General features: G+C 68.1%; 52 protein-coding genes (2 of these 52 cut by a window edge). 33 read left to right on the top strand and 19 right to left on the bottom strand.

The window, feature by feature from the left end; translation table 11 throughout:
* The 8 genes from VD964_RS01895 to VD964_RS01860 form a co-directional block, all read left to right on the top strand.
* Positions 1-684, top strand: the 3' portion of a protein-coding gene (locus tag VD964_RS01895) for a VWA domain-containing protein (RefSeq protein WP_324864960.1). It extends 534 nt beyond the left edge of the window; 684 of the gene's 1,218 nt are visible here — the last part of the coding sequence; the start codon falls outside the window, past its left edge; its stop codon occupies positions 682-684.
* Positions 681-1,010 carry an XdhC family protein gene (locus VD964_RS01890; RefSeq protein WP_324864958.1) on the top strand — a complete coding sequence of 110 codons (330 nt, stop codon included), beginning with the start codon at positions 681-683 and terminating at the stop codon, positions 1,008-1,010. The genes VD964_RS01895 and VD964_RS01890 overlap by 4 nt, the downstream gene beginning before the upstream one ends.
* Complete coding sequence (locus VD964_RS01885; RefSeq protein ID WP_324864955.1) at positions 1,007-1,723, top strand: XdhC family protein; 717 nt, start codon at positions 1,007-1,009, stop codon at positions 1,721-1,723. Before VD964_RS01890 ends, VD964_RS01885 begins: the two co-directional genes overlap by 4 nt.
* A 208-nt stretch (positions 1,724-1,931) precedes the next feature.
* Positions 1,932-4,607, top strand: coding sequence for a HAMP domain-containing sensor histidine kinase (locus VD964_RS01880; protein ID WP_324864953.1), 2,676 nt, complete (start codon positions 1,932-1,934; stop codon positions 4,605-4,607).
* On the top strand, positions 4,608-6,230 hold the full coding sequence (locus VD964_RS01875; protein WP_324864951.1) for an ABC transporter substrate-binding protein: 1,623 nt from the start codon (positions 4,608-4,610) through the stop codon (positions 6,228-6,230). It begins immediately after the preceding gene.
* A 62-nt stretch (positions 6,231-6,292) separates the two neighbouring features.
* Positions 6,293-7,705: a diguanylate cyclase gene (locus VD964_RS01870; protein WP_324864949.1), complete on the top strand. Its 1,413-nt coding sequence runs from the start codon at positions 6,293-6,295 to the stop codon at positions 7,703-7,705.
* Positions 7,706-8,086: 381 nt separating this feature from the next.
* Positions 8,087-9,064, top strand: a complete 978-nt coding sequence (locus VD964_RS01865; RefSeq protein ID WP_324864947.1) for a pyridoxal-phosphate dependent enzyme — start codon at positions 8,087-8,089, stop codon at positions 9,062-9,064.
* A 324-nt stretch (positions 9,065-9,388) separates the two neighbouring features.
* A complete protein-coding gene (locus tag VD964_RS01860; protein WP_324864945.1) occupies positions 9,389-10,045 on the top strand; it encodes a YitT family protein in 657 nt (218 codons plus the stop codon).
* Between the two features lie 15 nt (positions 10,046-10,060).
* Here VD964_RS01860 and VD964_RS01855 read toward each other — a convergent pair whose 3' ends face one another.
* From VD964_RS01855 to VD964_RS01840, 4 genes are all read right to left on the bottom strand, one after another.
* The gene (locus VD964_RS01855) at positions 10,061-10,783 is read right to left on the bottom strand and encodes a fused DSP-PTPase phosphatase/NAD kinase-like protein (RefSeq protein ID WP_324864942.1); all 723 of its coding nucleotides are present in this window, start codon (positions 10,781-10,783) and stop codon (positions 10,061-10,063) included.
* A gap of 165 nt (positions 10,784-10,948) precedes the next feature.
* Positions 10,949-11,980 (bottom strand): hypothetical protein, encoded by a 1,032-nt coding sequence (locus VD964_RS01850; RefSeq protein ID WP_324864940.1) that lies wholly within the window; start codon positions 11,978-11,980, stop codon positions 10,949-10,951.
* A gap of 5 nt (positions 11,981-11,985) precedes the next feature.
* Positions 11,986-13,029: a hypothetical protein gene (locus tag VD964_RS01845; protein ID WP_324864938.1), complete on the bottom strand. Its 1,044-nt coding sequence runs from the start codon at positions 13,027-13,029 to the stop codon at positions 11,986-11,988.
* Positions 13,030-13,138: 109 nt separating this feature from the next.
* Complete coding sequence (locus VD964_RS01840; protein WP_324864936.1) at positions 13,139-14,665, bottom strand: bifunctional UDP-sugar hydrolase/5'-nucleotidase; 1,527 nt, start codon at positions 14,663-14,665, stop codon at positions 13,139-13,141.
* Positions 14,666-14,851: 186 nt separating this feature from the next.
* Between VD964_RS01840 and VD964_RS01835 the strand changes: the two genes are divergently transcribed.
* Positions 14,852-15,550: a type 1 glutamine amidotransferase gene (locus VD964_RS01835; protein ID WP_324864934.1), complete on the top strand. Its 699-nt coding sequence runs from the start codon at positions 14,852-14,854 to the stop codon at positions 15,548-15,550.
* On the opposite strand, the gene VD964_RS01830 is transcribed toward VD964_RS01835, so the two are convergent.
* Both VD964_RS01830 and VD964_RS01825 read right to left on the bottom strand, forming a co-directional pair.
* On the bottom strand, positions 15,516-17,174 hold the full coding sequence (locus tag VD964_RS01830) for a molybdopterin-binding/glycosyltransferase family 2 protein (RefSeq protein ID WP_324864932.1): 1,659 nt from the start codon (positions 17,172-17,174) through the stop codon (positions 15,516-15,518). The two genes, VD964_RS01835 and VD964_RS01830, sit on opposite strands and share 35 nt — an antisense overlap.
* A 119-nt stretch (positions 17,175-17,293) precedes the next feature.
* Complete coding sequence (locus tag VD964_RS01825) at positions 17,294-18,268, bottom strand: choline ABC transporter substrate-binding protein (RefSeq protein ID WP_324864930.1); 975 nt, start codon at positions 18,266-18,268, stop codon at positions 17,294-17,296.
* 152 nt (positions 18,269-18,420) lie between these two features.
* Here VD964_RS01825 and betI point away from each other — a divergent pair, with 152 nt between their 5' ends.
* A complete protein-coding gene (gene betI / locus VD964_RS01820) occupies positions 18,421-18,996 on the top strand; it encodes a transcriptional regulator BetI (RefSeq protein ID WP_324864928.1) in 576 nt (191 codons plus the stop codon).
* A 2-nt stretch (positions 18,997-18,998) separates the two neighbouring features.
* Here the strand turns inward: betI and VD964_RS01815 are convergent, their stop codons facing one another.
* From VD964_RS01815 to VD964_RS01805, 3 genes are all read right to left on the bottom strand, one after another.
* Entirely contained in the window at positions 18,999-19,898 is a 900-nt protein-coding gene (locus VD964_RS01815; RefSeq protein WP_324864926.1) for a proline/glycine betaine ABC transporter permease, read from the bottom strand.
* Complete coding sequence (locus VD964_RS01810; RefSeq protein WP_324864924.1) at positions 19,891-21,081, bottom strand: glycine betaine/L-proline ABC transporter ATP-binding protein; 1,191 nt, start codon at positions 21,079-21,081, stop codon at positions 19,891-19,893. The genes VD964_RS01815 and VD964_RS01810 overlap by 8 nt, the downstream gene beginning before the upstream one ends.
* Positions 21,082-21,338: 257 nt before the next feature.
* Complete coding sequence (locus tag VD964_RS01805; protein WP_149225871.1) at positions 21,339-21,542, bottom strand: hypothetical protein; 204 nt, start codon at positions 21,540-21,542, stop codon at positions 21,339-21,341.
* A 462-nt stretch (positions 21,543-22,004) separates the two neighbouring features.
* Here VD964_RS01805 and VD964_RS01800 point away from each other — a divergent pair, with 462 nt between their 5' ends.
* From VD964_RS01800 to VD964_RS01765, 8 genes are all read left to right on the top strand, one after another.
* Positions 22,005-23,369, top strand: coding sequence for a globin-coupled sensor protein (locus tag VD964_RS01800; protein ID WP_324864921.1), 1,365 nt, complete (start codon positions 22,005-22,007; stop codon positions 23,367-23,369).
* Between the two features lie 120 nt (positions 23,370-23,489).
* Positions 23,490-24,572, top strand: a complete 1,083-nt coding sequence (locus tag VD964_RS01795) for an AbrB family transcriptional regulator (protein ID WP_324864919.1) — start codon at positions 23,490-23,492, stop codon at positions 24,570-24,572.
* 102 nt (positions 24,573-24,674) lie between these two features.
* Positions 24,675-25,832 carry a PLP-dependent aspartate aminotransferase family protein gene (locus tag VD964_RS01790; protein WP_324864917.1) on the top strand — a complete coding sequence of 386 codons (1,158 nt, stop codon included), beginning with the start codon at positions 24,675-24,677 and terminating at the stop codon, positions 25,830-25,832.
* Positions 25,833-26,011: 179 nt separating this feature from the next.
* Positions 26,012-27,286 carry an imelysin family protein gene (locus VD964_RS01785; RefSeq protein WP_324864915.1) on the top strand — a complete coding sequence of 425 codons (1,275 nt, stop codon included), beginning with the start codon at positions 26,012-26,014 and terminating at the stop codon, positions 27,284-27,286.
* A 134-nt stretch (positions 27,287-27,420) separates the two neighbouring features.
* Entirely contained in the window at positions 27,421-28,905 is a 1,485-nt protein-coding gene (locus VD964_RS01780) for a multicopper oxidase family protein (RefSeq protein ID WP_324864913.1), read from the top strand.
* Between the two features lie 199 nt (positions 28,906-29,104).
* Positions 29,105-30,370, top strand: coding sequence for a di-heme oxidoredictase family protein (locus VD964_RS01775; protein ID WP_324864911.1), 1,266 nt, complete (start codon positions 29,105-29,107; stop codon positions 30,368-30,370).
* Between the two features lie 50 nt (positions 30,371-30,420).
* Positions 30,421-31,533: an imelysin family protein gene (locus VD964_RS01770; protein WP_324864909.1), complete on the top strand. Its 1,113-nt coding sequence runs from the start codon at positions 30,421-30,423 to the stop codon at positions 31,531-31,533.
* Between the two features lie 3 nt (positions 31,534-31,536).
* Positions 31,537-32,682, top strand: a complete 1,146-nt coding sequence (locus VD964_RS01765; RefSeq protein WP_324864907.1) for a DUF1513 domain-containing protein — start codon at positions 31,537-31,539, stop codon at positions 32,680-32,682.
* Positions 32,683-32,838: 156 nt separating this feature from the next.
* On the opposite strand, the gene fghA is transcribed toward VD964_RS01765, so the two are convergent.
* Positions 32,839-33,690, bottom strand: coding sequence for an S-formylglutathione hydrolase (gene fghA, locus VD964_RS01760; protein ID WP_324864905.1), 852 nt, complete (start codon positions 33,688-33,690; stop codon positions 32,839-32,841).
* A gap of 88 nt (positions 33,691-33,778) precedes the next feature.
* Positions 33,779-34,897 carry an S-(hydroxymethyl)glutathione dehydrogenase/class III alcohol dehydrogenase gene (locus VD964_RS01755; RefSeq protein WP_324864903.1) on the bottom strand — a complete coding sequence of 373 codons (1,119 nt, stop codon included), beginning with the start codon at positions 34,895-34,897 and terminating at the stop codon, positions 33,779-33,781.
* A 165-nt stretch (positions 34,898-35,062) separates the two neighbouring features.
* Here VD964_RS01755 and VD964_RS01750 point away from each other — a divergent pair, with 165 nt between their 5' ends.
* Positions 35,063-35,962, top strand: coding sequence for a LysR family transcriptional regulator (locus VD964_RS01750; RefSeq protein WP_324864901.1), 900 nt, complete (start codon positions 35,063-35,065; stop codon positions 35,960-35,962).
* An 89-nt stretch (positions 35,963-36,051) separates the two neighbouring features.
* Positions 36,052-36,591: a hypothetical protein gene (locus tag VD964_RS01745; RefSeq protein WP_324864899.1), complete on the top strand. Its 540-nt coding sequence runs from the start codon at positions 36,052-36,054 to the stop codon at positions 36,589-36,591.
* Between the two features lie 31 nt (positions 36,592-36,622).
* On the opposite strand, the gene VD964_RS01740 is transcribed toward VD964_RS01745, so the two are convergent.
* From VD964_RS01740 to VD964_RS01730, 3 genes are read right to left on the bottom strand one after another with little or no spacing between them, the layout of a single operon-like run.
* Entirely contained in the window at positions 36,623-37,222 is a 600-nt protein-coding gene (locus tag VD964_RS01740) for a PqiC family protein (RefSeq protein ID WP_324864897.1), read from the bottom strand.
* 15 nt (positions 37,223-37,237) lie between these two features.
* Positions 37,238-38,938, bottom strand: coding sequence for an intermembrane transport protein PqiB (locus VD964_RS01735; protein ID WP_324864895.1), 1,701 nt, complete (start codon positions 38,936-38,938; stop codon positions 37,238-37,240).
* Positions 38,931-40,169, bottom strand: a complete 1,239-nt coding sequence (locus VD964_RS01730; RefSeq protein ID WP_324864893.1) for a paraquat-inducible protein A — start codon at positions 40,167-40,169, stop codon at positions 38,931-38,933. The genes VD964_RS01735 and VD964_RS01730 overlap by 8 nt, the downstream gene beginning before the upstream one ends.
* Positions 40,170-40,428: 259 nt before the next feature.
* On the opposite strand from VD964_RS01730, the gene VD964_RS01725 reads away from it, so the two are divergent.
* The 12 genes from VD964_RS01725 (at position 40,429) to VD964_RS01670 (ending at position 52,147) form a co-directional block, all read left to right on the top strand.
* Positions 40,429-41,271 (top strand): GntR family transcriptional regulator, encoded by an 843-nt coding sequence (locus tag VD964_RS01725; RefSeq protein WP_324864892.1) that lies wholly within the window; start codon positions 40,429-40,431, stop codon positions 41,269-41,271.
* 66 nt (positions 41,272-41,337) lie between these two features.
* The gene (locus tag VD964_RS01720) at positions 41,338-42,168 is read left to right on the top strand and encodes a transporter substrate-binding domain-containing protein (RefSeq protein WP_324864890.1); all 831 of its coding nucleotides are present in this window, start codon (positions 41,338-41,340) and stop codon (positions 42,166-42,168) included.
* A 107-nt stretch (positions 42,169-42,275) separates the two neighbouring features.
* Positions 42,276-42,923, top strand: a complete 648-nt coding sequence (locus VD964_RS01715; protein ID WP_324864888.1) for an amino acid ABC transporter permease — start codon at positions 42,276-42,278, stop codon at positions 42,921-42,923.
* Between the two features lie 4 nt (positions 42,924-42,927).
* Positions 42,928-43,632, top strand: a complete 705-nt coding sequence (locus VD964_RS01710; protein ID WP_324864886.1) for an amino acid ABC transporter permease — start codon at positions 42,928-42,930, stop codon at positions 43,630-43,632.
* Positions 43,632-44,459, top strand: a complete 828-nt coding sequence (locus VD964_RS01705; RefSeq protein WP_324864884.1) for an amino acid ABC transporter ATP-binding protein — start codon at positions 43,632-43,634, stop codon at positions 44,457-44,459. Before VD964_RS01710 ends, VD964_RS01705 begins: the two co-directional genes overlap by 1 nt.
* 256 nt (positions 44,460-44,715) lie before the next feature.
* Positions 44,716-45,390 carry an energy-coupling factor ABC transporter ATP-binding protein gene (locus VD964_RS01700; RefSeq protein WP_324864882.1) on the top strand — a complete coding sequence of 225 codons (675 nt, stop codon included), beginning with the start codon at positions 44,716-44,718 and terminating at the stop codon, positions 45,388-45,390.
* Positions 45,390-46,037, top strand: coding sequence for an energy-coupling factor transporter transmembrane protein EcfT (locus VD964_RS01695; protein ID WP_324864880.1), 648 nt, complete (start codon positions 45,390-45,392; stop codon positions 46,035-46,037). The genes VD964_RS01700 and VD964_RS01695 overlap by 1 nt, the downstream gene beginning before the upstream one ends.
* 27 nt (positions 46,038-46,064) lie before the next feature.
* Complete coding sequence (locus tag VD964_RS01690) at positions 46,065-46,613, top strand: biotin transporter BioY (protein ID WP_324864878.1); 549 nt, start codon at positions 46,065-46,067, stop codon at positions 46,611-46,613.
* 19 nt (positions 46,614-46,632) lie between these two features.
* On the top strand, positions 46,633-48,120 hold the full coding sequence (locus VD964_RS01685) for a class I adenylate-forming enzyme family protein (RefSeq protein WP_324864876.1): 1,488 nt from the start codon (positions 46,633-46,635) through the stop codon (positions 48,118-48,120).
* Between the two features lie 163 nt (positions 48,121-48,283).
* Positions 48,284-49,450, top strand: a complete 1,167-nt coding sequence (locus VD964_RS01680; RefSeq protein WP_324864874.1) for a thiolase family protein — start codon at positions 48,284-48,286, stop codon at positions 49,448-49,450.
* Positions 49,451-50,686 carry an MFS transporter gene (locus tag VD964_RS01675; RefSeq protein WP_324864872.1) on the top strand — a complete coding sequence of 412 codons (1,236 nt, stop codon included), beginning with the start codon at positions 49,451-49,453 and terminating at the stop codon, positions 50,684-50,686.
* A gap of 282 nt (positions 50,687-50,968) precedes the next feature.
* Positions 50,969-52,147: a hypothetical protein gene (locus VD964_RS01670; RefSeq protein WP_324864870.1), complete on the top strand. Its 1,179-nt coding sequence runs from the start codon at positions 50,969-50,971 to the stop codon at positions 52,145-52,147.
* A 53-nt stretch (positions 52,148-52,200) separates the two neighbouring features.
* On the opposite strand, the gene purT is transcribed toward VD964_RS01670, so the two are convergent.
* Positions 52,201-53,370 (bottom strand): formate-dependent phosphoribosylglycinamide formyltransferase, encoded by a 1,170-nt coding sequence (gene purT, locus VD964_RS01665; protein ID WP_324864868.1) that lies wholly within the window; start codon positions 53,368-53,370, stop codon positions 52,201-52,203.
* 178 nt (positions 53,371-53,548) lie between these two features.
* Between purT and VD964_RS01660 the strand changes: the two genes are divergently transcribed.
* On the top strand, positions 53,549-53,998 hold the full coding sequence (locus tag VD964_RS01660; RefSeq protein WP_324864866.1) for a hypothetical protein: 450 nt from the start codon (positions 53,549-53,551) through the stop codon (positions 53,996-53,998).
* Positions 53,999-54,014: 16 nt separating this feature from the next.
* On the opposite strand, the gene VD964_RS01655 is transcribed toward VD964_RS01660, so the two are convergent.
* The 4 genes from VD964_RS01655 to VD964_RS01640 form a co-directional block, all read right to left on the bottom strand.
* Positions 54,015-54,293, bottom strand: coding sequence for a DUF5985 family protein (locus VD964_RS01655; RefSeq protein ID WP_324864864.1), 279 nt, complete (start codon positions 54,291-54,293; stop codon positions 54,015-54,017).
* Positions 54,293-54,562 carry a DUF5985 family protein gene (locus VD964_RS01650; protein ID WP_310118740.1) on the bottom strand — a complete coding sequence of 90 codons (270 nt, stop codon included), beginning with the start codon at positions 54,560-54,562 and terminating at the stop codon, positions 54,293-54,295. Before VD964_RS01650 ends, VD964_RS01655 begins: the two co-directional genes overlap by 1 nt.
* A gap of 93 nt (positions 54,563-54,655) precedes the next feature.
* A complete protein-coding gene (locus tag VD964_RS01645) occupies positions 54,656-55,030 on the bottom strand; it encodes a hypothetical protein (RefSeq protein ID WP_324864859.1) in 375 nt (124 codons plus the stop codon).
* 78 nt (positions 55,031-55,108) lie between these two features.
* Positions 55,109-56,279 carry the final stretch of a response regulator gene (locus tag VD964_RS01640; RefSeq protein WP_324864857.1) on the bottom strand. The gene runs 1,217 nt beyond the window's last position, so only the last 1,171 of its 2,388 coding nucleotides appear in the window; its start codon lies off the right edge, out of view; its stop codon occupies positions 55,109-55,111.

The raw sequence follows: 56,279 nt of genomic DNA, 5'->3' as shown, positions 1-56,279 counted from the left end.
CCCGACCCGATGGGGCCGCGCGTCGATCCGCGTGCCACCCTGCGGCGGATGCTGCGCACCGGCGGCGACCTGTTGGACCTTGCCCGCAAGCGCCGCCGCACCCGGCCGCCGCCGCTGGTGGTGCTGTGCGACATTTCCGGATCGATGACGCGCTATTCGCGGATGCTGCTGCATTTCATGCACGCGGTCACCAACGACCGCGACCGCGTGTACAGCTTCGTCTTCGGCACCCGCCTGACCAACATCACCCGCCATCTGCGGCACAAGGACGTCGACGTGGCGCTGGACGCGGTGTCGGGGGCGGTCGCCGACTGGTCGGGCGGCACGCGCATCGGCACCGCTCTGCACGCCTTTAACCGGACCTGGGCGCGGCGGGTGCTGGGCCAGGGCGCGGTGGTGCTTCTCATTACCGACGGGCTGGACAGGGATGCAGGGGAAGGGCTTGCGGCAGAGGCCGAACGGTTGCACAAAAGCTGTCGGCGGCTCGTCTGGCTGAATCCTTTGTTGCGCTGGGAAGGCTTCGCGCCGAAATCCTCGGGCATCCGGGCGCTGCTGCCGCATGTGGACGATTTTCTTGCGGCCCACAGCCTGAACAGCCTCGCGGATCTGGCCGGCGCCCTGTCGGCCGACGGTCCGCGACGTAGCCCGGGCTTGCGCCGCTGGTTGAAGGAGGCGGCGGGATGAACGACACCCTGATGGCGGACAACATCGTGGAGCAGGCAGCCGCATGGCGCGCCGCCGGCCGCAGGGTTGCCCTGGCGACCGTCGTGTCGACCTGGGGCTCTTCGCCGCGGCCGGTCGGCAGCCAGTTGGCGGTCGACGACCGCGGCTCCATGGCCGGTTCCGTGTCCGGCGGCTGCATCGAAGGCGCCGTGGCGCACGAGGCGGCCAAGACGATGGAGGACGGCGAACCGCGCCTGCTGTCCTTCGGCATCAGCAACGAAATGGCCTGGGAAGTCGGGCTGGCCTGCGGCGGGCAGGTACAGGTCTATATCGAGGCCGTGGAATGAAACGCGAAATTCTGGACCGGCTGCTGGCGGCGAAGGCCGCCGCGACCCCGGCCGCCCTGGTGACCGACCTCAACAGCGGTCTGCAAACCCTTGTCTTCGAAGACACCCTCCATGGCGGCTTCGGGCTGGAGCCCGACCTGCTGGACGAGGTGCGCCGACGCATCCGCCAGGACCGCTCCGGCCTGCTGGTCGATCCGCAGGACGAGGACGGCTTCCGCCTGTTCGTGCATGTCCACAACCCGGCCATGCGGCTGCTGATCGTCGGTGCGGTGCACATCGCCCAGGCGCTGGCCCCGGTGGCGGCGCTGACCGGCTACGACGTGACGGTGATCGATCCGCGTGGGGCCTTCGCGACCGAAGCGCGCTTCCCCGGCGTCAAGCTGAACCATTTGTGGCCGGACGAGGCCTTGGCGGAACTGAAGCCCGATGTCCGCACCGCGGTCGTGACCCTGACCCACGACCCGAAGCTGGACGATCCGGCGCTGATCGCCGCCCTGCGCTCCCCCGCCTTCTATGTCGGCGCGCTGGGCAGCAAGCGCACCCACGCGCTGCGTCTTGACCGCCTGCGCGACGAGGGGCTGAGCGAGGCCGAGGTCAAGCGGATCCGCGGTCCGGTCGGTCTGTCCATCGGCGCGGTCACCCCGGCCGAGATCGCCATCTCGATCATGGGACAGATCACCTGCGTGCGCCGCGGAGAGAACCACCCCTGCTGATCGGGGCTCGCGGGCGGGCGTGACGACGCCCCGCCCGCGTTACCGCTTTCGTCCGTTCATCATTACCCCTTTGCCCCCGCCAGTTGCTCTGATAAGGCACCAGTGATCCTGTGTGCGGAGCGTTCGTGGCGGACCGCCGGTCATCCTATTCGTTTCTCCGGTTCACTGCCGGGACCGCCTGCGCGCGGATGACCGCGGCGGGGCGCGCATGAGGATTCGCTCGCGCATCGCAATGGTGGGGGGCGTGCCGGTGGCGGTGGCCGCGGTGATCGCCGTCACCGGCGGGCTTCTGCTGGACCGCAGCGAACGGGTTTACGAGGCGGCGGTGCTTGCCGGTTCCGTTTATCGCGACGTCCTGGCAGCGACAGCGGCGCGGATCGATTATCTCCAGGTCGCTCCCACCGATCGCGCCGGCCGTGTCGCCCGGTTCGAAGCATTGTCGGCCTCGGCGGATGCCGAACTGCGGCAGTTGGACACATCGGGATCGGCCGCCGCCCACCGGCATGAGGTGGAGCGCGCCACTGCGGTGCTGGAGCGCTACGTCGGCCAGATGCGCGCCTTCATCGAGGTGACGGGCGCCAATGATGCGGCCGTCGCCGATATGGGCCGGCATGCCGCCAGCCTGATGACGCTGACCGATCGTGCCCGAAAGCGCCAGCACGCCGCCAATGTGGATTCGCTCGGCTCGCTGACGGAAGCGGACCAGCGCCTGCGCGACAGCCGCGACGTGGTCGATGGGGCCCATGAACTGCGCGAGGCGATGCTGGCCCTGCAGCGGGCGGAGGCGCAGCATGTCGCGGCACTGGCCTTCGGAGCCGGAGTCTTCGGCACCGGGCGGCCGCTGACCGCTGCGGATTTCCGCATTGCCACCGACAAGCTGTCGGCCACCGCCGGCCGGCTCCAGGCGGCGCTGCGCCGCACCGATCCGTTGGCCGACCGCTATCCGGCGGCGGAAACCGCCGGCCGCTATGCCGCGGCGGTCGCCGACCTGCAATCCGCCGTGCAGACACTGCACGAGACGCGGGCGGAGCGCGAGGCGGCGCTGAACCGGTTCGAAACGGCGCTCCAGGCGGCGGCCGGCTTCAGCGAAGACGGCAGGTCGGGCACCGGCCTTGGGGAACGGATGCTGGCGGAGCAGGTTATCCGGACCCTGCCGGTGGTGCGGGCGCTGGTCCTGACCGGCACCTTGAACCAGCAGCCCGACGTGACCTTCCTATCCACCCTCCTGCCATCGGTCCGCCCGGCACTGGACGGGTTGCATGAGGTGCAGGCGCGATCCACCGCTGCGCAGCGGAGGCTTGCCGACGCACAGCATGCCAGCGCCGGAGCGGCATCCGCCATCGAGGCGCTGACCGCCCGGATCCTGATGGTGAAGGCGACCGGATACACCGCGCTCCAGGAAGAGGTGGTGCAACTGATCGCCTATGCCATCCAGGCCAACGATACGGAGCAGGAAACCCAGAATGTCGCCATCGTCGCCTTGCGCCTGGGGCGGCGGGCGGCCGACGCGGTGGCGGTGCGCGACGCGGAGGAGGCCGACCGCATCGTCGACGATGCCGGTACGCTGCTGGAAACGGTCCACGGGCTTCCCATGTCGCCGCTGCTGCAGGACGAGGTGCTGTCGGCCATCCGCAGTTGGCGCGACAGCCTGGGCCGGACCGCGGAGGGGCTGCGCCGCCTCAACCAGCTTCTGATCGCCATGGACCGCGATGCCGGTGCCCTGGTGGAGACCGCCCGCCAACTGGACGAGACCTTCCGCGACGAAGCGGCGCGCATCGGCGACCTGCTGACCCGCATCCTGATCATCGGGGCGACCATCGGCCTGCTGCTGGGCGGCGGCGCGGCGGTCGTGGTCGCGCGGTCCATCAGCAGGCCTGTCTTGCGGCTGCAGCGGCAGATGACCCGGCTGGCCGAGGATCCGCTGGCCGGCCCGATCGACGGCACGCGCCGTCAGGACGAGTTCGGCGCGATGGCGCGCGCCGCGGCCTTCTTCATCCGCGAAATCGGTCTGCGGGAACTGGCGGCCCGCGAGGCGAAGGAGCGTGCCGACCAGGCTTTGGAGGACCTGCGCCGCACCCAGGCCGATCTGATCCAGGCGGAGAAGATGGCCTCTCTCGGCGCCCTGGTCGCCGGTGTGGCGCACGAGATCAACACGCCGCTCGGCAACGCCCTGATGGGGGCCACCCATCTGCAGGACCGGCTGGAATCGATCGGGCGCCTCGCCCAAGAGGGAAACCTGCGCCGCAGCGACTTCGCCGATTTCCAGGAGACGGCGGAGGAATTGGCACGGCTGATGGTGCTGAACCTGCGTCAGGCCGGCGAACTGGTGCAGAGCTTCAAGCAGGTCGCCGCCGACCAGACCAGCGGCGAAGGGCGGCGCTTCGAATTGAAACCCTATCTGGAGGATCTGGCGACCAGTCTCAGCCCGTCCTGGCGCCGCGCGGGGCACAGCCTGCGGGTCGAGTGCCCCGATGGCATCGAGATCAACGGCTATCCCGGCGCCCTGGCTCAGGTCCTGACCAATCTCGTGATGAACTCCCTCATCCATGGCTATCACGACGGACAGCAGGGGCACCTTCTGATCGCTGCCTGCGCGCCGATGCCGGAGTTGGTGGAACTGGTCTATACCGACGATGGCAAGGGTATTCCGCCGGCCGATCTGGGGCGGGTGTTCGATCCGTTCTTCACCACCCGCCGCGGAACCGGCAGCACCGGGCTTGGGCTGCACATTGTTTACAATCTTGTAGCGAACAGGCTTGGTGGGAAGGTTGTGGTGGAGAGCCGTACCGGCCAGGGCGTACGCTTCACCATTCGCTTTCCACGACGACTTGCTACTGATAACGTCGCCCTTGCGATGGAAGCACAATCCGTGCAGGAGCAGTAAATGCCTTTGCCGCCGAAGACATTCACGAAGAGGCTTGCGAAGGGGCTGTGTGTTCTCGTCGTGCTTGCGGGAACGTCCGGCGCTGCGCAGGCCGACAAGTCACTTGTCTACTGCACGGAAGGAAATCCGCAGAGCTTCAACGCGCAGGTGTCCACCTCCGGCACCAGTGTGAATGCGGCCAGCCCCCTGTTCAACAATCTGGTGGAATTCGGCCGCGGTACGCAGATCATCACTCCGGCTCTTGCCGAATCCTATACGGTTTCCGATGATGGTCTGGTTTACGATTTCCGTTTGCGCAGGAACGTCCGGTTCCATTCCAACGAACACTTCACGCCCAGCCGGACGCTCAATGCCGACGACGTGCTGTTTTCCATCGAGCGGCAATGGAAAAGCGATCATCCCTACCACAATGTCGGCCCGGCAACTTACGACTACTTCCGGGGCATGGGGTTGCCGACCCTGTTGAAGTCGGTGGAGAAGCTGGACGACCATGGGGTCCGCATCACGCTGAACCGGCCGGAAGCTCCGTTTCTGGCCGATCTCGCCATGCCGTTCCTGTCGATCCAGTCGGCGGAATATGCCGACAGCCTGATGAAGGCAAAGCGGCCGGAACTGTTCGACGAGGAGCCCATCGGCACGGGACCGTTCCGTCTGGTGTCCTACCAGCGTGATCTCGCCATCCGCTACAAGGCGTTCGACGGATATTGGCAGGGGCGCCAACCGCTGGACAACCTGATCTACTCGATCACCCCGAACATCGCCGTGCGCCTGAACAAGCTGCGGTCCGGCGAGTGCCACGTGATGATCTTCCCGAACCCGGCGGAATTGGGAAAAATCGAAAAGGACCCCAATCTGGTCATCGAGCAGCAGGACGGGAAGAATGTCGCCTATATGGCGCTCAACACCCGGAAGCCGCCGCTCGACGATGTGCGGGTGCGGCGTGCCGTCACTCTGGCGATCGACAAGCGCACGTTGGTCGATGCCGTCTATCAGAATGGAGGGCGGCCGGCAAAGAACCCGATCCCGCCCGGCATGTGGTCTTACGACGACAGCATCGAAGACCACCCGTTCGACCCGGTGGCCGCGCGCCGCCTGTTGATCGAAGCAGGATATCCGGAGGGCTTCACCCTCGATCTCTGGTATCCGCCGGTCACGCGCCCCTACATGCCCAACGGCAAGCGCGCCGCCGAAATGATCCGGGAGAACCTGGAGCGCATCGGGATCAAGGTCTCGCTGAAAACGGAGAACTGGGGCAACTATCGCAGCCGCGTGACGCAGGGCGAGCAGGACATGGTGATCTATGGCTGGACCGGCGACAACGGCGATCCCGACAACTTCCTGTATTTCCTGCTGAGTTGCACCGGTGTGCAGCCGGGCGGCACCAATGTCGCAAGGTGGTGCAATCCGGATTTCGAAGAACAGATCACCAAAGCAAAATCCGATAACGATATCGAGAAGCGCGCGGCGTATTACCGTAAGGCGCAACAGATATTCAATCGCGAAATGCCGTGGTTTCCGATAGCCAACACTTTCATCGCAGTGGTTCACCGCAAAGAGGTGAAGAATTACACGAACAACCTGTTCAAACAGGATTTCTCAGGCGTCGATATAGAAGCCCAGTGAGCGACAGGGATATGCAAACCTCTCCTGGACAAACCTCTCCTGGACAAGCCTCGCCCGAGAACATGTCTCCCGACGACCTGCTGTTCGGCGACGAACAGGCGGAGACGTCGTCGGAGCAGCGGTCGGTCGGCGCGGCCCCCTGGCCTGTCCTGGTGGTCGACGATGACGAGCAGGTGCACGCGATGACCCGCGTCCTGCTGAACGACTTTGAGTTCGAAGGCCGCCGCTTCGCCATCGTCAGCGCCTTTTCGGCAGCGGAGGCACGGGCGATCCTGGCCGAGCGGACGGATTTGCCGGTGGTTCTGCTGGACGTGGTGATGGAGACCCATGACGCCGGGCTGCGGCTGGTCCATCACATCCGCCGTGACCTGGGCAACCGCCACATCCGCATCATCCTGCGCACCGGCCAACCCGGTCAGGCGCCGGAGCGCGAGGTAATCGTCGCCTACGATATCAACGACTACAAGAGCAAGGCCGAGCTGACCGCGCAGAAGCTGTTCACCAGCCTCATCGGCGCGGTGCGCGGCTGGCGCGACCTCGTCACCATCGAGACCCTGAACCACTCCCTGGAACGCCGGGTCGCCGAGCGCACGGCGGAACTGGAACGGCAGACCGCGCTGGCCGACGAGCAGCGCCGCTTCATCGAAAATCTGGTGGAGATGATGCCGAGCCCGGTCTGGTACCGGGACGCCGCCGGCCGCAGCACCCTGTGCAACCGCGCTTTCCGCGATCTTTTCCCGGATGCGGACGACGGGATCGAATGGACCATCGACAGGCAGGGGCGGACGGGTACCGGCACGGAGGCCTATTCCTTCGAGACCAGCGTGGTCGGGCCGGATGGAGCCCCACGCGAATTGCTGGTGGTGAAGCGCCCGCTGACCGGGGCGGACGGTACGGCCGCTGGCTTGATCGGCATCGCAACCGACATCACCGAACGCCGGCGGATGGAGCATGAACTGCACCGTCTGGCCACCACCGACCCGCTGTCCGGCGCCCACAACCGCCGTCATATCCTGGACCTGCTGGACCGGCTGCTGGCCGGGCAAGGCGGTGCCGAATCCAGGACCGTTGCCGGGCCTGCCTGCCTCGTCATGCTCGACATCGACCATTTCAAGCGAATCAACGACGGGCTGGGCCATGCCGCCGGCGATGCCGCCATCCGCAGCGTGGTGGAGGAGATTCGCCGCCATCTTCGCGCAACCGACCAGATCGGCCGCATCGGCGGCGAGGAATTCGCGATCCTGCTGGCGGATACCGGCCGGACCGATGGTGCGGCGATCGCGGAACGGCTGCGCAGTGGTCTGGCGGCGCTGGCGATCCCGTTGCCGGATGGCCGACGGTTTCAGTTGACCGGCAGTTTCGGCCTGACGGAAGTCCATCCGCTGGCGGATACGGTGGAAAGCGTGCTGGGCCGTGCCGACCATGCGCTTTACCGTGCCAAGGCGCTGGGGCGCAACCGGGTCGAGTTGAACTGATGCCGTCAGAGCGTCCTGCGACATTTTGCTCGATGACGGCTTGACCGGCGCCGCGACAGCGGGTATTCAGATCTTATGAACACCACCGCCACCATGCGAATGCGAATTACCGGCCCGGCGCTCTGAGAGCGTCGGAGAGTTGCCGTGTTCGTGTTCACTGGTCGTGTGGAGTGTGTGGCGTGTCGCTGCACCCTGTGGTCTCCGGAACCCTCAATCCGGTTCATGACAAGTCCAACCGTCTAACCGCTGTCGCGGCGTCGCAGGTCGACGTCCGTCTCGGCGAGCGAATGTGTGGCTCGGCGCGAATTACTCACCCGGTCCGCTGAGGCGGTCCGGGTCAAGCCCGTCCTACCCAAAATTCGTTCGTCGAGGAATATCGCGATGCTCACCGCGCATGCCGATGCCGCGCGCACTCTGTCTGTCTGCACGCCCGTCCACGCAGCTGCTTTTGCCGCCGAGCTGCCGGCCTGGCTGCCGCTGTCGGCGGTGACCGACGCGGCCCGGCGGCTGTCCGGCCAGATCGTCCGGACGCCCCTGCTCCATGCATCGGCCCTGGGCCGGGATCTGTGGCTGAAGGCGGAGGTCTTCCAGGCCACCGGTGCCTTCAAGGAGCGTGGCGCGCTGAACCGCCTGCTGCGGCTGACGGCGCCGGAGCGGGCCGGCGGCGTGGTGGCGATGTCGGCCGGCAACCACGCGCAGGGCGTGGCTTTGCATGCCGCGCGGCTGGGGGTGAAGGCCACCATCGTGATGCCGGAGACGGCGCCCCGCTGCAAGGTGGAGCGGACCGCCGCCCTCGGGGCCGAGGTGGTGCTGCACGGCGCCACGGTGGGCGAGGCCAAGGGCAAGGCGCTGGAACTGGCGGCCGACCGGCGGCTGACCTTCCTCCACCCCTATGACGATCCCGACGTGATCGCCGGCCAGGGAACCGTCGGGCTGGAGATCCTCGCCGACCGCCCGGATGTGGACACGGTGGTGGTTCCCGTCGGCGGTGGCGGGCTGCTGGCCGGTGTCGCCGCAGCGGTGAAGGCGCAGCGCCCGCGCGTGCGGGTCATCGGCGTAAGGCTGGCCCGGCGCGGCGGTCCGACGCTGGCCGACGGCATCAACGTCCACGCGCTGGGCAAACTGCCCCAGGCCATCGTCGACACGCTGGTCGACCGGGTGGTCGAAGTGGAGGAGGCGGAGATCGCCGCGGCGATGCGCGCCCTGCACGGCTCCTTCGGCGTGGTGGCCGAGGGAGCGGGCGCCGCCGGAGTCGCCGCGGTGCTGAGCGGCCGGCTGGGACGAACCGGACGGACGGTGGCAGTGCTGAGTGGCCGAAACATCGACGGCGATACGCTGGCTCGGACATTGGCGGCGTGATTTCCGTCCGTTCATCTTCAATTTCTACGGTCATTTGCCCCCTCCCCCTCCCTCCCCCGCCCTCGGTCGGCCGAAGGCCGATCCGATCGCGGGAGAGGGGGCAGGAGCCTTGCGGGAATGAAGCGGCAGTTCCCTCTCCCGCGTTAGCGGGGGAGGGTTAGGGAGGGGGCAAACAAGCCGGAACCAAAGGACCACCTGCTCGCCCATCCCCCCGCAAATCGCATAGCTCCCCCGTCACCGAAGTGAAGTATGGATAGGTCAGCAGAAATGACCTATATTGGCTGTCGCGTGTAAACACACAGGCGACGCCGAAGGGTGATTGGCATGACGAACAATTCCACCCCGACTATTTCGTCATCCCCTGCATCGGTCATTTACGAGCGGCCAAAGGCGGCGCACAGCGTCTTTGACAATTTGCAGGGACAACTGTTCGGCGTCGTGATGACGTCGTTCGGCATTGCCATTCTGCACGCCGCCGGGCTGGTCACCGGACAGGCGGCAGGGTTGAGCTTCGTGATTTCCTATGCGACGGGCGTCGACTTTGGAATTCTGTTCTTCCTCGTCAACCTGCCCTTCTACTTCCTGGCGCTGGCCCGCATTGGCGTCGGCTTCACGGTCAAGTCGCTGATCGCCGTCACCGGCATCTCGGTCCTCTCCAGCCTGCTGCCGTCGATGATGAGCTTCAGCGCCATCAACCCCTATGTCGCGGCGGTGCTGGCGGGCTTCTGCGTCGGAATCGGGGTGATCGGGCTGTTCCGCCACGGCGCCAGCGGCGGCGGTGTCGGCATCCTCGCCTATTACCTGCAGGAGAAGACCGGCTTCCGCGCCGGCTGGCTGCAGTCGCTGTTCGATCTGGCGGTCTTCTCCGCCGCGGCCTTCGTTCTGGAGTGGCCGGCGCTGCTCGCCTCGATCCTAGGGGCTGCGGTGCTGAACGCCTTCGTCGCCTTCAACCACCGCGCCGACTGGTATGTCGCCCGATAGACGGAGCGGGCCGCCCTATTCGCGGCCCAGCACCCGGTCGACCACGGCATCGGCCCATTCGCGCGAGCGGAAGCTCGCCTTGGCTTCGACCGGATCATAGACGCGCTCGACCCAATCCCAGAACTCGATCGGGCGCTTCTGGTTGTAGGCGGCATACAGGTCGAAGAAGTAGTCGAGGATGCCCGTCTTCGCTTGCTTGAAGTGGCCGTACCGCCAGGACAGCTGCTTCATCGCTTCGTCGAGCGGCTTGCCTTCATGGGCGAACAGGTACAGCGTCGACATGAAACCGGCGCGGTCGGCGCCCGACTTGCAGTGCATCAGCGCCGGATAGGTCATGGTCTTGAACAGCTCGCGCGCCTTCAGAAGGGTTTCCTTCTTGGGCATGTCGCGGGAGTTCACCGGGAAATCGACCAGTTCCAGGCCATAGGCGCGGCAGGCCTCCGCCTCCAGGATGTAGGAGGCGCAGTCGCGCGAGCCGCGCAGGTTCAGGATCGACTTGATCCCGTTGTGCGCCGCCGCGGCGATGTGCGAGGGCGACGGCTGGCTCGCCCGGTACATGTTGGGCGAGATGCGGTAGGTGTTCGAATAGATCAGTCGGAAGCAGGCGTGGTCGATGAACACGCTTTCCAGATGGCCGAGCGCACGCTGCCACGGCGTCGCCATGCGGCTGCGGCTGCGCTTGATCGCGTCGGCCAGCGCGGTGGTGGTGACCGCCCGCAGATAGCTTTTCTTCGCCAACTTAGACCTTTCGACTCTGACGGAACGCCAACATAGGCATGGTCGCCGTTCCGTCAAGCACTGACGATGCTGCTGAATCCCCCTCTCCCCCCCGGGGAGAGGGCCGGGGTGAGGGGGATGCATCGCGTGCCTCCCCCGAAAATCCTGCCGCGCGTCCCCCTCACCCTAACCCTCTCCCCGGGGGGGAGAGGGGATAAGAGAGGCATTCTTCCCCTGAAGCCGCACATACATGCCGTATTGCGCCGCCAAGGTCAGCACGATTTCCATGTACAGGTTGATCAGGCCGTTGGCGTAGAAGGCCGGGCAGCCGGTGTAGTGGCGTTCCCCCGCCATCGCGGTCGGCTCGATCAGGTCGGTGTTCAGGACGATCAGGTCCTTGTCCGGATCATAGAGGAAGGCCGACTGGTCGGGGCGCAGCGGGTGGATGGCCTGATGGTCGTCTGCCTCGATCTTTCCCGCCGCCATGAACTGGCACAGCATGCCAAGGCTGCCCATGGCGAGCGGCAGCACCTGCTTCAGGCTGCGGCGGGCGAGGTCGTCATAGGCGGCGGCTTCCAGCCCCGGACGCAGCAGCGGGGCGGCTTCCACCAGATTCCAGCAGACATGCAGGGCAGTGTGGCTGCCGGTCTTTGTGATCGACAGAATGTCGTAGCCGGACGGCCCGTGCAGGACCGATTTCTGCAGTTCGCGCCCCAGGACGTAGCTGGCGGCGGCCATCTCGGTGATGGTTCCTTCCGTCCGGCAGCGGTCCTCCTCGACCATCACCTTGATTGTCCAATCGTTGATGATGGCGTCCAGCAGGTGGCAGACCGAATCGCGCAGGAAACCGACCATACGATCCGGATCGGCGGCATCGATGCCGGCGGGATCGGCGAAATCCAATCCATGCGGCGATTCCGGCGGGGTCGACAGCACCAGATGGCCGGACTCGTCCAGCGGCATGCGGGCGATGATGTGCTCCCGCAGATCGACATAGAGCAAGCCCAGCAGGGTGTTGATGGCGACCTTCTCGAAATCCTCCTTGCGGGTGTCGGCATGGGCCGGGCAGTGGCCGGCCAGCGTCAACAGTTCCTCGCTGAGGAGATAGTTCGGGTCTTCCGCGATGCGGTGCAGGATCGGCGCGAGATTGATCCGGGTCATCCCGGCCTCCTCATGCGCGGATGCGTAGGTGAGCGCGAAGTCGTTGGTCCGGGCCATCGGGCTCAGCCCTCCTGCAGGCGGTCGTAGACGGAATATTCCAGGGCCAGCCCGGCCACGATGTCCAGATACAGCTTGATCAGGTTCGTGGTGTAGAAGGCCGGGCAGCCGGTGTAGTAACGCTCGCCCGGCTTGGCGAAGGTGACGATGGGATCGGCGTTCAGCCGGATCAGCCCGTTGCCGTCCAGCACGAAGGCGGTCTGGTCCTTGGGCAGCCGGTGAACCGCCAGCCCGTCAGCCGGCTCGATCCCGCTTTCCTCCATGTAATGGACCAGCATGCCGAGGCTGGCCATCGACAGCGGCACGATCTGCTTCAGGCTGCGGCGGACGAGGTCGTCGTAGAAGGCGGCGTCACGGCCGGGCATCAGCAGCGGGGCCGCCTCCACCAGCGCCCAGCAGATGTGGATCGCGGTGTGGCTGCCGGTCTTGGTGATCGACAGCATGTCGTAGCCGGCGCGCTGGTAGAGCGGCGAATGCTCCAGCAGATTGCGCAGGACGAAGGTCGCCGCCGCCTCCAGCGAGATGGCGCCGGACCCCTGGGAGCGGAAATACTCCTCCTCATGCACCAGATCGACGGCCCAGCCGGTGATCAGCCCGTCCAGCAGGTGGCAGGTGGCATCGCGCAGGACGGAGCAGAGGACATCCGGCGCCGCCGCGGCCATGGCGACGCGGTCGGCCGGGTCCAGCCCATGCGGGGAGCGCGGCGGGATCGGCAGCATCGGCCGCCCATCCGCGTCGAAGGGCAGCTTTTCGGCGATGTGGTCGCGCAGCCTGTTGAACAGCAGCGCCAGCAGGCTGTTGACGGCCACCTTGTCCGCATCGTCCTGCGGGATCGGCGGCGCTCCCCCTGCCTCCCCCTCGGCCTTGCCGGCATGGAACGGGCACTGGCCGCCGCCCTGCCGGAATTCCTCGCTGAACAGGAAGTTCGGATCCGCCTGGATGCGCTGCAGGATATGGGCGATCGACACCCGGCCCAGACCGGCCTCGCTATGGGCGGTGTTGAAGGTCTGGGCGAAGTCGTTGGAACGGCTGGGCAGGGTATCGGACATGCGGCGGCTTCCGGCGCGGATATAGGGCGGACGGGCTACCCTAAAGGGAAATGCCGCACCCGCGCAACGGAGTGTCGCATCGCAGCCCGATAATGTCCCGGCTGCTGCGTTATTTTGCCACGATCCGCCCTTCCACCGCGGACGTGACCATTTTCTTGGATTCCACGTGGTTCATCACGATGGTCGCCAGCAACACCGCCCCCGATGCGTCGACGATCACTTTGGACCGTGGGAAGGCGGCATAGCCGTCACCACCCTTCAGCATGTAATCGTTGGTCGCGACGCGATAGGTCGCCTGCGGGTCGATCGGCTTGCCTGCCACCGTCACTTCGGTCACCCGGCGGCCGGCCGGGGCCTTGGGGTCATACGTCATGCTCAGGCCCGACACCTGCGGGAAACGGCCGGCCTTCTCCTCCACCTTGCCGACGCCGTGCTCCAGGGTGGAGATCAGGTCCTGCCCGGACATCTCCACCAGAACCCCGACATTGCCGAAAGGAAGTTCGGCGAAGATGTCCTTGCGGGTCAGCTTGGCCCCCGCGGGATGCAGCACATCGGCACGGATACCGCCACCGTTGGTGATCGCGACATCGGCCTTCAGCGTCTCGCGCAGGGCGTCGGCGATCAGGTTGCCCATGCTGGCCTCACGGCTGCGCACGACATCCTTGCGGCTATCCAGTTCGGTCGTGGTGGTGCCGATCACCGCGGCGAGGTCGCCGTCGAGCCGCTTGGTATAGCCCTCCACGACCTGCTCCACCTCCGGATCCGGGGCGACGCCGGCGGTGGTGACGAAGCGCCATTCGGTCGGCACGGTGGTGGTCGCCGGCCCCTTCCCGGCGTCCCTGGTCTCCACGGCCAGCTTGACGACGCCGAGATACTGGGCGTCGTGCCCGGCCTTCAGGATCAGGGTCGAGCCCTCATAGAAGCTGATCGGGTCATGGTCGTGGCCGCCCAGGATCAGGTCGATGCCCTTCACCCGGGAGGCCAGCTGGCGGTCCTCCTCGAACGTGAGATGGGTCAGCGCCACCACGACTGCGGCGCCTTTGGCGCGCAACTCCTTCACCGCCGCCGCGGCGGTGTCCAGCACAGGCGGGAAGTCGAGGCTGGGACCGGCGCTCGACAGGCGGGCGGTGTCGGGGGTGATCAGGCCGATGAAGCCGACGGTGATGCCGTCGACGGTCCTCGTCCAACTCGGCACCGTGTTCGCGAAGGCGGAGCCGTCGGCGGACCGCACATTGGTGCCGATCCAGGGGAACTTCGATTCGGCCATCCGCCGCTTCAACGCGTCGGGACCGAAGTCGAATTCGTGGTTGCCGAAGGTCACCGCATCGACGCCGATGGCGTTGAACAGGGTGATCATCTGCTCGCCCTGTGTCGTGCCAGACAGCAGCGACGGCGACAGGAAATCCCCGCCCACGGTGGTGAAGGCGTCGGGGGCCGAGGCGCGTTCGCGCTTCAGCAGCGTCGCCAGCGGCCCGAACCCGCCCTGCCCCTTCACCGGCGCGATCTCGTACACGTCGTTGATGTGCAGGAAGGTCAGCGAGCCGTTCTGCGCCCACGCGGGGAAAGAGGCGGGGAGGGCCAAGCCGAGGATGGCGGCGACCAGCGGAGCGGCGAGCAGGCGGGGGCGGAAAGGCATGGGACGGACCTCCGGCGCGGAGCGGAATGGACGGGTGACAGGCACTCTAGACCAGCAGCCAAGCGCCGCGCATAGCGGCTTTGCGGGGCGGAGCATGGGATCTGGAGCGCCTGCGGCTTGAACTCCGCCCGCGACGGTCTCACAACTTGATGACACCCGTGCCAACGACGCGAGCCGAGCAGACCCATGCGCATCCTGGTCGTTCAGAACAGCCGCACCGCTCCCATCGGTCTGGTGGGCGAGGCGCTGACCGACAACGGCGCCACCCTCCACACCATTGCCGCCAACGAGGGGGAGGCGATTCCCGAAAAGGACGGCTATGCCGGCCTCGTGGTGCTGGGCGGTCCGCAGGACGCCTGGGACGACGAGAAAGGCCCGCATTTCGGCCGGGTGATGGAGGCGATCCGCGATTTCACCGACGCCGACCGGCCGGTGATGGGCATCTGCCTGGGGGCGCAGTTGGCCGCCCGGGCCTATGGCGCCAAGGTCTATCGCCACACCATGCCGGAACTGGGCATCCACCGGGTCAGCCTGACCGACGGGGCGCAGGATGATCCGCTGCTGGGCGGCTTCGGTCCGGAGCTGAACCTCGCCCAGTGGCATTACGACACCTTCGAGTTTCCCGAGGGCGCGGAGCCGCTGGCCACCAGCGAGGCGTGCGACCGGCAGGCTTTCCGGCTCGGTCGCGCCACCTATGCCTTCCAGTTCCATCCGGAAGCGACCGGCGACATTCTACGTGGCTGGGCCTCCCGCATCCGGGAGGAAGCGCGGGAGAGCAATGCCGGAATGCTGCACGGGCTGGAGGACGCAATCGCCACCCACATGCCGGTGGCGGAGCAGTTCACCCGCGCTATGACCCGGCGCTGGCTGGATCTGGCGCGCTGATTACACCGCTGCCGGCGGTCTCGGTGAAGCGGGCCAGCAGGTCGGGGGTGTCGACGTCGTAGAGGATGCCGGCGTCGTCCACCGGCACCTCGCACAGCCGGTCGGCATGCTGGCCGATCAGCCGCTTCGCCCCGGCATCGCCGGTCAGCGCCGCCATCTCGGTGAAGAAGGCGCGGTCCCACAGCACGGGGTTGCCCTGCTTGCCATGGGTGGTCGGCACGCAGATGGCGCGGCCTTCCAGCGGGCTGTAGGCGGCGATCAGCCGGTCGATCACGGCGGACGCCACCCGAGGCATGTCGCCCAGGCACACCACCACCGCGTCCGACTCACTCGGCACCGCCGCCAGCCCGGCGCGGAGCGAACTGCTCAGCCCTTCGGCGAAGGCCGGGTTGTGGACGAAGGTCACCGGGCGGTCGGACAGCACCCGCGCCACGCTTTCGCCCTGATGGCCGGTGACGACGATGACGTTGGCAGCTTGCGAGGCCAGCGCGGCATCCACCGCGCGGGCGACCAGCGGGGCGCCGTTCACCTCCGCCAGCAGCTTGTTGGTCGGTCCCATGCGGCTGGAGCGGCCGGCCGCGAGCACCAGGGCGGTGACCCGCGGCGCCCGCGGCGCCTCCGCCGCCACGCCGGCCCGCGGCAGGGGGCGCGTCGGAATCTCCGCCAGCAGCCCGCCGACACCCATCCGCATCACCTCCGCCCTGCCCGGCGGTACGCCCGCAGCGATGCGCTGCAGCACCCAGTCGAAGCCGTTCAGCTTGGGCGAGCGCGCGCAGCCCGGCAGACCCAGCACCGGCTTGCCCCCGCGCCGGCCAAGCAGCAGCAGGTTGCCGGGGTCCACCGGCATGCCGAAATGCTCGACCACGCCGCCCGCCCGCTCGATGGCCGCGGGCAGCACGTCGCGCCGGTCGGTGATGGCGGAGGCACCGGCGATCAGCAGCAGGTCCGCAGGCGGCATCGCAGCGATCAGGTCCGCCAGCGCACCCTCGTCATGGGCGCAGCGCGCCTCCTGGATCAGCGTGCCGCCGAGGGCCTCGACCCGCTCCCGCGTCACCGCCACGGTCTTGTCGAGAACGCTGTCCTTCACCCCCGGCAGCCGGGTCTGGATCAGCCCCACCGACAGTGGACGGTAGGGGAGGACGGCCAGTGGCGGCGCATCATTGGCCGCCAGACGCTCCGCCTGCTCCACTGCGGCGACGGGGGCGGCGAAGGGGATGATCTTGACGGTCGCCAGCATCTGGCCCGGCTCGACCGCGGCATGATCCGGCAGGGTGGCGATGGTGACGCTCTCGTCGATCGCGTTGATCGCGTCGATGCGTGCCGGGTCGAGGCGGAGCAGCCCGCGTGCCTCGGCGAACAGGTTGACGCGGCCGGTGAAGGCGGCGGCGACCTGCACGCCACTACCCGCCACTGCGGCGGCGATGCGGGTGGCGGCGGCGTCCTCCCCGATGTCGGCATCCGACAGCTTGGCGGCGATCACCTCGCCGACACTCGCCTCCCGCAGGGCCGCGACATCCGCAGCCGATAGCCGCCGGCCCTTCTTGAAGACCAGCGCCCCCAGGCGGAGCGAATGGGCGAGGATTGCGCCCTCTGCGTCGGACAGGGGAAGCGGGCCGAAAAACATGGGGGCTCCGGGGCGGGCACGAAGGAACGCCATTCGATATGGCGACCGCACCACGGCCTAGCAATGGCCGGGTTGCCGCCTTGGGCCGGCGCGACTGCCGTCCGGAGCCCTCCGTCAGGTCACGACTTCGCGGCCACGCCCAGCTTGGCCTGCACGGCCGCCAGACCGTCCTTGCCGTCGATGGTGGTGACGCCGTTCAGCCAGCCCTTCAGCACGTCGGGGTTCTTCTTCAGCCAGGCCTTGGCGGCGGCATCCGGCTTCTTGTTGCCGTTCATGATCTCGTCCATCACCGCGTTTTCCATGTCCAGGGTGAAGGACAGATTGGACAGCAGCTTGCCGACATTCGGGCATTCGGCGGCGTAGCCCTTGCGGACGTTGGTGGCGACGGTGGCGCCGCCCAGGTTGGGGCCGAACCAGTCGTCGCCGCCCTCCAGATAGGTCATCTCGAAGCTCTTGTTCATGGGATGCGGCTCCCAGCCCAGGAACACGACCCAGCCCTTGCTGCGGGAGGCCCGCTTCACCTCTGCCAGCATGCCGGCCTCGCTGGACTCCACCAGCTTGAAGTCCTTCAAGCCGAAGGCGTCGGCCTTAAGCATCTTGTCGATGATCAGGTTGCCGTCGTTGCCGGCCTCGATGCCGTAGATCTTGCCGCCCAGCTTGTCCTTGAACTTCGCGATGTCGGCGAAGGTCTTCAGCCCGGCCTCCGCGGCGTATTTCGGGACGGCGAGCGTGTATTTGGCGCCTTCCAGGTTGACGCGCGTCACCTCGACCGAGCCGTCCTCCAGCACCGGCTTCAGGAACGGCTCCATCGTCGGCATCCAGTTGCCGAGGAAGACGTCGAGCGACTTGGTCTTCAGCCCGGTATAGACCAGCGGCACCGACGACATGGTGGTGGTCGGCTTGTAGCCCAGCGCGTCCAACGTGACGGAGGCGAGCGCTGTCGTCGCCGCGATGTCGGTCCAGCCGACGTCGCCGAAGCGCACCGCCTTGCAGGACGCCGGATCGGCGGCCAGCGCCCCGCCGGCACCCAGCGCCACCGCCGCCGCGACGCCGACGCCCGCGATCCCCTTGGCCACAGCCATCCATCCGCTCATGTCCTCAACTCCTCTTTCCTGTGGTTCCGGTTCATCTGGTCTGCCGTTTTCGTCATCGACGAAGCGGCGAAAATGGCGCATTTGTTGCGATGCAAGCCAAGGTCCCGGTTGCGGCCGGCCGTGGCGGAGATGGACAGGAGACCGCTCACCCCATGCCCAAAGTCGGAATGGAACCGATCCGCCGCCGTCAGTTGATCGACGCGACCATCACCTCGATGGGCGAGCATGGACTGGTCGACACCACGGTCCAGACCATCAGCCGCGGGGCCGGCGTGTCGCCCGGAATCATCCATCACTATTTCGGCGGCAAGGACGAGCTGCTGGCCGCCACCATGCGCAGCATGCTGCAACAGCTGCGCGACGATGCGACTCAGCGGCTGGCGACCGCCGATTCTCCGCGTGCGAGGTTGGAGGCGATCGTCGACTGCAACTTCGCCCCCGACCAGTTCGAGCCGCGGGTGGTCGCCGCATGGCTCGGCTTCTGGGCGCAGGCGCCGCACAACCCGGCGCTGGCGCGGCTGCAACGGATCAACGCCCGCCGCCTGCATTCCAACCTGCTGCACGCCCTGCGTCCCCTGCTTCCAGCCGAGCGGGCGGAGCGTGTGGCGGTCGGGCTGGCGGCGATGATCGACGGGCTGTGGCTGCGCTTCGCCCTGACCGGAGCCATGGACGGCAGCGCCGCGCGCGCCGTGGCGCTGGGCTACCTCGATTCCGAACTGAACGCCTGACCTCACCGCCGCCACCAGCGCCGCTTCCCCGACCTGGAGGCGGCGGGCCGGCCGAAACTCTGTGTGATGCGGTCGAGCACGACGGCGAGCAGCACCACGCTGAGCCCGCTCTGCACGCCGAGCCCGATGTCGAGGCGCTGGATGCCCTGCAGCACCACGTTGCCCAGACCGCCGGCGCCGATCATCGAGGCGACCACGATCATCGACAGCGCCATCATCATGGTCTGGTTCACCCCGGCCATGATCGAAGGCAGGGCATTGGGCAACTGCACCTTGAACAGAAGCTGGTGGCTGCGGCAGCCGAAGGCGCGACCGGCCTCCACCAGTTCCTCCGGCACCTGCCGGATGCCGAGCGCGGTCAACCGCACCGCCGGCGGCATGGCGAACACCACCGTGGCGATGATGCCCGGCACCCGTCCCAGCCCGAAGAACATCACCGCCGGGATCAGATAGACGAAGGCCGGCATGGTCTGCATCAGGTCGAGCAGGGTCTTGCCCACCCCGTCGGCGACCTTGCTGCGCGCCATCCAGATGCCGAGCGGCACCCCGCCGATCAGGCTGAGCGCGGTGGAGGCGAGCACGAGGCCGAGGGTCGAGATCGTCGGCTCCCACAGGCCCATCACGAAAATGCCGCCGAACGCCAGCAGCGTGAACAGGGCGAAGCCGCGCCCGACCCGCCACAGGGCGATCGCGGCCAGCACCAGCGCCAGCAGCCAGGGCGGCACGCCAAGCAGCAGTTCGTCCAGCACGCCGCCCAGCCCGTCGACCACCCCGGCGATGGCGTTCAGCGCCGGCTGGCCATGGTCGAGGATCGATTCCACCAGCCATTCGGAGCCGCGGGCGATACCGCCGCCGATGGTCTCGCTCAACCACTCCACGTCGATGAACGCCGCCTCAGCCATGGCGCACCTCGCGGCCCGCGCCCTCGCCCCGGTCCAGCGCCGCCAGCAGTGCCGCGCGGGAGATCACGCCGACGAAGCGTCCGTCGGCCTCCACCACCGGCAGCGGGCAGGGCGCCGCGGCGGCCCGGCCCAGCAGCGAGTGCAGCGGCGTATCCGCCGCCACCGGTTCCAGCCCGAACAACGCCGATGTGCCGTCGCCGGCCAGCACGCCGCGGAAATGGCCGGCGGCATCGGTGCGGTAGCGGAAACGCGCCCCCTCCCCCTCTCCCGCGGCGTCTCCCGGCGTCGGTGGGCGGGCGAGGTCGCGGGCGCGCAGAACGCGGGAGGAATCGACGCCGCGGAAGAAGGCACGGACATAATCATCGGCCGGCGCGCGCAGGATCTCTGCGGGCGTGCCGATCTGGGCGATCCGTCCGTCCTCCATCACTGCGATGCGGTCGGCGATCCGCATCGCCTCCTCCGCATCGTGGGAGATGAAGACGATCGTGCGGGCGTCCTCGCGCTGGAGGCGAAGAAGCTCGTCCTGCATGTCGGTGCGGATCAGCGGGTCGAGCGCCGAAAACGCCTCGTCCATCAGCATGATCGTCGGATTCTTGGCAAGCGCGCGGGCAAGCCCGACCCGCTGCTGCATGCCGCCCGACAACTCATGCGGATAGCGGTCGGCATAGGCGCCCAGCCCCACCCGTTCCAGCGCCGCCATGGCCGCCATGCGCCGCAGTCCGCGCGGAACCCCGGCGACCTCCAGCCCGAAGGCGGCATTCTCCAGGGCGGTGCGGTTGGGCAGCAGGGCGAAGGACTGGAAGACCATGCTCATGTCCCGCCGCAGCACCTCGACCAGATCGCCGTGCGACAACCGGGTCAGGTCGCGGCCGTCCAGCCGGATCTCCCCCTCCGACGGTTCGATCAGCCGGTTCAGCAGGCGGACGATGGTCGATTTGCCCGACCCGGACAGGCCCATGATGACGAAGATCTCGCCGGCGCGAATGTCGAAGCTGGCCTCCGCCACGCCGACATTGACGTTCAACGTCCGCAACACCTCCGCCTTCGTCGCGCCGCGGCGCAGCATCTCCAGCGCCGGGCGCGGATCGTCGGCGAAGACCTTGCGCAGGCCGCGAACCGTCAGGCGCACCTCTGCCGTTCCCGTCGAAGACGGGCCGGTGGGCGTGGGCAGGTTCATGGACATGGCAAGACTTCCGGAACGCAACAGAACGGGATGATGGCAATCGGGCCGTAGATTGCCCCGAGACGAGGGGCGCGGTCGATAGCCGCGTTCACGGAATCTGCATTTTGATGACGTCGTTGCCCATTTCGCCGCACATGACCACGCGTTTTATTTTGATTGATCGTTCAATGAAAAATACTGGCACGACATTGAGCTGCGGACCATGCCCTCCCCTTTTCAACCGGAAAGGGCATGGCCGGGCGAAAGCGGCCCCCGGATCAGCCGGGTTTGCCGGACTTGGTTTCCGGGCGCATCTTCACCGGATTGGTGGGGTTGTGGGCGCCTTCGGCATCCTGTTGGACGTTGTATTTGCTGTGGCTGCCGCCCTTGGGCTTGTCGCTGTTGCGGTCGGTGGGCGGCCCCTGCTCGCCATGCGGCTGGCTGGTGTCGCCGCCGGTGCGGCGGGTGGTCTCGTCGGCCATTGCATCCTCCTTGCAGGCGATGACTGACCGCTCAACCAGTCCTGGCGCCGATCGTTCCTGGAAAGCGACCCCCGGTTCGAACGCTTTTGGAGCCCTACGGCAAAAGCATGGCCGCGCCGCGATAACGCGAGGAGCCCAAGGAATTTCCTTTTTCCGCCTGTGGACATCGGATGCTTCTGTTTCACTTTTGTTAAGTATGTCTCCGACGAACGACCGACCGGCCGTTTGGATCAGTAAGTAAAATATACAGGATCGAACGTTTTAGATTTTCGATTTCCTACCGACGAAATATTTATCTAAAAGATTACACTTCATTCATGTGCCATGTTCGTGCTTAATTATCACACGCCATACTGCGATATGCAGCGATTGTTGGCCGCAACAATCCATCCGGGCAGCGGGCCAGTGGCCGGCGGCAGCGGCAGCCGCACCAAGGGTTTCGGAATAGAGGGTCGTCCGATCATGAGTGTCGCGCTGTCCAACGGGCATGCAAAGCGCCTTGCCGCCTTCGCCATCACCGAGGATGATCTTGCCATTCTTCGGGCTAACCGGGATTTCGCCGAGCGCAGGCTTCCCGGGCTCCTCGAACAGTGGCACCGCCATTTCGACGCATGGCCGGAGATCCAGTCCGCGCTGAAGCTGCCGGAGGTGCATGCCGCCCGTGTCGACCATTGGTCCCGCGCCGCTTCCGGACGGCTCGACGAGGGCTTCGGCGAGTCCGCCCGGCGGCTGGCCTCGCTGTTCTACAGCAACGGCGTTCCCGCTTATGCGGTGTCGATCTGCCATTACATCGTCAGCACGAACATCGCCCGCGAACTGGGCCTGACCGGTGGCGGCGACGACGGCGTGATGGCCGGCCTGTTCGGTGCCGGTGCCCGCCGCACCCGTGCCGCCCAGTTGGAGGCGCTGACCAAGATCGCCTGGTTCGACATGGAACTGCTGCTGGAGACCTACAAGGCCGCCGAAGAGGACAGCAAGCGCGCCACGCTCGACCGGCTGGCCGGCGACTTCGAAGGCAGCGTCAAGAGCATCGTGGAGGGCACGGTCGCCGCGTCCGACCAGATGCAGGCGCATGCCCGGCGCATGTCGGAGATCGCGACCGCCACCAGCCGCCGCTCCACCGATGTCGCGTCGGAGACGGAGATCGCCTCCTCCAGCATGCAGACGGTGGCATCCGCGACGGAGCAGCTCTCCGCCTCCATCTCCGACATCAGCCGCCACGTCAACGAATCGTCCCGCATCTCGTCCTCCGCCGTCGACGAGGCGGAACGCACAAAGGGGACCGTCAGCGGTCTGGTCGAAGCGGCGCGGCGCATCGGCGACGTGGTCAACCTGATCAACAGCATCGCCAGCCAGACCAATCTGCTGGCCCTGAACGCCACCATCGAGGCCGCCCGTGCGGGGGAGGCCGGCAAGGGCTTCGCCGTCGTCGCCAACGAGGTGAAGCATCTGGCCAATCAGACGGCCAAGGCGACGGAGGACATCTCCACCCAGATCGCCGGCATGCAGAGTGCGGCCGGCAATGCCGCCGAGGCGATCCATGCGGTAGGCCGCACCATCACCCAGATCAACGAGATCGTCACGACCGTCGCCGCCACGGTCGAGGAACAGACCGCCGCCACCCAGGAGATCACCCGCAACGTGCAGGAGGTGGCCGTCGGCGCCCGCCGCATCACCGGGTCCATCGGGCAGGTGACGCAATCCTCGGCCGAAACCGGCGGCATCGCGCAGGAGGTGCTGTCGGCAGCCGGCCTGCTGCACCGTCAGGCGGACGACCTGAACCGCGGTGTCGGCGACTTCCTCAGCCGCATCCGCTCTGCCGGCTGATCCTCTCCGGCCGCACCGGCCCCGGCTGCATGGCTGCCGCGCCCGCCCTGCCGCTGGACGGAAAGGTCCTGCGGCAGGCAGCATGCTCCGGTCGCAAACTATTCGTACAGGTATGAATCCGTGGCGGGTGCGGGGGATCGGGCGGAAGCCGGGTGGCCGAAGGGCTGGGCCGGCAAGCTGGCGCAATGGGCGGGCCTGCTCGCGCTGTCGGGGGCGATCACGCTGGGGCTGGACGGGATCGGGCTTCCGGCCGCCTGGCTGATCGGGCCGATGGTCGGAGCGATCGCGTTCGGCGTCGGCGGCGCCTCCATCCGGGTGCCGCCGTCCGGCTTCACCATGGCCCAGGCGATCATCGGCTGTCTCGTCGCCCATGCCGTCACTGTGTCGATCCTGCTGTCCATCGCCCGCAATTGGCCTTTGATGCTGGGAACGGTCGGGCTGACGGTGACGGTCAGCGGCATCGTCGGCTGGCTCTTCGTCCGCTACGGCAGCCTGCCCGGAACCACCGCAGCCTGGGGCGTGTCGCCGGGAGCCGCCGCGGCCATGGTCGCGATGGCGGGCCAGCATGGCGCGGACGCCCGGCTGGTCGCGGTGATGCAGTATCTGCGCGTGGTTCTGGTGGTGCTCAGCGCCTCCCTGGTCACCCACGCGCTGACCGCCGGCTCGCAAGGCGCGACGCCGGCCGCCGCCCCGGTCGAGGCGCTGGACCCGGCGGGGTTGGCGGCGACCCTGCTGGTCGCCCTGGTCGGCGGCTGGATCGGGCACCGGTTCCGCATCCCGTCCGGCGCCCTTCTGGTCCCGATGGTGCTGGGGGCGCTGGTCCAGACCGGCGCCGGGATATCGCTTCAACTGCCGCACACGCTGCTGACCGTCACATACGCAGTGATCGGCTGGAGCATCGGCCTGCGCTTCACCCGCGAGGTGCTGGGCCACGCGTTCCGTGCGGTGCCGCAGATGCTGCTGTCGACCGCGCTGATGATCGCGCTGTGCAGCCTGTCGGCCTGGATGCTGGTCACGCTGCTGCCGACCGACCCGCTGACCGCCTTCCTCGCCACCAGCCCGGGCGGGCTCGATTCCGTCGTGGTGATCGCGCTCGGCACCGGGGTGGACCTGCCGCTGGTTTTGGCGCTGCAGACCTTGAGGCTGTTCGTGGTGGTGCTGTCCGGACCGCCTTTGGCCCGCCTGATCGCCCGTTACGCCTGAGCCTTCGGCGAAAGTCGGACTTCCGGACGGGACGTTGCGCCGGCTCTGGTTCGAAGCGTATCCTTCGTCCCCCCTTACGCCCCGATCCGGAGTGCCCCGGCAATGACCGACCGCCCCCACCGTCCCGAAACCATCGCCGCCGGCGCCCTGGGATTTGAGGACGCCGCCAGCGGCGCGGTCATTCCGCCGATCCACCCCTCCACCACCTACATCCGCGATCCCGACAACGGCTATGGCCGCGGCCGGGTCTACGCCCGCGCCGACAACCCGACCTTCGACACGCCGGCCCGCACCATCACCGAACTGGAAAAGGGCGCGGACACTCTGCTGTTCGCCTCCGGCATGGCGGCGGCGACGGCTGTGTTCCAGGCGCTCGATCCCGGCGACCATGTGGTCGTTCCCGACGTGATGTACTGGGCCTTCCGCAACTGGGTGCATGGTCCGGCGACCCGCTGGGGCCTGCGGGTGGAAGGGGTCGACACCAGCAACACCGACGCGGTCCGGGCCGCGCTCCGCCCCGGCCAGACGCGGCTGGTCTGGCTGGAGACGCCGGCCAACCCGCTGTGGACCGTCACCGACATTGCCGCGGTGGCGGAACTCGCGCATGACGCCGGGGCCTGGCTCGCCGTGGACAGCACGGTGGCGACGCCGGTGCTGACCCGTCCGCTGGAGCTGGGCGCCGACATCGTCATGCATTCGGCGACCAAATACCTGAACGGCCATTCGGACGTCGTCGCCGGCACCCTGACCGCCGCCCGCAAGGACGAGTTCTGGGGCCGCATCAAGGCGGTGCAGACCCAGCAGGGCGGCATTCTCGGCAGCTTCGAGGCCTGGCTTCTCCAGCGCGGCCTGCGCACCCTGTTCGCCCGCGTCCGCTGGCAATGCGCCGCCGCCATGACCCTGGCGGAGCGTCTGTCCGCCCACCCGCAGGTGTCGGAGGTGCTCTATCCCGGCCTGCCAGGCTTCCGCGGCCACGGCATCGCCTCCCGCCAGATGACCGGCGGCTTCGGCGGCATGCTGTCGATCCGGGTGAAGGGCGGCACCCAGGCCGCCATCGACACCGCGGCCCATGTCGGCGTCTGGCGCCGCGCCACGTCGCTGGGCGGGGTGGAAAGCCTGATCGAACACCGCGCCAGCATCGAAGGCCCGACCTCCCCGGTTCCCGGCGACCTGCTGCGCCTGTCGGTCGGCCTTGAGTCGCCCGACGACCTGTTCGAGGACCTGGGCCAGGCGCTCAATCGGGCACTCCGCCAGGGGTGAGGAACGGCCGCCGTTCCCTCCCCACCGGGTAATATCGACGCAGCCATCGGCCGCAGCCGCTTTTCCGAGTATCCCCAACGCGGATAGGGCTTGACAGTGAGAATGATTCGCGACGTTATTCGCTGAGAATCAGTCGCACTTTCCGTCATTTCAGACCACCGACGTTCGAGGAGACCTCCATGTCGAAGCGCGCTGCCGGCCTTGCCGCCGTAGCCGTCGTTGCCCTGATGCCGTTCGCCGCCCAGGCGGCGGCACCGGCCTACAAGGACGTGGCGAAGAACTACGCCGACATCGCCCATGCCGCCTACGAGGACGCCACCAACAGCGCCAAGGCGCTGAAGAAGGCGGTGGATGCCCTGGTCGCCAACCCGACGGAGGAGACCCTGGTGAAGGCGCGCGAGGCCTGGAAGGCCGCCCGCGTCCCCTACATGCAGACGGAAGCCTTCCGCTTCGGCAACCCGATCGTCGACGAATGGGAAGGCAAGGTGAATGCCTGGCCGCTGGACGAGGGCCTGATCGACTATGTCGACGACGGCTATGCCGGCGGCGAGAGCAACCCCTACGCCAAGGCCAATGTCATCGCCAACGCGAAGATCACGGCCGGCGGCAAGACGATCAACGCGGCGAAGATCAACAAGGGCCTGCTGAGCGAAAAGCTGCACGAAGCAGGGAAGGTCGAGGCGAACGTCGCCACCGGCTATCACGCCGTCGAATTCCTGCTGTGGGGTCAGGATCTGAACGGCACCGGCCCGGGTGCGGGCGCACGCAAGGCGACCGACTACGCCAAGGGCAAGGACTGCACCAACGGCCATTGCGACCGCCGCGCCCAGTATCTGGCCGTCGCCACCCAGATGCTGGTCGACGACCTCGCCGAGATGACCGCCGACTGGGCGCCGAAGGGCAAGGCCCGCGCCTCCATCGCCAAGGCTCCGGAAGGCGAGGGCATCGCCCGCATGCTGACCGGCCTGGGTTCGCTGAGCTACGGCGAACTGGCGGGCGAGCGCATGAAGCTCGGCCTGATGCTGCACGACCCGGAGGAGGAGCATGACTGCTTCTCCGACAACACCCACAACTCGCACTATTACGACGAAGTCGGCATGGTGAACGTCTACAACGGCAGCTACAAGCGCATCGACGGCAAGACCGTGTCTGGCGCCTCGCTGTCGCAGTTGGTCGCCGCCAAGTCCGCCGACGCCGACGCCGCGGTGAAGACCGCCATGGCCGAGACCATGAAGGCGATGCAGGCGATCAAGGACACCGCCGACAGCGGCAAGATGGCCTACGACCAGATGATCGCCGCCGACAACGAGGACGGCAACAAGCTGGTGGCCTCCGCCGTCGACCGTCTTGTCGACCAGAAGAAGGCGCTGGAAGGCGCCGTCAGCACCCTGGGCGTCTCCATCAGCGTCCAGGGTTCCGACAGCCTCGACGATCCGTCGAAGGTCGGCAAGTAAGCCTGCATCCGGCTCCGGTCCCGCGCCTCATCCGCGCATGACCGTTCCCCCACCTTCCCTTCCGGACCGATCCGGCGCGGAAGGGGCGGGGCCGGAGCCGGTCTTTTCCTGCCTGTCGTTTCCGGACCGCCGTCATGCCGCACCGCCTCGCCGCCGCCCTGTCCCGCCGTGCCCTACTGCGCGCCGGGGGCGCCGCCGTCGCGGCGGCCGCGCTGGGCGGAACGGGAGCCACCGCGCCGGCTGCCGGCGCCCTGAAGCCCGGCCTGACCGGGCCGGCGCCGATCACCGCCGCCGGCGATCTGGTCGAGGTCGAGCTGGTCGCGAAGCAGCGCCTTCAGCGCATTCTGCCGGAGCCCGCCAAACCATCGCCGCTGATCACCTACGCCGACCGCTTTCCCGGTCCGATCATCCGCATGCGCAAGGGCCAGCGGCTGCGCGCCACGCTCGTCAACGAACTGGACGAGCACAGCTCGATCCATTGGCATGGCATCCGCCTGCCGAACCTTGAAGACGGCGTGCCCTACCTGACCCAGCCGCCGACCAGACCCGGCGAGCGCCACGTCTATGAATTCACCCCGCCCGACGCCGGGTCCTTCTTCTTCCATCCCCACTGCAACACGGTGAAGCTGCTGGGCCGCGGCCTTGCCGGCGTGCTGATCGTGGAGGAGCCGGACGCACCGAAGGTCGACGCCGACATCGTCTGTCTGGTCAAGGACTGGCAGCTGGACAGGACCGGCAGCTTCGGCACCTTCATCACCGACCGCGGCGCCGCGCGCGCGGGCACCTTCGGCAGCGTGTCGACCGTCAACGGCGCCATCGATCCGGTGATCGAGGTTCCCGCCAACGGCGACATCCGCGCCCGGCTCTACAACATCGACAGCACCCGCGTGGTCGATCTGCGGGTGGAGGGGGCGGAGGCCTGGATCATCGCGGTGGACGGCAATCCGCTGCCGCCCCGCCCGCTCGACGGCTGGCCGATGGGACCGGCGATGCGCATCGACGTGCTGTTCCGCGCTCCCGCCAAGGCCGGCCAGACCCTGCGGCTGACCAACGTCTATTCGGCCGAGCCCCGGCCGCTCGCCACTTTCCGCGCCGTCGGTCCTGCGCTGCCCAACAAGCGCTTCAAGCCGCGCGCCCTGCCCGCCTCTGCCATTCCCGAACCGGACCTGAAGGACGCGCCGGTCATCCCGATGGCCTTCTCCGCCACCGCGGTTGCGCAGAGCTTCGACCCGGCGATCCTGCCCGGCCTGCCCTATGCCGACTCGCTCTGCCTGTCGGAGAAGACCTTCTGGGCGATCAACCAGCAAAGCTGGCCGGAGGGCGGACACGAGCATCTGCCCCCGCCGCTGGTCACGCTGGAGAAGGGCCGGAGCTACATCTTCGAACTGGCCAACCTGACGCCGCACCTGCACCCGATCCACATCCACGGCTATACCTTCAAGGTGCTGTCGTCCGACGGCCGCGAGGTGGTGCCCCACCATGCCGACACCGTCCTGCTGGAACCGAAGGAACGCCTGCGCGTCGCCATCAAGGCCGACAATCCCGGCGACTGGATGTTCCACTGCCACATCATCGAACACCAGGACACCGGCATGATGGGATACATCCGCGTTGTTTGAGCATCCAATCATCCGCCCGAAATCCCCTCTCCCCCCCGGGGAGAGGGTCAGGGTGAGGGGGCAGCGTGGGCGTCAGCCCGCGCCAGGGGATTGCCAAGGGGCAGAATGCCCCTTGGCGGCGCGCGATGGCGCGCCGGCCCCCTCACCCTTCCCACGCCTGCAGCGCGGGTCCCCCCCCTCTCCCCGGGGGGGCGAGGGTATGTCGCTCCGCGTCGCAGTTGCTGCCGCCCTTCTCCTTTTCCTCGCCCCCACCGCGCAGGCCGCCGACAGCCTCGACAACCGCATCGGCGAGGCCCTGTTCCGCCGCATGTGGGTGGCGGCGCCCACCGCGACCCAGGCGGCGGACGGTCTCGGTCCGCTCTACAACGCGCGGTCCTGCGCCACCTGCCATCCGCGCGGCGGCGGCGGCCGTCCGCCCGACCCGGCGGTGGAGGGGGACCAGGGCGTCGGCTATGCGATCAAGCTGAACGACGACCCGGTCTATGGCCGGCAGATCCAGGCGAACGCCATCCTCGGACAGGTGATCGAAGGACGCCCCCGCGTCACCTACCGGGAGGAGGTGGTGCGCTTCCCCGACGGCGGGGTCGTCCGGCTGCGCCACCCCACGCCGGTCGTCGAGGATCTGGGCTATGGCCCCCTGGCCGAAGCGACGGTGATGTCCGCCCGCGTGCCTCCGCGCGTCCATGGCATGGGCCTGCTGGACCGCATTCCGGCCGAGGCGATCGAGGCGGAGGCGGTAAGGCAGGCGGCGTCCGGTGGACCCGTGGCCGGACGAGTGAACCATGTGACGGTGGACGGCAGGCGTCAGGTCGGCCGTTTCGGCTGGAAGGCGATGCACCCCACGCTCGACCACCAGGATGCGGAAGCCTTCAGCCTCGACATCGGCATGTCGACCCCGGCCTTTCCTGAACCCTGGGCCGACTGCACCCCGGCGCAGACCGCCTGCCGCAACGCCCCCCACGGCGACTCCAAGCAGTTCGAGGGTCTGGAGATCCCCAGCACGGTGATCGGCCTGATCGACGGCTATCTGCGCGACCTGCCGCCCGACGGAAGCCTGGAGGCGTCGAAGGACAAGGCCGGCACCAAGCTGTTCGCCGACACCGGCTGCGCTGCCTGCCACCGCCCGTCCTGGCGCACGGTGGCGGATCCGGTGCACCCTGCTTTGTCCGACCGCGACATCTTCCCGCACAGCGACATGCTGCTGCATGACCTCGGTCCCGCACTGGGCGACGCATTGCCGATGGGCGAGGCGCGCGGAAGCGACTGGCGCACCACGCCGCTGTGGGGGCTGAACCGGCTCGCGGCCAAGGACGGCCAGCTTTCGCTGCTGCATGACGGGCGCGCGCGCAGCGTGACCGAAGCCATCCTGTGGCATGGCGGCGAGGCGGAGGGAGCGAAGGACCGCTTCATGTCCCTGCCTGCGGCGGAGCGGAAACGGCTGGTGCGCTACGTGCTGGGTTTGTAAAGGATGGGCGGGGTTTCGATCCGCGTAACCGGCAGAAGGGATTTGATCGTATGCGACGCCGCATAGTGCTTGGGCTGATGTCCGCCGCCGCCGTGGCGGCACTGTTGCCCCGGACCCCGGCCTTCGCCGCCCGCCAGTCGGACAAGGACAGCGCCTTCCTGGCCGGCATGGTCCGCACCCATGCCGTTCCCCGCTTCGACGCGCTGGTGACCGCAGCCACCGCCTATGCCGACACGCTCGACCGCTTCGCCGCCGGCCCCAGCGCCGCCGGCCTTGCGGAGGCGCGGACGGCCCACACCCGGGTCACCGATGCCTGGGCCGGCGTGCAGCATCTGCGGCCGGGTCCGCTGACCGTAAACCTGCGGGCCGACCGCCTGTCCTTCTGGCCGGAACGGGCGGGCGTGGTCCAGCGCCAGATCGGCCAGATCCTGCGCGACCAGGACCCGAAGCTGCTGCAGCCAGGGGCGCTGGCCCGCCAGAGCGCGGCCGTGCAGGGCCTGACCGTGCTGGAACGGCTGCTGTTCGACGAGAACGTCACGGTGGAGAGCTTCGCCGGCAGCGACGCCAAGCGCTTCCGCGGGCTGCTCGCCGCCGCCGCCGCCCGCAACGTCGTCGCCATCGCGACCGATGCGCGCGACGGCTGGAAGGAGCTGGAGGCGCCGCTTGCCGCCGGCCAGGCGACCGTGCTCGGCCCCACCGCGTCGGAGGCCGTGAACACGCTGTACGCCTCCGCCATCACCGCCATGCAGGTCATCATCGACCAGAAGCTGATGGCCCCGCTCGGCACCGGCATCGAGGATGCCAAGCCGACGGTCGTCGAGGCTTTGCGCAGCGGCCGGGCGCTGCGCAACATCGCGCTGAACCTGGAGGGGCTGCGCGCCCTGCTGATGGGCGAGAATGGCGGTCCCGGCTTCGTTTCGCTGCTGCCGCCGGGCGAGGACGGGGCGACCGCCAAGCAGGCGATCGACGAGAGTTTCGCTGCTGCCATCGGCGCGGTGGAGGCGGTGCCCGGTCCGCTGAACAAGGCGGTGACCGACCCCGCCGCCCGCAAGAAGGCCGACGGCGCTCTGCGCCTGATCAAGGCGGCGCGGGTGGAGATGCTGGGCACGCTCGCCCCGCTGCTGGACATCACGCTGGGCTTCAACGAACTGGACGGGGACTGAGGCATGGCCGGAATGGGCGCGATGGACCGCCGGAACATCCTCGGCCTGCTCGCCGCTCCGGCATTGGGTGGGCGCCTGCTGGGCGGCGGGCTGCTGGCCATGCTGACCGGCAAGGCCCATGCCGCCGGCAACGGCGCGATCTATCTCAACGCCTATGCCACCGCTGGGGCGGAGCCGAGCTACGGCGTCGCGGCGCTGAATCTCGCCGGCAAGGTGCTGTTCACCACCCCCACCCCCGGCCGCGCCCATGGCATCGTGCCGCGTCCGGGGATGGCCGAGGCGGTGGTCTTCGCCCGCCGGCCCGGCCGCTGGTTCCAGACCCTGTCGCTGACCGATGGCGCCGCCGGTCCGGTGGTGCGGGCGCCGGACGACCGCCGCTTCACCGGCCATGGCAACTATTCCGCCGACGGCCGCACCCTCTATGTCGCCGAGGACGACGTCCCGCGGGAAGAAGGGGCGATCGGTGTCTATGACGCCACCGACGGCTATCGCCGCATCGGCGTCCTCCCGACCCATGGGCTGGGGCCGCACGAGCTGATGCTGATGCGGGACGGGACAACGCTGGCGGTCGCCAACGGCGGCGTCATCACCCATCCCGACACCGGCCGGGCCAAGCTGAACCTCGACAGCATGGATGCGTCGCTGACCTATGTGGAGGCGGCGACCGGCAAGCTGCTCGACAAGGTTCGCCTGCCGGAGGAGCACGGCAACCTCGGCATCCGCCACATCGCCTTGCTGGACGATGGCGGCATCGCTTTCGGCACCCAGGACGAGCGGCCCATCGGCATGCTGCAGCCATTGACCGGCGCCCACCGTCCGGGCAGCGGGGCCGTCCGCCTGTTCGACACGCCGGTGGACGTGTTGTCACGCATGCAGGGTTATATCGGCAGCGTCGCGTCGGACGGACGGACCGTCGCCGCCAGTTCGCCGCCGGGCGGGGTCATCGGGCTGTGGGACGCCGCGACGGGCGCTTGGCTCGGCTCGACCGCGCTGGCCGACGGCTGCGGGCTGGCGCCGAACGGAGAGGGATATCTGGCGACCAGCGGGCTGGGCGTGATCGAGCCGGTGTCCGTCAGTGCAACGGCAGGGCCGGAGCGCCGGGCGCCGGAGTTCCGGTGGGACAACCACCTGACGCGGCGGGTGGGGTGAGGTGAGGCGTCAAAGGAGGCGGCGTTCTGCCCCCTCCCCGACCCTCCCCCGCTTCGCGGGAGAGGGAGTTAAGTGCAAGGGCGGCGGAGTTCCCTCTCCCGCCAAAGGCGGGGGAGGGTTAGGGAGGGGGCAGCCGCACCCCACCCAATCAGCCACCTACCCCGCCAGCGCCGCCGCGTGATGGCGCAGATGATCCTCGATGAACGTGCTGATGAAGAAATAGCTGTGGTCGTAGCCCGGCTGCATGCGCAACGTCACGGGATGCCCCGCCGCTTCCGCCGCGGCGACCAGCGCCTGCGGCTTCAACTGCGCCTCCAGGAAGCCGTCACGGTCGCCCTGGTCGATCAGGATCGGCAGCCGCTCCGTCGCCTTGCCGATCAGCGCGCAGGCGTCCCACTCCAGCCAGCGGTCCCGGTCCGGCCCCAGATAGCGGCCGAACGCCTTCTCGCCCCAGGGCACCGCCGCCGGGTTGACGATGGGAGCGAAGGCCGAAACCGCCTTGTAGACGCCGGGATGCTTGAGCGCACAGACCAGCGCGCCGTGCCCGCCCATCGAATGGCCGGCGATGGAGCGGCGGTCGGTGACCGGGAAGTTCTCCTCGATCAGCGCCGGCAGTTCCCGCGTCACATAATCGTGCATGCGGTAATGCCCCGCCCACGGCTCCTCCGTCGCATCGACGTAGAAGCCGGCGCCGAGGCCGAAATCCCAGCCGCCGTCGGGATCGCCCGGCACCCCGTCGCCGCGCGGGCTGGTGTCGGGAGCGACGATGGCAAGGCCGAGTTCGGCCGCGACGCGGAAGGCGCCGGCCTTCTGGGTGAAGTTCTCGTCGTTGCAGGTCAGGCCGGACAGCCAATAGAAGACCGGCACCTTGGCGCCGTCCTCCACCTGCGGCGGCAGGAAGATGGCGAAGGTCATGTCGCAATCCACCGCCGCGGACTGGTGCCGCACCCGCTTCAGCCGACCGCCGAACACGCGGGTTTCCGACAGGGTGGTGAGGGGGTCGGTCATGGAACTGCCTTTTTGTAAGTCGCTGCCCTGATCGCTCCCCTCCCCTGGAGTGGGGGAAGGGAACGCAGTCATCTCGCCGGCCGTCGCCTCACTGGTTGTAGAGGATGACCGAGCGGATGCTCTTGCCCTCATGCATCAGGTCGAAGGCGTGGTTGATGTCCTCCAGGCCCATGGTGTGGGTGATGAAGGTGTCCAGCTCGAACTCGCCGCGCAGGTAGCGCTCCACATAGTCCGGCAGTTCCGACCGGCCCTTGACGCCGCCGAAGGCCGACCCGCGCCAGACGCGGCCGGTGACCAGCTGGAACGGACGGGTGGAGATCTCCTCCCCGGCGCCGGCGACGCCGATGATCACCGACTCGCCCCAGCCCTTGTGGCAGCATTCCAGGGCGGCGCGCATGATCTTCACGTTGCCGATGCACTCGAAGCTGTAATCGACGCCGCCGTCGGTCATCTCCACCAGCACTTCCTGGATCGGGCGGTCGTAGTCCATCGGGTTGACGACGTCGGTGGCGCCCAGCTGCTTGGCGATCTCGAACTTCGACGGGTTGATGTCGACGCCGATGATGCGGCTGGCCTTCGCCATGGTGGCGCCGATGATGGCCGACAGGCCGATGCCGCCCAGGCCGAAGATGGCGACGGTCGAGCCCGGCTCCACCTTCGCCGTGTTCATCACCGCGCCCATGCCGGTGGTGACGCCGCAGCCCAGCAGGCAGACCTTCTCAAGCGGCGCCGCCTTGTTGATCTTGGCGAGCGCGATCTCCGGCAGCACCGTGTATTCGGAGAAGGTCGAGGTGCCCATGTAGTGGGCGATTTCCTTGCCCTTCAGGGAGAATCGGCTGGTGCCGTCCGGCATCAGGCCCTTGCCCTGGGTGGCGCGGATCGCCTGGCACAGGTTGGTCTTGCCGGACAGGCAGAATTTGCACTTGCCGCATTCCGGCGTGTAGAGCGGGATCACATGGTCGCCGACCGCGACGGAGGTGACGCCGGGGCCGACCTCCACCACCACGCCGCCGCCCTCATGGCCGAGGATGCAGGGGAAGACGCCTTCCGAATCCTTGCCGGACAGGGTGTAGGCGTCGGTGTGGCAGACGCCGGTGGCGACGATGCGGACCATCACCTCGCCGGCCTTGGGTGCCGCGACCTCGACCTCCTCGATCTCCAGCGGACGGTTGGCTTCCCAGGCGACGGCGGCGCGCGACAGGACCATGTGGCTTTCCTTCCCGAATACGGATTGGCCAATGCGGATTGGCATTTGATTACCGCAGTGTAGACCGCGAGCGGTCATTGCCAGAACGGCGATTTTGGGAATAGATTTTTGCCATATGGGGATAATGGCCGGGCGTCCCTGGGAGAAAGCCCTGGGAGAAAGATCATGAGCGGCTGGGACGGCATCGACGAATTCGTGGCGGTGGCCGAAACCGGCAGCTTTTCCCGTGCGGCGGAGCGGCTGCGCGTCTCCTCCTCCCACGTCAGCCGCAGCGTGGCGCGGTTGGAGGACCGGCTGCAGGCCCGCCTGTTCTACCGCACCACCCGCAAGGTCAGCCTGACGGAGAGCGGCCACACTTTCCTCGCCCGCTGCCGACGGCTCGCCGAACAGCGAGACGAGGCCTTCCTGGCGGTGGGTGCGCTCCAGGGCGGCAGAGACGCCGAGGTGAAGGGGATGCTGCGCATGACCTGCTCCACCGCCTATGGCGAGCAGTTCGTCATGCCGCTGATCAACGACCTGATGGAGCGGCACCCGCAGCTCAGCATCGAGGTGGAGTTGACCAACCGGCAGCTCGATCTGGTGCAGGAAGGCTACGATCTGGCGATCCGCCTCGGCCGCCTCAGCGAATCGAGCATGGTGGCGACCCGCATCGCCCCCCGCGTCATGCATCTGTGCGCCGCACCGGACTATCTGGACCGCCACGGCATCCCCGAAAGCTTGGCGAGCCTCGGCACCCACCAATGCCTGATCGGCACGTCAGATCATTGGCTGTTCGACGACAATGGGCAGGACTGGCTCTTCCGTCCGCGTGGCCGCTGGCGCTGCAACAGCGGCTTCTCCGTTCTGGATGCCGCGCTGCGCGGATTCGGACTGTGTCAGCTGCCGGATTACTACGTACGCGAGCCGGTGGCGGACGGGCGGCTGGTTTCCCTGCTGGACCGCCACCGGCCGCCGAACACCGCTGTGTGGGCGGTCTATCCACAGAAGCGCCATGTGCCGCCCAAGGTGCATGCGGCGATCCGGCATCTGAAGGAAGGGCTGGCGCGGCGGGCGGAATATCGTTGAGGGCGATTTGCCACAATGCAAATGCGAATGACTTGCATTATCATTTGAAACGCCCTACCCTCCGCCTGTTCCCCAAAGCGGAGTTCGCCATGTCCACCATGTCGTCCCATCGCCACGCCATGCCGGCCCGCGAGCGTTTCCAGGATCTGCACGCTGCGGAGGCGCTGGTCGTGTCCGTTCTGCGCCTGTGGGCCGAACCGCTGCGCGAGCCGGAACGCCAGCATCCGCACTGGCAGGACGGCATGACCGCGGCGGGCTTGTCCAACGACGCCGCGGTGGCCTTCGACACGCTGATGCGCATCGTGCTGGCGGCGACCACCCGTCCGCTGGACCTGCACCGGCCGCCCTGCCCGTCGCTTGGCGTCGACGAGGCGCTGCTGCTCGACATGCTGCGGCTGGCCCAGCAGGGGCAGCATGGCGAGGCCGGACTGCTGATGAACGACTGGCTGCCGCTGCCGGGCGTGCGGATGGCGATGGCGCCGCTCTGCGTCCTGGCCTCCGCACTGTCCCGCGCCGGACTGCAGATGCCCGACCCGGCGGCGGAAGACGCGTGGCCCCATCGGACGGTGGCCGAGCGCATGGAGCGTCCCCGCCCGACCGCCGACCGCGGCGCCACCCTGCTTCACTGAAGTCACGCCGCTCCAGGAGAGCGCGCCCTCCTCAGCGGCGCACCCCGGCGGCGATGCGGTCGGCGAAGGTGGCGACCGCCTGGCTCATCGCCCGCACCAGGGCATCCGGCTCGGCGCTGGCGGCGGGAATTTCCACCGTCTCGCGCGACGGGCCGCTCTTCCGGGCGCCGCCGGCCTGCGACAGGCTCCATTGCGCGTCGAGTACCACCCGGCCGCTGACATCGGCATCGAATCGCAGAACGGTGACGGCAAGCACCGCCGTGCCCTCCCCCACCGCGCTGCCGGCCACCGGCAGGACGGTCACGCCCGGCAGGCGCGCCGCCAGATCACCGGCCAGTGTGGAGCGCAGCCCATCGGCCAGCGGTTCGGCCCAGCGGTCGAACTCCAGCGCCTCCACCCGGTTGCCGTCGATGCGGCGGACGATCTGCGGCCGGTCGACCAGCATCGGCAGGTCCAGCGATCCCAATGCCAAAGTCTGGGGTGCGGTGCGGACAGGCTGCGCCGTTGCCGCCGGCGGCACCACCGCCAGCGTGTAGAGCCGGCTTTCCGGCGTCGACTGGCAGGCCGCCAGCACCAGCACGGGTAGCGCCATCGCCGCCGCCCGCCATCCGCGCACCCGTCCCATCGCCATCCCTTCCCCCATCCCTTACGGTCTCTTGCCCCGGAGCAGTGCCTCCGGGTGACGTTCCAGATAATCGGCCAGCACACGGAAGGACCTCGCGGCGTCGTTCAACTGCCGCATCACCCCCGCCAGATCGGCCTGCCCGCCGCCACCGCCCAGAAGGCCGTTGGCGCTGTTCAGCGTTCCCTGCGCCGCCGTCGCCACCCCGCGCAGGCTCTTCACCAAGTCCGGCAGTTGGCGGTCGGCATCGCGCATCAGCGCGTCGGCGCTGCCCAACGCCTTGGCGAGCGCCGCCAGGGAGCGCGCGAGATCCGGCGAACCGGCGAGGCCGCTGACCGACTGCAGGGTGCCGCGCAGGTCGGCGATCAGCGCGTCCAGCGGCAGCGCGGAGACTTTCTCCATCACCACGCCTGCCGACGCCATGATCGAATCGAGATCGCTGGACGCCACCGTCGGCAGTTCCGACCGTTCCGACCCCGGCGAAGGCGGCACGCCCGGTGCGTAGTCGAAGGACACCAGCTTCTGCCCGGTTAGCAGGTTTCCGGACGCCAGACGGGCGCGCAGCCCCTTTTCCACCTGGGTGGCGATCAGCTTGCGGACGGCCGCCTCGTCCATCGGCTTGCCGTCGACGACGGAATAGGTCCGGGCGACGAGATCCGGTTCGAAATCGATGTCGACGGGAATGCGCAGTTCCTGCGTCGCCTCGTCATACTCCAGCCGCACGGCGGCCACATGACCGACCGTCAGGCCGCGCAACAGCACCGGCGCACCGGCTTGCAATCCCTGGATCGAGCCGGGGAACTCCAGCCGATAGCGCACGCGCAGCCGGTCGCGCGCCGAGGCAGCGGATGTCTGGTCCTCGTAGAGGGTGAAGGTCGTCCAGTCCATCGCCTGCCCCCCGGCCTCCGGATCGGGCGGGGTTTCCAGCACCACGCCGCCCAGCGCCAGAGTCTTCAGCGATTCAGTCTGGAACTTCAGGCCCTCGGCCCCGGCGGTGAACTGGACGCCCGACGACCGCCAGAAGCGGCTCCCCTCCCGCACCAGCCCTTCGTAGGGTGCGCGGACGAAGATGGAGACCGACACCGTGCGGTCCTGGGGCGACAGGTTGTAGCCCATCACCTCGCCCACCTGGACGCCGCGGAAATAGACAGGGGAGCCCTGCGCCAGCGATCCCAGCTGTTCCGCCTTCAGGGAGAAGCTGCGGCCCGGCACGTCGGCGCGGATCACCGGCGGTTCGTCCAGCGCGTCGAACTCGCGCCGATCCTCGCCGCCGCCGGGCTCCATCTCCACATAGGTGCCGGACACCACCGTGCTCAGCCCCGACACCCCGCCCAGGCTGAGGCGCGGCGCCACCACCCAGAAGCGGGTCCCCTCCTTCAGGTGGCGGCCGGCGGTGCGGTCCATGCGGGCGGTGGCGATCACCTGGGACAGGTCGTCGGACAGGCGGACCGTCTCGATCACGCCGAGATCGACGTTCTTGTGCTTGATGCGGGTCCGCCCGGCCTCCAGCCCGTCGCCGGACTGGAAGGTGATGACGATCTGCGGGCCTCGGTCCTCCAGCCAGCGCCAGCCGAGCCAGCCGGCGATCAGCGCCGCCACCAGCGGCAGCAGCCACAGGAAGGACAGCCTGCGGCGCGTCGACACCTCGACCTCCGGCGGGTGCGAGGGCGGGGACGGCGGAGCGGCGGAAGAGGCGGAAGACGGGGGCGGGCCGGCGTCAGTCATGCCGCACCCCATCCGCCCGGTCCCACATCACGCGCGGGTCGAAGACGTGGCTTGCCAGCATGGTCAGGATGACCACGGCGGCGAAGGCGATCGCGCCGGAATCGGCGCGGACGGAGGCGACGGCGCCGAACTGCACCAGTGCCGTGAGGATGGCGATCATGAATACGTCCACATTGGACCAGCGCCCGATAGCGTCGATGAAGCGGTAGAGCCGGGTCCGTCCCTGCAGCCGAGCGGCCGATCCGCGCCAAGCGGCAACGACGAACCACGCCAACCCGCCCAGCTTCAGCAGCGGCACGGCGATGCTGGCGACGAAGACCAGCAGGGCCAGCGGCCACATGCCGGACCCCGCCAATTCCCCCACCCCGCCCAGGATCGTGCTGGGGTCGCCCTGGCCGAAATTGACGACGGTCATCACCGGCAGCAGGTTGGCCGGGACATAGAGGATTGCGCTGGTCGCCACCAGCGCCGTGGTGCGCCCCAGGCTGTCGGGTTCCCGCTCATGCATGCGGCTGCCGCAGCGGGTGCAGCGGTGCGGCGCGGGCGCGTGGTCATGGCCGTGGATGCGCTGGCAGACCGGGCAGGCGACCCAGCGCTGCGGGGACGGTGAAGGATCTGCAGGCACATGGTCGATGGCCGACCACAGCGCCCGGCGGTCGAGCCCCTGGTCCATCGCGGTGATCGCCAGTACATAGCCGCCGAGCGCCAGTCCGCCGGTCAGCAGTTCCGCATTGGCGAATCCGTACAGCTTGGAATAGCCGACCAGCAGGCCAAGCAGGAAGACGTCCAGCATCGCCCAGGGGCGCAGGGACTCGGTCAAGGCGAACAGCCGGGCGGTCGAACGCGGCGACTCCGGCGGACGTCCCCCGTGCAGGCGAAGCAGCACGGCGATCACCCCCACCACGCGGACCACCGGCGCGCCCAGCACCAGCAGCCCGACCAGCAGCGACAGCGGCCACATCCCCTGGTCGGCCAGCGCCTCCAACCCGGTGGTGACCAGACCGGCGCGGTCGTTGCCCTGGATATGCACCGCCATCAGCGGATTGACGGCGATCAGTCCCAGCAGCAGCAGCGCGGTCAACGCCATCGGCAGGGCATGATGCACCCCGCCCGCCACATGCCGGTACAGCAGCGCGCTGCACCGGGTGCAGACGGCTCGACCGCCGCGAGGCAGTTCTCGGACACGGTGAAGCCGCCCGCAATCCGGACAGCCGACCAGATCGTCCCGCACGGTTGCCGGATTCCCGATCAACCCGACCTTGCCCTGCCATCCCCACATGCACGCGCCCAAACCGATTTTAATGCAAATCCCACACTCCAATTGGCTTTTTCAGGCAGTTGCGCAAGCCCCGGCGAACGGGGTAGGCGGTTTTCCGCCGCATTGCAGCAATACCGGCCGCCGGACCGGGAATTGGCGATTGACCGTAAGATTATGTACATACATTATCGCCGAAACGTCACATCGCGGCGCGGAGAGCGGGGTGCAGGGGGTGGCACGACAAGGCCTGACCGGACAGGACCGCGTTGGCGGATCGGCACCCACGCCGGCCGGCGCCCCGCGGGATGACCTTTCCCCCAACGGCCTCTCACTCGACGGCCTCACCCTCGACGGCCGCGGCGCGCTGTTCGACCAGATCAAGCGCGCCGTTGCCGGCCAGATCCTGCGGGGCCGCTGGCAGGCCGGCCAACGCCTGCCCAACGAGGCGGAGTTGTCGAGCCTCTACGGCGTCTCCCGCCAGACCGTGCACAAGGCCATCGCATTGCTGGCGCGGGAGGGTTTCCTCGTCCGCCGCCGCCGTGCCGGGACCTTCGTCGCCACCGGCCGCCGCGATCGCTTCGCCCTGCCCATCGAGGACATCGGCGACGTCGTCGCGCGGGAGGGCCGTGTTTACGAGTTCCGCATCCGCGAACGCAAGAGCCTTCGTAACGGACAGGGCATCCGCTGGCCCGACCTGCCCGACGGTGCGCCGATCCTGGCGTTGGAGTGCCTGCATTTCAGCGACGGAACGCCGATCCAGCATGAGCGACGTCTCGTCAATCTCGACGCCGTTCCGGAAGTGGCGGAGGAACCGTTCGACAGCGTGGCGCCCAGCCGCTGGCTGGTCGACCGGGTTCCCTGGTCGTCGGCCGACCACACGGTGCGCGCGGTCAACGCCACGGCGGAGATGGCGGCGTTGCTGGGGGTGGAGGCCGGAGCGGCCTGCCTGTCGATCCGGCGGCAGACCATGCATCTCAGCCGGCCGGTGACGCTGGTTCATTTCCTCTCGGTCGGCGACCGGTTCAGCCTCAGCGGATCGTCGATCACCGACAGCGCGACCGAGTTGAATTTGTAAACACAAAAGGACCGGCTACAGTCGGCCGGCCACGACAGGGGACCACTCACGATGGAGAGCAAGGGTATGGTTCGGACGATGTTCAAGGCGGCGCTGCTCGGCGCCACTCTGCTGGTGACCGGTGCCGCGGCCGGCTCGGCGATGGCCGACACGCTGGCCGACGTGAAGAAGGCCGGTGTCCTCACCGTCGCCACCGAGATGCAGTTCCCGCCCTTCGACTTCCTGGAGAACAACGAATACAAGGGCGTCGACCGCGACCTGATCGACGAGGTGGCGAAGGAGCTGGGCGTCAAGGCCAAGCACATCGACCTGCCCTGGACCAGCGTCCTGCCCGGCCTGGAAGCCAAGAAGTTCGATCTGGTCATCGCCCCGGTTACGATCACGAAGGAGCGCATGAAGCGCTACGCCTTCACCGTTCCGATCTCCGAGGCGACCGCCGCGATGATGAAGCGCGCCGACGACAAGAGCATCAACAAGCCGGAGGACATCGCCGGCAAGAAGGTCGGCGGCGGCAAGGGCACCTCGCAGCTGGCCCAGGTCAAGGAGTTCGGCCAGACCCTGCCGACCCCGCCGGACGTGCGCGAATATGTCGACAGCAACCAGTCCTACGCCGATCTGGCCGCCGGCCGCATCGATGCCTCGGTCAACTCGCTGCCGAACCTGGCCTTCGCCGCCGCCCAGCGCAAGGAGACCTTCGCCGTCGTGCTGCCGCCCTTCGGCAAGCCCTCCTACTTCTCGTGGGTCGGCCGCCTCAGCGACGACGACAAGAGCCTGATCGAGGCGGTGAACGCCGCCCTCGTCAAGATCCAGAAGGACGGCCGCATGGCGACCATCCAGAAGAAGTGGTTCGGCGTCTCGCAGGAACTGCCGACCACCGTTCCGGAACCGCAGCTGTAAGGGATGCGGATCACTCCCTCTCCCCCCGCTCACGCGCAAACTTTGTTTGCGCGTGAGCGGGGGGAGAGGGGATTAGGTTCCGGTATTCCGCCGACGAAGGCCCATCAATGAAGTTCAGCGTCATCATCGACGCCCTTCCCCATCTGCTGGGGGCGGCCGTCACGACCGTCTGGGTCTCGCTGCTCGGCGTGCTGCTGGGGCAGGTGATCGGCTTGGTCGTCTGCGTGGCGCGGCAGTCCGGCGGTCGGGCGGCGGACATGGCCGGCGGCGTCTATGTCAGCTTCTTCCGCGGCGTGCCGCTGCTGATCCAGCTTCTGCTGATCTACTACATGCTGCCGCTGATCGGCATCGACGTGCCGCCTCTGGTCGCCTCCATCGCCGCGCTCGGCCTCGCATCGGGCGCCTATGTGTCGGAGATCTACCGCGGCGCGCTGAACGCCGTCCCGCACGGACAGTCGGAAGCGGCGCTGGCGCTGGGCTTCCCCGGATCGGCGATCTGGACGCGCATCCTGCTGCCGCAGGCCTTCCGCATCTCGGTGCCGGCCCTGGTCAACGAACTGATCCTGCTGCTGAAGGCGTCCTCGCTGATCTCCGTCGTCGGGGTGGCGGAGCTGACGCGGACCAGCCAGACCATTTCTGCCGCCAACTACCGCCCGCTTGAGATTTATCTCGCGGCCGGGGTCATCTATCTGGCGATCAACGGCGCGCTGGCCCTGTTCGGCACGCTGGTCGAACGCCGCCTGCAACAGGCCTGATCCGATGTTGGACTTCACCCTTCTCGTCCAGTACGGCCCGGCGCTGCTGCGCGGCTTCGGCGTCACCATCCTGTGCTGGGGCGCCGGCTGCCTGATCGGCATGGTACTGGGCTTCGTCCTGATGCTGCTGCGCCAGATCCCGGTGAAGCCGTTGCGCTGGGTCATCCGCGCCTATATCGAGGTGATCCGCGGCACGCCCTTCCTGATCCAGCTGTTCCTGCTTTACAGCGGCGGCCCGTCCATCGGCCTGCGGCTGGAGGCGACGGCGGCCGGCATCCTCGGGCTTGGCATCTATGGCAGCGCCTATTTCGCAGAGATCTTCCGCGCCGGCTATCAGGCGGTGCCGAAGGGGCAGGTGGAGGCCGCGCTCAGCCTCGGCATGTCCTACGGCTCGATCCTGCGCCGGGTGATCGTGCCGGCAATGCTGGTGTCGACCATTCCGGCCATCGTCAACATGATGGCGATCCTGACCAAGGAGACGGTGGTGCTGTCGATCATCACCGTGCCGGAACTGATGTACGAGATGCAGACGATGGCGGCGGAAACCTTCGCCACCTTCGAGACCATCGTCGGCATGGCGCTGTTTTACTGGCTGCTGGTGGAGGTGGTGTCGCGCCTGGGCCGCCGGCTGGAAGCCCGCGTCACCCGTTTCCTGACCCATGCGTCGCCGCAGGGCTCCTCGACCCAGACCGCAACCGCGAGGGCGTGATGACCACCGTTTCCGAAACCGCCTCCTCGCCCCGTTCCGCCACCGCCGGCGACGCCGCGCCGATGGTCACCATCCGCGGCGTCAGCAAGAGCTTCGGCACCAACGAGGTGCTGCGCGACATCGACCTGACCGTCAACAAGTCGGAGGTCGTCTGCCTGATCGGCCCCAGCGGGTCGGGAAAGAGCACGCTGCTGCGCTGCGTCAACTTCCTGGAGGTCTACGACCGCGGCGAGATCCGCATCGAAGGCAAGCTGGTCGGCTACACCGAAGAGACGCCGCGCCGCCGCCTGTCGAACCGCGACCTGCGGGACCTGCGGCGCAACGTCGGCATGGTGTTCCAGCAGTTCAACCTGTGGCCCCACATGACGGCGCTGGAGAATGTGGCCGAAGCCCTGGTGCAGGTCCGCGGCATGGACAAGGCCGCGGCAGCCGCCCATGCCCGCCGGATGCTGGACCGCGTCGGTCTGTCCGCCAAGACCGACAGCTATCCCGCCCGCCTGTCGGGCGGCCAGCAGCAGCGCGTGGCAATCGCCCGCGTCATCGCGATGGAACCCCATCTGATGCTGTTCGACGAGCCGACCTCGGCGCTCGACCCCGAACTGGTGGGCGAGGTGCTGCAGGTTATGCGCGATCTTGCCGCCGACGGCATGACCATGGTGGTGGTGACGCACGAGATGGGCTTCGCCGCCAACGTCGCCGACAAGGTGGCCTTCCTCGACCACGGCCGCATCGCCGCCTTCGGAACCCCGCGCGAGGTCTTCCACGAATCCACGGAACCGCGGGTGCAGCAGTTCCTGCAGACGTATCACGAGCGGAACAGCTTCTAAGTTCTTGCAGTGCACCACCTGGCATTGCCCCCTCCCTTCCCATGCTGACGCATGGGCCCCTCCCCTCCCCCGCTTCGCGGGAGAGGGTGGATTTGCGTTATAGCGGCAGTCCCCTCTCCCGCGGAGCGGGGGAGGGTTAGGGAGGGGGCATAAGTTGCGAATTTGGCAACTTCCCCCCTGGCACGCGCTTCATATACTCGCTAAGAACCTTTCGCATGCGCAACAGAACTGCAACGCGAAAGCTCGTCCCCCGTCGATGATCGAACTCCGGTCAGTCACCCACGCCTATGGCGACCGTCCCGTCCTGCACGACCTGTCGCTGCGGCTGGCGGAGCGGCGCATCGCCATTCTCGGCGGCAATGGGTCGGGGAAGAGCACGCTGGCGCGGCTGCTGAACGGGCTGATCGTACCGACCGCCGGCAGCGTTACCGTCGACGGATTGGACACCCGCACCGAAGGCCGGGCCGTGCGCCAGCGGGTGGGGTTCGTCTTCCAGAATCCCGACACCCAGATCGTCTATCCGACGGTGGAGGAGGACATCGCCTTCGGGCTGAAGGCGCGCAAGCTGCCGAAGGACGAGATCGCCCGCCGCGTTACCGGGGCGCTGGAGCGCTACGGCCTCGACCGCTACCGCCACCAGCCGGCCCACCAGATGAGCGGCGGCGAGAAGCAACTGCTGGCCATCGCCGGGGTGCTGGTTCTGGAACCGGCTTATGTGATCTTCGACGAGCCGACAACCCTGCTCGACCTGCGCAACCGCCGCAAGGTGATCGAACTGCTGCGCGGACTGCCGCAGACGGTGATCGTCGTCACCCACGACCTCGACATGGTGAAGGACTTCGACCGGGCGCTGGTGCTGGAGGATGGCCGCGTCGTGGCGGATGGGCCGCCGGCGGAGACCGTGCCGGCCTACATCGAGCGGCTCGGCTGATGCTGGGTCTCTACCTGCATCGGGAGTCGGCCATCCACCGCCTGCCGGCGGGGGCGAAGCTGGGCGGTCTGCTGCTGGTGACCATCATCGTGCTGGCGCTGCCGGGTGCCTGGGGAGCATTGGCCGCCGGGTTGGCCGGGGCGACGGTGCTGGTCGTGGCGAAGCTGCCCATCGGGCGGGTGCTGATGGAGTTGCGGGCGCCGGTCGCCATGCTGACCCTGCTGTTCGGCTTCCAGTCCCTGCTGGCCGGCGGCGGGTGGGAAGAGACGGCGGTCGCCATCGCCCGTTTCGCCGCCCTGATCCTGCTGGCGACCCTGGTCACGCTGACCACCCGCGTCATGGACATGGTCGACCTGTTCGAGCGGCTGTTCGGCCTGCTGCGCCCGGTTGGGGTCAACCCGGCCAAGATGGCGCTGATGCTGGCACTGACCATCCGCTTCATCCCCCTGCTGGGCGAGCAGGTGCGCGAGGTGCGGATGGCCCAGCGCGCCCGCGGCGTCGAGCGCAACATAGCCGCCCTGTTCGTTCCGCTGCTGGTCAAGATCCTCACCATGGCCGATGATCTGACCGCCGCATTGGAAGCACGCGGCTACGATCCGGCGGACTCCGGATCACAAGCCGCAACAAAAAACAGTACACAACGATAACGTCACCATCCGAAGGAAGCGTCCGCAATGCTGTCCACCCGCGACCTCGTCCTCTGCGCCCTGTTCGCCGCCCTGCTGGGCGGGCTCGGCATGGCGCCGCCGATTCCGCTCGGTTTCCTGCCGGTGCCGGTCACCGCGCAGACGCTGGGCGTCATGCTGGCCGGCACCATCCTGGGCGCCAAGCGCGGCGGCATCGCCGCCCTGCTGTTCGTTCTGCTGGTTGCCGCCGGATTGCCGCTGCTGGCCGGCGGGCGTGGCGGCATCGGCGTGCTGATGGGGCCGACCGGCGGTTTCGTGCTGTCCTGGCCGGTGGCCGCCTTCGTCACCGGCTGGCTGGCGGAACGCTTCGCCACCAACGCCAACCCGATCCGCCTGTTCGCGGTCAGCGTCGTCGGCGGCATCCTTGTCGTCTATGCCGGCGGCATTCCCTGGCTGTGGCTGGTCGCCGGTCTGCCGATCGAGAAGGCCATCTTCGGCTCGCTGGCCTTCGTGCCGGGCGACCTGATCAAGGCCGGCATTGCCGCGGTCGCCGCTTCGGGCGTGCGCCGTGCGGGCATCCTGCCGATCCATGCCTGAGAGGATGGCGCCTGAGAGAATGGCGCCTGACCGACCGTCATCGAGCGGCGGCATCACCGGGGCGGACAACCTCGCACGCCCATTCGCGCTCGCGGCCGGGCGCACGCCCGGCCATCCCGCCCTGGTGTTCGATGGCGTGGCGGTGTCCTACGCCGCCCTGCTGGAGCAGGTACGGCGGGCAGGCTCCGGGGTAGCGGCCCTGCGGACGGACGGTGCATCGCCGCGCGTGGCGCTCAGCCTCGGCAACCGTGCGGAGCTTCCGGCCCTGTTCTTCGGCATCGTCGCGGCCGGTGGCATCGTCGGGCTGCTCGATCCGAAATGGAGCGCGGCGCAGACCGCCGCCGCACTCGATACCTTCCAGCCGGACCTGCACCTGACGACGGAGACCGCGGCCGCCTGGATCGCCGCACAGCCGGCGGGCTGGAGCATTCCGGCAGTCGACCCGAGGACGCCTTTTCTGGTCGGCTTCACCTCCGGCACCACCGGGCGACCGAAGGCTTTCATCCGCAACCAGCGGTCATGGCTGGCGACGCTGGAGGCGAGCCGGGTGGAGTTCGGCATCGGTCCCGACGATGTCGTGCTGGTGCCGGGGCCGCTTGTCCATGGCCTCGGCCTCTACGGCGCGGTGGAAGGGCTGTCGGCCGGCGCCACGATCCGCGTGCAGCCGAAATTCGACGCGGCGGACGCGGCGGCGCAGTTGGCGGAGCGGGGTGTCACCACGCTGGTGCTGGTGCCGACGATGCTGGTCGGCATTCTCGACGCGGCGGAACGCGACGGCCGGCGCTTCCCCGCCCTGCGTCGGGTGGTCTGCTCCGGCGCCAAACTGGCGCCCGCCGTGCATGACCGGCTGGCGGCACTTTGCCCAGATGCCGCGGTGCTGGAATATTACGGCGCATCGGAACTGAGCTTCGTCAGCCTGCGCTCGTCGCACGAGGGCGCTCCGGCGGACAGCGTCGGCCGCCCCTTCCATGGGGTGGAGCTGAGCCTGCGCGACGATGACGGCAACCCGGTGGAGCGCGGCCGGCCCGGTACTGTCTGGGTGCGGAGCGGCATGCTCAGCGACGGCTATCTTGGCACCACCGACGGCGCCGGATATCGCGAGCGGGACGGCTGGGGCACGGTCGGCGATTACGGCTGGATCGACGGCGAGGGCTGGCTGCGGCTGGTCGGACGCGCCGGCGACATGGTCATCACCGGTGGCCTGAATGTCTATCCGGCGGAGGTGGAAGCGATCTTGCGCGCCCATCCCGCGGTTGCGGAGGCGGTGGTGTTCGGCCTGCCCGATCCCTATTGGGGCGACGCCCTGTCCGCAGTGGTCTGGTGGCGCGGACGTAGCCGCGCATCACTGGCGGACCTGCGCGACTGGTGCCAGGAGCGGTTGGAGGCCTACAAGGCGCCGCGGCGGGTGTTCGCGGCGGCCGACATGCCCCTGACCGGCAGTGGCAAGATCGCCCGCTCCGATGTGCGCGAGCGGGCGAAGGGCGGTGGGCTGGAGGTGGTGGAGTAATGGCCGTGAACGCACCTCCCCGCTCCGGCGCCAAGCCCCTTCTCCCCCCTGGGGAGAAGGTTGGGATGAGGGGGTTCGGCGCAGCCGAAAAAATCCTCGATATGCCTCCCCCTCACCCTGACCCTCTCCCCGGGGGGGAGAGGGAAACTGAGCGGGGCAGCGCTTGACCCACCCGATCATCGTCGCCGCGCGTCGCACCCCGGTCGGCCGCATCGGCGGCGCCCTTCGCGAACTGCCCGTCGAGGACCTCGCCGCGCCGGTGATCCGCGCAGTGCTTGCCGATGCCGGGATCGGGCCGGCGGAGGTGGACGAGGTGCTGCTGGGCAATGCGGTCGGACCCGGCGGCAATGTCGCGCGACTGTCGGCATTGGCGGCCGGCCTGCCGGTTTCGGTGCCGGGCGTGACGGTGGACCGTCAATGCGGGTCCGGGCTGGAGGCGATCAACCTCGCTGCCCGGTTGGTGCAGTCCGGCGCCTGCGACGTCGTGCTGGCCGGCGGGGTGGAGAGCACCAGCACCGCCCCCTGGCGCGTCGCCAAGCCATCCAGCCTCTACCGCAGCCCGTCCTTCTACGACCGCGCGCGCTTCGCCCCCGACCAGATCGGCGACCCGTCGATGATCGAAGCGGCGGAGAATGTCGCCGCCGTCTACGGAATCGACCGCGCCCGGCAGGATCGCTACGCCCTGGACAGCCACCGCAAGGCGGTCGCCTCCCAGGCGACCGGGCGGTTTAAGCGCGAGATCGTGCCGCTCACGCTGCGCGACGGCCGCATCGTCGATCGCGACGAGTGCCCGCGCGCCGACACCAGCCTCGACAAGCTGGCGGCGTTGCGCCCCATCCTGCGGCCGGACGGCACCGTGACCGCCGGCAACGCCTGCCCGGTCAATGACGGCGCCGCCGTGGTGGCGGTGGTGTCGGAGCGGAAGTACCGCGAGCTTGGCCTGACCCAAGGGCTGGCGGTGGTGGACAGCGTAGCGGCCGGCGTGGACCCGAATCTGCTCGGCACCGGCCCGGTTCCGGCGGTGGCCAAGCTGCTGGCCCGCAATCCCGGCCTGTCGGCTGCCGACATCGACCTGATCGAGTTCAACGAGGCCTTCGCCGCCCAGGTACTGGCCAGCCTCGACGCGCTTGGCATCGACCAGTCCCGCGTTTCGGTCGGCGGCGGTGCGCTGGCGCTCGGCCATCCCTATGGCGCGTCGGGAGCCATCCTGGTGACGCGCCTCTTCACCGAGCTGCTGTTCCCCGCGGCGGGCATGTCGCCCCGCCGGGGGCTCGCCACGCTCGGCATCGGCGGCGGGCTGGGGCTCGCCACACTTCTGGAGCCAGTTTGAATGACCAGTGCCCCCGCGGCCGGGGATAGTTTCCGGTCCGCCTTCCGTCACCGCGCCTTCGCCCTGTTCTGGTGCGCGCGGGTTTGTTCGATGCTGGCGATCCAGATGCAGGTGGTAGCGGTCGGCTGGCAGGTCTACGCCATGACCGACAACCCGCTCGACCTCGGGCTGGTCGGGCTGTTCCAGTTCCTGCCCACCCTGGCGCTGGTCCTGGTGGCCGGCCATGTGGTGGACAACAACGACCGCAAGACGGTGCTGTTCGGCGCATTGTCCGTCGAAATGGCCGCGGTCGCCGCCCTGTTCCTGCTGACCATGGCGGGCGCGCTGTCGCCGCACGCGATCTTCGCCGTGGTGGCGCTGATCGGCCTCGCCAAGTCCTTCGAAGGACCCGCCAACCAGGCGATCCTGTCGGCGACGGTGCCACTGGAGGATCTGCCCAACGCCGTCGCCTGGCAATCGTCGGGGGTGCAGGTGGCGCAGATCTCCGGCCCTGCGCTGGGCGGCCTGCTCTACATCGCCGGCCCGACAGCGGTCTATGGCGTCAGCACGGCGATGCTGGTGCTGTCGGTCCTGCTGATCGCCGCCTGCCGGCCCCGCCCGGTCACCATGACCAAGCGCGCCATGAGCCTGACGAGCATGCTGGCCGGCGCCGCCTTCATCCGCAGCCGGCCGGAGATCCTGGGCGCCATCTCGCTCGACCTGTTCGCGGTGCTGCTGGGCGGCGCGACGGCGCTGCTGCCGATCTATGCCCGCGATGTGCTGTTCGTCGGTCCATGGGGACTTGGCCTGCTGCGCTCGGCCCCGGCGCTGGGGGCGCTCGCCATGGCGATGGTCATCACCCGCTGGGGCGTGAAGCGCCATGCCGGACGCTGGATGCTGGTCGCCGTCGCCGGGTTCGGCGTCGCCACCATCGCCTTCGGCCTGTCGACCGATCCGGTGCTGTCCTTCATCGCCCTGCTGGCGGTCGGCGCCACCGACCAAGTCAGCATGTTCGTCCGCCAGACGCTGATCCAGTTGTCCACCCCCGACGAGATGCGCGGCCGGGTCGGCGCAGTCACCTCGCTGTTCATCGGTGCCTCGAACCAGCTTGGCGAGTTCGAATCCGGCAGTGTCGCCGCGATGATCGGCGCGGTGCCGGCGGTGGTGCTGGGCGGCGTCGGTGCGGTCGGGCTGGCCGGACTGTGGGCGGCGATGTTCCCCGCGCTGCGGCGGGTGGACAGGCTGCTGGGGCGGTAGCGGCATTGTGCTGCGGGAATTGCCGCAGGCATATGATGATAAGGACGGCTGCTCAACCCTAGACTTTCCTCGGTCCGAAATTTATACTTAAGGCTGCATCAAACGCGCAACATTCCCCGCCCGCCCGCGGAATGGAAAGGGAGTGTTGCCGCCGAGCCGCCAATTCGCAGGTAGAGCCCACCCGCCAGCGATCATATTCTCCGCCTGCGGATGAATAATCGCTAAATCGGACAATGGACGCTGACCAGATTTCGGCATTGGATAGTCGGAAAAGGATTTGAGATGAGTACTGTTGTCACAAATGTGGCCGTCAATCTGTCAGGAAGCAATGACACCGCTGGGATTGTCTACGATAACTTCTATCTTGTTGCGCAAAGCTCGTCACAGATTACTTTTCGGTATAAGCTGAACAACACTCCGGTGATGGACATCACGGTTGGGGGCGTTCTGAATATAACCGATTACAATATTTCGGGCAGGATAACGTCCATCACGGCGACCCAGCCGAACGGCACGCTTCTGGTTTCGTTCAGCAATACCAGCATCGGCTTTTCCAGCGTCTACAGCCTTGCAAGCGCTCTGACCACACAGTCGATGCTGTCGGGCAACGACCAGATCTTCGGCTCGGCTCAGTCAGATATTCTGTATGGCCACTCAGGCAACGACTACATCGCCGGTGGCGGCGGCGATGATCTCATCAGCGGCGGGTATGGGACCGACTTCATCGACGGCGGCGAAGGCACGGACACCGTCATCAGCAGCCAGTACTACACTGCAGACAAACTCGTCGCCTTCAACGGGGCGGTCGCCGTTCTCGACCGCAGCAACGGCTCCGACCTGCTGACGAACGTCGAGTACATCCGCTTCTATGACCGCACGGTGGCATCCTCCAGCGCCGCGGGTTTCAATGCCCTGGGCTATCTGGCGGCCAACCGCGATCTGGCGGCCGCGCTCGGCGCCAACGAGTCGGGGGCTTTCGACCATTATGTCCAGAGCGGCTACAGCGAAGGCCGCTCCACCAGCTTCAATGCAGCCGGGTATCTGGCAGCGAACCGGGATCTTGCCGCTGCCTTCGGGACGAACACCATCGCCGCGACCCGGCATTATATCACCAGCGGGCGGTTGGAAGGGCGAAGCACATCATTCAACGCCATGGGCTATATCGCAGCCAACCCCGACCTGATCCGGGCATTCGGCAACGATACCACGGCGGCGGCCCTCCATTATGCCACCACCGGGCGGTTGGAAGGACGGTCGACGACCTTCAATACTGCGGCCTATCTGTCCCGCAACCCCGATCTTCAGCGTGTGCTGGGCAGCAGCGAAACGGCGGCAATCTCCCACTATGTAGCCTTCGGCTATCGCGAAGGCCGCTCGATCGCACCGTTGACCACCAGCGGCCGGGCAGCGCCCCTGATCGAAACGAACACCCTGTCCGGAGCGCTCGCCACCTCTGTCTGACAAGGCCGCCGCGGGCGAGGAACCGTCTCCCGCCCGCGGCGCGGCACAGCCAATCACGAATACCGGATCGTCACCTTGTCCGCAGCCTGCTTGGCCCGCGCCCGCGCGTCGTCGGTGTCGGTGCCGGTCGCCAGCGCCACGCCCATGCGGCGGTTCTTGCGGGTGGTCGGCTTGCCGAACAGGCGGACATCGACCTCCTGCTCCACCGAACCGAGGCCCAGCGCATCGGCCAGCCCCTCGATGCGGAAATCCTCGGATTCGCGGTCGGCCAGGATGACGGCGGAGGCCGAGGGGCTGCGGCAGACGATGCTGGGGATCGGCAGGCCCAGGATGGCGCGGGCGTGCAGTTCGAATTCCGACAGGTTCTGCGACAGCAGGGTGACCATGCCGGTGTCGTGCGGGCGCGGCGACAGTTCGGAGAAGACGACCTCGTCGGCCGTCACGAAGAACTCGACGCCGAAGATCCCGTAACCGCCGAGATTGTCGACGACGCGGGCCGCCATCGCCTTGGCATCGTCCAGCATCGCCTGCGGCATGGCGACCGGCTGCCAGGATTCCTGGTAGTCGCCGCGTTCCTGCCGGTGGCCGATCGGCTCGCAGTAGAGGATACCGTCGCGGGTGCGGACGGTCAGGAGCGTGATCTCGTATTCGAAGGGGACGAATTCCTCGACGATCACCTTGCGGCGGTCGCCGCGCATGTTGGCCACCGCATAGTCCCAGGCGGCTTCCAGACCGGCGGCGTCCTGCACCGTGCTCTGCCCCTTGCCCGACGACGACATCACCGGCTTGATGACGCAGGGAAAACCGGTGTGCTCCGCCCCGGCGCGGACTTCTTCCAGGCTTTCGGCATAACGGTAGCGCGAGGTGCGCAGTCCGAGTTCCGTTGCGGCGACCTCCCGGATGCGGTCGCGGTTCATCGTCATGGTGGCGGCGCGGGCCGACGGCACCACGGTGGTGCCGGCATCCTCGAACTCGTGCAGCACCTCGGTGCGGATCGCCTCCACCTCCGGCACGATGAAGTCGGGGCGATGCTTGGCGATAGCGGCGCGCAGGGCGTCGGCGTCGAGCATGGAGAACACCTCCGCCCGGTCGGCGACCTGCATCGCCGGGGCGTTGGCGTAGCTGTCGCAGGCGATGACCTCGCAGCCCAGCCGCTTTGCGGCGATGACGAATTCCTTGCCCAGCTCACCGGAGCCGAGCAGCAGGATCCTGGCGGTGAACATCCACGCACTCCCCATATTGGCGACAGCAGGCCGACCATAGGGCTTCATCCCGGCCGGGCCAAGCCCCGTGGTGAGCACCCGGGCATGCCTTCAGGACAGCGAAAGCCGGGAAGGACAAATATTTCTAAAAAGAAATTATAATGGTACTGGATGAAAAACTCCGCCTGTGTGTTCATACATGAAAGTACCCGTATGCTGGGAGGCGGCGATGGAAAAGACGGTGCGGCGCGGTGTCTTCGGCGGCAGGACGGTGTTGGCCGCTTGCCTTGCGGTGTCGCTGGCCCTGCCGGGCTGCGCCGGCAACGGGAACGGAAACGACGACATGACGGGCGCCCTGCTGCTCGGCGCCGCGGTGGTCGGGCTGGGCGTGCTGGCGGCGACGGCCGGCGATGACGACGACGATGACCGGGATTACGAGCGTGACCGGCGCCACCATCGCCGTGGCGGCTACGACAACGGCTATCATTACGGTAACGGGCATTACGGCGGACGCGGCCGGGACGGCTACAGCCGCTATGCCGGCAACGGCCAGTGCGACGACGGGCGCTACCGCACCTCCAACGGCGGCCGGGCGTCGTCCGGCACCGACGAGTGGGACTGCCGCCGGTTCGGTGACGGGCGGAAGTGACCCGGAAACTCCCCCCTCAGCGGTGGCGGCGCCCCTCGAAATTCTTGCGCACGATGGCGGCGATGATCACGAGGAAGGCCAGCAGCCGCAGCAGATAGACCCAGCTCTGCTCCTCCCGCTCCAGCCCGCCAAGCGCCAGCACGGTCTGGTTCACCGCCAGCAGGGCAAAGGCCAGTGCGAAGGAGACGAACAGCGCGTCTCGCGTCCTCCTCCAGAAGCTGAGGAAGAACAGTCCTGCAACCGCATAGAGTGCCGCAAGCGCACCGGTGAAGAAGCTGGAGGTCGTCGGCAGCATCACTCTGCATCCCAGATGAAGCCATAGAGAAGCACGCCCACGCCGGCCATGGCGGAGAACTGGCGGAACGGCAGCAGGTCGACCTGGGTCGGCAGGACGACGACATCGATGAACAGCAGCAGGTTGTTGATCGCCAGACAGACGAAGCACAGAGTGCTCCACAGCAGAAGGCGGCTGCGCGACCGCAGGTAGCTGCGCAGCAGCAGGACCATGCACAGCAGGCTGGCGGCAAAGCACAGCAGATAGACCGCCGACTTCACGACGTCCATGTCAGCTCCCCCACCCCGCTCTCCCGGGCAAAGGAGAGGGGGATCGGTCCACGATGTCGGATTGGAAAGCGGCGATCATGTCATTCACTGGCGTCAGTCGTTGAGGCGGAAACGGAAGGAATCGGCGAAGATCTGCACCTTGTTTCCGGGGGCGGCGAAAATCTCCCGGATGACCGCGGACGGACGGGTGGCATAGGCCTGCGCGATCTCCTCGACCCACTGGTCGAGGACGGGTGCGGCGGGATGGTAGCGGTGGCGGCCGTCCGCCAGCGCCACCACCAGCCCGGCCCCCAGGAAACCGCCAAGCGCCTCCTGGACCACCACGTCGCTGCCCCGCAACTCCCTTACGAGATCGCCGTTCGACCAATCGCACTCGGGGTTCCGGCGCAGCAGAAGCAGAAGTTCGAGCGCCCATACCGAACGGATCGAGCTTCGAAGCAGGGCAAGCGCATCGTCGGACAAAACCATGAACCAAAACCTGACCTGATGTGCACAACCGGCGGCGTGGGACGGCGCCGCCATCGATCCCCCCATTGATCCCCGTCGTCAGCCCCGGACGGCCTCCGCCGGCGCGAGGGGGGACTGCAGATCCAGCGCGCGGCGCAGCGCGCGGGCGAGATCGCCGTCGCGATAGGGCTTGGCCAGCGTCTCCGCCCGGCCCAACACCGCCCCAAGCACGGCACCCGGATCCGTGCCGTCGTCTGCCGGCATGGCGGCGCCGGCCTCCGGCTCCGGCGCACTGGTTCCGTTGGCATAGCCCGAGGCGAACAGCACCCGGAGCGAGGGGTGGCGGCGCAGCCCCTCGCGCGCAAGCTCGCGCCCGTTCAGGCCACCCGGCATCACGATATCGGTGAACAGGAGATCGACCGGCTGTCGATCCAGCAGGGTCAGCGCCGCTTCCCCGCCATCGGCTTCCAGCACGCGGTAGCCCAGCGCACCCACGGCCTGGACGGCGACGGCGCGCACGTCGGCGTCGTCGTCCACCACCAGCACAGTCTCGCCGCGACCGGCGAACGCCTCGTCGGCGTCTTCGTCGTCGGAGGCCGTACCGTGGACCGTGTCGACTGCCGCCCTCGGCAGGTAAAGGCGGAAGGTGGTGCCGACACCCGGAGTGCTGTCGATGCCGATCAGCCCGCCCGACTGCTTGACGAAGCCATGGATCATGGCAAGGCCGAGACCGGTTCCCTTCCCCGCCTCCTTGGTGGTGAAGAAGGGCTCGAAGGCGCGTTCCAGCACATCCGGCGGCATGCCGCATCCACTGTCGGACACCGACAGCAGGATGTAGTCGCCGGCCGGGACGGACATGCCGTGAGCGGACTGCGTATCCTCGAAGCGGGCGTTCTCCGTGCGGATGCGCAGGGTACCGCCGCCGGGCATGGCGTCGCGGGCGTTGATGACGAGATTCAGCAGCGCTGATTCCGCCTGCGACCGGTCGACCGACGCGGTCCACAGCGGCTCCGCATCGGCCGCAGGCGCCTCGATGGCGATGCCGACGCCGCCGCCCAGCGTGCGCTCCATCAACTCGCCCATGCCGGCGACCAGCGCGCCGAGATCGACCGGCTCCGGGTGGAGCTGCTGGCGCCGCGCGAAGGTCAGCAGGCGCCGCGTCATGTCGGAACAGCGCAGCGCCGCCTGCAGCGCCATCTCCGCCCGCTTCGCCGCCTTCGGATCCTCGGCAAGGCTGGGGACCAGCCGTTCGAGGCTGCCGATCACCACC

Origin of the sequence: Azospirillum sp. (assembly GCF_035628975.1) — a bacterium.
In the GTDB taxonomy this organism is placed as follows: Bacteria; Pseudomonadota; Alphaproteobacteria; order Azospirillales; family Azospirillaceae; genus Azospirillum.
The sequence above is the reverse complement of the archived record's forward strand: the minus strand, read 5'-3'. Positions and strand labels throughout refer to the sequence as shown.

What these genes read in the sequence shown, in the direction of transcription:
- VD964_RS01800 (WP_324864921.1), top strand. Translation starts at nt 22,005, where the DNA reads ATGAGTGTCGCGCTGTCCAACGGGCATGCAAAGCGCCTTGCCGCCTTC.
- VD964_RS01805 (WP_149225871.1), bottom strand. Translation starts at nt 21,542, where the DNA reads ATGGCCGACGAGACCACCCGCCGCACCGGCGGCGACACCAGCCAGCCG.
- VD964_RS01750 (WP_324864901.1), top strand. Translation starts at nt 35,063, where the DNA reads ATGAGCGGCTGGGACGGCATCGACGAATTCGTGGCGGTGGCCGAAACC.
- VD964_RS01660 (WP_324864866.1), top strand. Translation starts at nt 53,549, where the DNA reads ATGAAAGTACCCGTATGCTGGGAGGCGGCGATGGAAAAGACGGTGCGG.
- VD964_RS01715 (WP_324864888.1), top strand. Translation starts at nt 42,276, where the DNA reads ATGAAGTTCAGCGTCATCATCGACGCCCTTCCCCATCTGCTGGGGGCG.
- VD964_RS01690 (WP_324864878.1), top strand. Translation starts at nt 46,065, where the DNA reads ATGCTGTCCACCCGCGACCTCGTCCTCTGCGCCCTGTTCGCCGCCCTG.
- VD964_RS01845 (WP_324864938.1), bottom strand. Translation starts at nt 13,029, where the DNA reads ATGTCCGATACCCTGCCCAGCCGTTCCAACGACTTCGCCCAGACCTTC.
- VD964_RS01655 (WP_324864864.1), bottom strand. Translation starts at nt 54,293, where the DNA reads ATGCTGCCGACGACCTCCAGCTTCTTCACCGGTGCGCTTGCGGCACTC.
- fghA (WP_324864905.1), bottom strand. Translation starts at nt 33,690, where the DNA reads ATGACCGACCCCCTCACCACCCTGTCGGAAACCCGCGTGTTCGGCGGT.
- VD964_RS01840 (WP_324864936.1), bottom strand. Translation starts at nt 14,665, where the DNA reads ATGCCTTTCCGCCCCCGCCTGCTCGCCGCTCCGCTGGTCGCCGCCATC.
- VD964_RS01885 (WP_324864955.1), top strand. Translation starts at nt 1,007, where the DNA reads ATGAAACGCGAAATTCTGGACCGGCTGCTGGCGGCGAAGGCCGCCGCG.
- VD964_RS01890 (WP_324864958.1), top strand. Translation starts at nt 681, where the DNA reads ATGAACGACACCCTGATGGCGGACAACATCGTGGAGCAGGCAGCCGCA.
- VD964_RS01830 (WP_324864932.1), bottom strand. Translation starts at nt 17,174, where the DNA reads ATGTTTTTCGGCCCGCTTCCCCTGTCCGACGCAGAGGGCGCAATCCTC.
- VD964_RS01875 (WP_324864951.1), top strand. Translation starts at nt 4,608, where the DNA reads ATGCCTTTGCCGCCGAAGACATTCACGAAGAGGCTTGCGAAGGGGCTG.
- VD964_RS01670 (WP_324864870.1), top strand. Translation starts at nt 50,969, where the DNA reads ATGAGTACTGTTGTCACAAATGTGGCCGTCAATCTGTCAGGAAGCAAT.
- VD964_RS01770 (WP_324864909.1), top strand. Translation starts at nt 30,421, where the DNA reads ATGCGACGCCGCATAGTGCTTGGGCTGATGTCCGCCGCCGCCGTGGCG.
- VD964_RS01735 (WP_324864895.1), bottom strand. Translation starts at nt 38,938, where the DNA reads ATGACTGACGCCGGCCCGCCCCCGTCTTCCGCCTCTTCCGCCGCTCCG.
- VD964_RS01860 (WP_324864945.1), top strand. Translation starts at nt 9,389, where the DNA reads ATGACGAACAATTCCACCCCGACTATTTCGTCATCCCCTGCATCGGTC.
- VD964_RS01765 (WP_324864907.1), top strand. Translation starts at nt 31,537, where the DNA reads ATGGCCGGAATGGGCGCGATGGACCGCCGGAACATCCTCGGCCTGCTC.
- VD964_RS01755 (WP_324864903.1), bottom strand. Translation starts at nt 34,897, where the DNA reads ATGGTCCTGTCGCGCGCCGCCGTCGCCTGGGAAGCCAACCGTCCGCTG.
- VD964_RS01645 (WP_324864859.1), bottom strand. Translation starts at nt 55,030, where the DNA reads ATGGTTTTGTCCGACGATGCGCTTGCCCTGCTTCGAAGCTCGATCCGT.
- VD964_RS01695 (WP_324864880.1), top strand. Translation starts at nt 45,390, where the DNA reads ATGCTGGGTCTCTACCTGCATCGGGAGTCGGCCATCCACCGCCTGCCG.
- VD964_RS01780 (WP_324864913.1), top strand. Translation starts at nt 27,421, where the DNA reads ATGCCGCACCGCCTCGCCGCCGCCCTGTCCCGCCGTGCCCTACTGCGC.
- VD964_RS01850 (WP_324864940.1), bottom strand. Translation starts at nt 11,980, where the DNA reads ATGGCCCGGACCAACGACTTCGCGCTCACCTACGCATCCGCGCATGAG.
- VD964_RS01700 (WP_324864882.1), top strand. Translation starts at nt 44,716, where the DNA reads ATGATCGAACTCCGGTCAGTCACCCACGCCTATGGCGACCGTCCCGTC.
- VD964_RS01675 (WP_324864872.1), top strand. Translation starts at nt 49,451, where the DNA reads ATGACCAGTGCCCCCGCGGCCGGGGATAGTTTCCGGTCCGCCTTCCGT.
- VD964_RS01880 (WP_324864953.1), top strand. Translation starts at nt 1,932, where the DNA reads ATGAGGATTCGCTCGCGCATCGCAATGGTGGGGGGCGTGCCGGTGGCG.
- VD964_RS01775 (WP_324864911.1), top strand. Translation starts at nt 29,105, where the DNA reads ATGTCGCTCCGCGTCGCAGTTGCTGCCGCCCTTCTCCTTTTCCTCGCC.
- VD964_RS01745 (WP_324864899.1), top strand. Translation starts at nt 36,052, where the DNA reads ATGTCCACCATGTCGTCCCATCGCCACGCCATGCCGGCCCGCGAGCGT.
- VD964_RS01740 (WP_324864897.1), bottom strand. Translation starts at nt 37,222, where the DNA reads ATGGCGATGGGACGGGTGCGCGGATGGCGGGCGGCGGCGATGGCGCTA.
- VD964_RS01785 (WP_324864915.1), top strand. Translation starts at nt 26,012, where the DNA reads ATGTCGAAGCGCGCTGCCGGCCTTGCCGCCGTAGCCGTCGTTGCCCTG.
- purT (WP_324864868.1), bottom strand. Translation starts at nt 53,370, where the DNA reads ATGTTCACCGCCAGGATCCTGCTGCTCGGCTCCGGTGAGCTGGGCAAG.
- VD964_RS01685 (WP_324864876.1), top strand. Translation starts at nt 46,633, where the DNA reads ATGGCGCCTGACCGACCGTCATCGAGCGGCGGCATCACCGGGGCGGAC.
- VD964_RS01710 (WP_324864886.1), top strand. Translation starts at nt 42,928, where the DNA reads ATGTTGGACTTCACCCTTCTCGTCCAGTACGGCCCGGCGCTGCTGCGC.
- VD964_RS01815 (WP_324864926.1), bottom strand. Translation starts at nt 19,898, where the DNA reads ATGGCTGAGGCGGCGTTCATCGACGTGGAGTGGTTGAGCGAGACCATC.
- VD964_RS01865 (WP_324864947.1), top strand. Translation starts at nt 8,087, where the DNA reads ATGCTCACCGCGCATGCCGATGCCGCGCGCACTCTGTCTGTCTGCACG.
- VD964_RS01705 (WP_324864884.1), top strand. Translation starts at nt 43,632, where the DNA reads ATGACCACCGTTTCCGAAACCGCCTCCTCGCCCCGTTCCGCCACCGCC.
- VD964_RS01835 (WP_324864934.1), top strand. Translation starts at nt 14,852, where the DNA reads ATGCGCATCCTGGTCGTTCAGAACAGCCGCACCGCTCCCATCGGTCTG.
- betI (WP_324864928.1), top strand. Translation starts at nt 18,421, where the DNA reads ATGCCCAAAGTCGGAATGGAACCGATCCGCCGCCGTCAGTTGATCGAC.
- VD964_RS01790 (WP_324864917.1), top strand. Translation starts at nt 24,675, where the DNA reads ATGACCGACCGCCCCCACCGTCCCGAAACCATCGCCGCCGGCGCCCTG.
- VD964_RS01650 (WP_310118740.1), bottom strand. Translation starts at nt 54,562, where the DNA reads ATGGACGTCGTGAAGTCGGCGGTCTATCTGCTGTGCTTTGCCGCCAGC.
- VD964_RS01720 (WP_324864890.1), top strand. Translation starts at nt 41,338, where the DNA reads ATGGTTCGGACGATGTTCAAGGCGGCGCTGCTCGGCGCCACTCTGCTG.
- VD964_RS01870 (WP_324864949.1), top strand. Translation starts at nt 6,293, where the DNA reads ATGTCTCCCGACGACCTGCTGTTCGGCGACGAACAGGCGGAGACGTCG.
- VD964_RS01810 (WP_324864924.1), bottom strand. Translation starts at nt 21,081, where the DNA reads ATGTCCATGAACCTGCCCACGCCCACCGGCCCGTCTTCGACGGGAACG.
- VD964_RS01825 (WP_324864930.1), bottom strand. Translation starts at nt 18,268, where the DNA reads ATGAGCGGATGGATGGCTGTGGCCAAGGGGATCGCGGGCGTCGGCGTC.